The organism is Bellilinea caldifistulae (genome assembly GCF_001306055.1).
Classification (GTDB): domain Bacteria; phylum Chloroflexota; class Anaerolineae; order Anaerolineales; family Anaerolineaceae; genus Bellilinea; species Bellilinea caldifistulae.
The window spans coordinates 1-54,988 of sequence record NZ_LGHJ01000003.1 but is presented as its reverse complement, the minus strand read 5'-3'; the positions used below and the strand labels follow the sequence as shown (position 1 = coordinate 54,988).

The 54,988-nt window shown below is 55.5% G+C and carries 47 protein-coding genes and 1 pseudogene; 22 read left to right on the top strand and 26 right to left on the bottom strand.

Annotation, left to right across the window (positions count from 1 at the left end):
- Nucleotides 1–102 precede the first annotated feature (102 nt).
- Nucleotides 103–417, bottom strand: a complete 315-nt coding sequence (locus AC812_RS00795; protein WP_061913371.1) for a hypothetical protein — start codon at nucleotides 415–417, stop codon at nucleotides 103–105.
- 230 nt (nucleotides 418–647) lie between these two features.
- Nucleotides 648–1,184 (bottom strand): GNAT family N-acetyltransferase, encoded by a 537-nt coding sequence (locus tag AC812_RS00790; RefSeq protein ID WP_061913380.1) that lies wholly within the window; start codon nucleotides 1,182–1,184, stop codon nucleotides 648–650.
- Between AC812_RS00790 and AC812_RS17400 the strand changes: the two genes are divergently transcribed.
- From AC812_RS17400 to AC812_RS00785, 3 genes are all read left to right on the top strand, one after another.
- On the top strand, nucleotides 1,183–1,377 hold the full coding sequence (locus tag AC812_RS17400; RefSeq protein WP_145962481.1) for a hypothetical protein: 195 nt from the start codon (nucleotides 1,183–1,185) through the stop codon (nucleotides 1,375–1,377). The genes AC812_RS00790 and AC812_RS17400 overlap by 2 nt on opposite strands.
- Nucleotides 1,378–1,438: 61 nt before the next feature.
- A complete protein-coding gene (locus AC812_RS18230) occupies nucleotides 1,439–1,561 on the top strand; it encodes a hypothetical protein (RefSeq protein ID WP_272897776.1) in 123 nt (40 codons plus the stop codon).
- Nucleotides 1,562–1,827: 266 nt separating this feature from the next.
- A complete protein-coding gene (locus AC812_RS00785; protein ID WP_062158739.1) occupies nucleotides 1,828–2,100 on the top strand; it encodes a hypothetical protein in 273 nt (90 codons plus the stop codon).
- A gap of 68 nt (nucleotides 2,101–2,168) precedes the next feature.
- Here the strand turns inward: AC812_RS00785 and AC812_RS00780 are convergent, their stop codons facing one another.
- From AC812_RS00780 to AC812_RS00730, 11 genes are all read right to left on the bottom strand, one after another.
- Nucleotides 2,169–2,693, bottom strand: a complete 525-nt coding sequence (locus tag AC812_RS00780; protein WP_061913367.1) for a DUF4760 domain-containing protein — start codon at nucleotides 2,691–2,693, stop codon at nucleotides 2,169–2,171.
- Nucleotides 2,694–2,916: 223 nt separating this feature from the next.
- Entirely contained in the window at nucleotides 2,917–4,011 is a 1,095-nt protein-coding gene (locus AC812_RS00775; protein ID WP_061913365.1) for an amidase domain-containing protein, read from the bottom strand.
- Between the two features lie 55 nt (nucleotides 4,012–4,066).
- The gene (locus AC812_RS00770; protein ID WP_061913363.1) at nucleotides 4,067–4,441 is read right to left on the bottom strand and encodes a hypothetical protein; all 375 of its coding nucleotides are present in this window, start codon (nucleotides 4,439–4,441) and stop codon (nucleotides 4,067–4,069) included.
- Nucleotides 4,442–4,667: 226 nt separating this feature from the next.
- Nucleotides 4,668–5,234, bottom strand: coding sequence for a hypothetical protein (locus tag AC812_RS00765; RefSeq protein WP_061913361.1), 567 nt, complete (start codon nucleotides 5,232–5,234; stop codon nucleotides 4,668–4,670).
- A 160-nt stretch (nucleotides 5,235–5,394) separates the two neighbouring features.
- A complete protein-coding gene (locus tag AC812_RS00760) occupies nucleotides 5,395–6,507 on the bottom strand; it encodes an amidase domain-containing protein (RefSeq protein WP_061913359.1) in 1,113 nt (370 codons plus the stop codon).
- A gap of 583 nt (nucleotides 6,508–7,090) precedes the next feature.
- Complete coding sequence (locus AC812_RS00755) at nucleotides 7,091–7,498, bottom strand: Zn-ribbon domain-containing OB-fold protein (RefSeq protein ID WP_061913357.1); 408 nt, start codon at nucleotides 7,496–7,498, stop codon at nucleotides 7,091–7,093.
- A gap of 110 nt (nucleotides 7,499–7,608) precedes the next feature.
- Nucleotides 7,609–8,769, bottom strand: coding sequence for a thiolase C-terminal domain-containing protein (locus tag AC812_RS00750; RefSeq protein ID WP_061913355.1), 1,161 nt, complete (start codon nucleotides 8,767–8,769; stop codon nucleotides 7,609–7,611).
- An 11-nt stretch (nucleotides 8,770–8,780) separates the two neighbouring features.
- Nucleotides 8,781–9,854: a hydroxymethylglutaryl-CoA synthase gene (locus tag AC812_RS00745; protein WP_061913353.1), complete on the bottom strand. Its 1,074-nt coding sequence runs from the start codon at nucleotides 9,852–9,854 to the stop codon at nucleotides 8,781–8,783.
- A gap of 51 nt (nucleotides 9,855–9,905) precedes the next feature.
- Entirely contained in the window at nucleotides 9,906–11,192 is a 1,287-nt protein-coding gene (locus tag AC812_RS00740; RefSeq protein WP_061913351.1) for a hydroxymethylglutaryl-CoA reductase, degradative, read from the bottom strand.
- A gap of 1,121 nt (nucleotides 11,193–12,313) precedes the next feature.
- Nucleotides 12,314–13,675: a GH1 family beta-glucosidase gene (locus AC812_RS00735; protein WP_061913349.1), complete on the bottom strand. Its 1,362-nt coding sequence runs from the start codon at nucleotides 13,673–13,675 to the stop codon at nucleotides 12,314–12,316.
- Between the two features lie 110 nt (nucleotides 13,676–13,785).
- Nucleotides 13,786–17,862 (bottom strand): S8 family serine peptidase, encoded by a 4,077-nt coding sequence (locus tag AC812_RS00730; protein WP_061913348.1) that lies wholly within the window; start codon nucleotides 17,860–17,862, stop codon nucleotides 13,786–13,788.
- A gap of 379 nt (nucleotides 17,863–18,241) precedes the next feature.
- On the opposite strand from AC812_RS00730, the gene AC812_RS00725 reads away from it, so the two are divergent.
- Nucleotides 18,242–19,987: a DEAD/DEAH box helicase gene (locus AC812_RS00725; protein WP_061913346.1), complete on the top strand. Its 1,746-nt coding sequence runs from the start codon at nucleotides 18,242–18,244 to the stop codon at nucleotides 19,985–19,987.
- 1 nt (nucleotide 19,988) lies between these two features.
- On the top strand, nucleotides 19,989–22,010 hold the full coding sequence (locus AC812_RS00720) for a UvrD-helicase domain-containing protein (RefSeq protein WP_061913344.1): 2,022 nt from the start codon (nucleotides 19,989–19,991) through the stop codon (nucleotides 22,008–22,010).
- 74 nt (nucleotides 22,011–22,084) lie between these two features.
- Here the strand turns inward: AC812_RS00720 and AC812_RS00715 are convergent, their stop codons facing one another.
- From AC812_RS00715 to AC812_RS00695, 5 genes are all read right to left on the bottom strand, one after another.
- Nucleotides 22,085–22,792 (bottom strand): succinate dehydrogenase iron-sulfur subunit, encoded by a 708-nt coding sequence (locus AC812_RS00715; protein ID WP_061913342.1) that lies wholly within the window; start codon nucleotides 22,790–22,792, stop codon nucleotides 22,085–22,087.
- 13 nt (nucleotides 22,793–22,805) lie between these two features.
- On the bottom strand, nucleotides 22,806–24,602 hold the full coding sequence (locus tag AC812_RS00710; RefSeq protein ID WP_082148904.1) for an FAD-dependent oxidoreductase: 1,797 nt from the start codon (nucleotides 24,600–24,602) through the stop codon (nucleotides 22,806–22,808).
- 21 nt (nucleotides 24,603–24,623) lie between these two features.
- The gene (locus tag AC812_RS00705; protein WP_061913340.1) at nucleotides 24,624–25,022 is read right to left on the bottom strand and encodes a succinate dehydrogenase, hydrophobic membrane anchor protein; all 399 of its coding nucleotides are present in this window, start codon (nucleotides 25,020–25,022) and stop codon (nucleotides 24,624–24,626) included.
- Nucleotides 25,023–25,031: 9 nt separating this feature from the next.
- Complete coding sequence (locus AC812_RS00700; protein WP_061913338.1) at nucleotides 25,032–25,457, bottom strand: succinate dehydrogenase/fumarate reductase transmembrane subunit; 426 nt, start codon at nucleotides 25,455–25,457, stop codon at nucleotides 25,032–25,034.
- 120 nt (nucleotides 25,458–25,577) lie between these two features.
- The gene (locus AC812_RS00695) at nucleotides 25,578–26,393 is read right to left on the bottom strand and encodes a leucine-rich repeat domain-containing protein (protein WP_061913337.1); all 816 of its coding nucleotides are present in this window, start codon (nucleotides 26,391–26,393) and stop codon (nucleotides 25,578–25,580) included.
- Between the two features lie 286 nt (nucleotides 26,394–26,679).
- On the opposite strand from AC812_RS00695, the gene AC812_RS00690 reads away from it, so the two are divergent.
- Nucleotides 26,680–29,064, top strand: a complete 2,385-nt coding sequence (locus tag AC812_RS00690; protein ID WP_061913335.1) for a methyl-accepting chemotaxis protein — start codon at nucleotides 26,680–26,682, stop codon at nucleotides 29,062–29,064.
- A 110-nt stretch (nucleotides 29,065–29,174) separates the two neighbouring features.
- On the opposite strand, the gene AC812_RS00685 is transcribed toward AC812_RS00690, so the two are convergent.
- Entirely contained in the window at nucleotides 29,175–29,756 is a 582-nt protein-coding gene (locus tag AC812_RS00685; protein ID WP_061913333.1) for a hypothetical protein, read from the bottom strand.
- Nucleotides 29,757–29,974: 218 nt separating this feature from the next.
- On the opposite strand from AC812_RS00685, the gene AC812_RS00680 reads away from it, so the two are divergent.
- The 3 genes from AC812_RS00680 to AC812_RS00670 are packed head-to-tail and all read left to right on the top strand — an operon-like array spanning nucleotide 29,975 to nucleotide 32,491.
- On the top strand, nucleotides 29,975–30,922 hold the full coding sequence (locus tag AC812_RS00680; protein WP_061913331.1) for an ABC transporter substrate-binding protein: 948 nt from the start codon (nucleotides 29,975–29,977) through the stop codon (nucleotides 30,920–30,922).
- 52 nt (nucleotides 30,923–30,974) lie between these two features.
- Nucleotides 30,975–31,736, top strand: a complete 762-nt coding sequence (locus AC812_RS00675) for an ABC transporter ATP-binding protein (RefSeq protein ID WP_061913329.1) — start codon at nucleotides 30,975–30,977, stop codon at nucleotides 31,734–31,736.
- Nucleotides 31,733–32,491, top strand: coding sequence for an ABC transporter permease (locus AC812_RS00670; protein ID WP_061913327.1), 759 nt, complete (start codon nucleotides 31,733–31,735; stop codon nucleotides 32,489–32,491). The genes AC812_RS00675 and AC812_RS00670 overlap by 4 nt, the downstream gene beginning before the upstream one ends.
- Here AC812_RS00670 and AC812_RS00665 read toward each other — a convergent pair.
- Nucleotides 32,466–33,386 (bottom strand): 1,4-dihydroxy-2-naphthoate polyprenyltransferase, encoded by a 921-nt coding sequence (locus AC812_RS00665; protein ID WP_061913325.1) that lies wholly within the window; start codon nucleotides 33,384–33,386, stop codon nucleotides 32,466–32,468. The two genes, AC812_RS00670 and AC812_RS00665, sit on opposite strands and share 26 nt — an antisense overlap.
- Nucleotides 33,387–33,503: 117 nt before the next feature.
- Between AC812_RS00665 and AC812_RS00660 the strand changes: the two genes are divergently transcribed.
- From AC812_RS00660 to AC812_RS00650, 3 genes are all read left to right on the top strand, one after another.
- Nucleotides 33,504–34,865 (top strand): cytochrome P450, encoded by a 1,362-nt coding sequence (locus tag AC812_RS00660; RefSeq protein WP_061913324.1) that lies wholly within the window; start codon nucleotides 33,504–33,506, stop codon nucleotides 34,863–34,865.
- A gap of 250 nt (nucleotides 34,866–35,115) precedes the next feature.
- Complete coding sequence (locus tag AC812_RS00655; protein WP_061913322.1) at nucleotides 35,116–35,340, top strand: Trm112 family protein; 225 nt, start codon at nucleotides 35,116–35,118, stop codon at nucleotides 35,338–35,340.
- 75 nt (nucleotides 35,341–35,415) lie between these two features.
- The gene (locus AC812_RS00650) at nucleotides 35,416–36,825 is read left to right on the top strand and encodes an LCP family protein (RefSeq protein WP_061913320.1); all 1,410 of its coding nucleotides are present in this window, start codon (nucleotides 35,416–35,418) and stop codon (nucleotides 36,823–36,825) included.
- A 7-nt stretch (nucleotides 36,826–36,832) separates the two neighbouring features.
- Here AC812_RS00650 and AC812_RS00645 read toward each other — a convergent pair whose 3' ends face one another.
- Nucleotides 36,833–37,651 (bottom strand): alpha/beta fold hydrolase, encoded by an 819-nt coding sequence (locus AC812_RS00645; RefSeq protein WP_061913318.1) that lies wholly within the window; start codon nucleotides 37,649–37,651, stop codon nucleotides 36,833–36,835.
- A 167-nt stretch (nucleotides 37,652–37,818) separates the two neighbouring features.
- Between AC812_RS00645 and AC812_RS18225 the strand changes: the two genes are divergently transcribed.
- The 7 genes from AC812_RS18225 (at nucleotide 37,819) to AC812_RS00610 (ending at nucleotide 44,610) form a co-directional block, all read left to right on the top strand.
- Entirely contained in the window at nucleotides 37,819–38,553 is a 735-nt protein-coding gene (locus AC812_RS18225; protein ID WP_061913317.1) for a GntR family transcriptional regulator, read from the top strand.
- 45 nt (nucleotides 38,554–38,598) lie between these two features.
- Entirely contained in the window at nucleotides 38,599–39,897 is a 1,299-nt protein-coding gene (locus AC812_RS00635) for an extracellular solute-binding protein (protein ID WP_061913315.1), read from the top strand.
- A gap of 78 nt (nucleotides 39,898–39,975) precedes the next feature.
- Nucleotides 39,976–40,890 (top strand): carbohydrate ABC transporter permease, encoded by a 915-nt coding sequence (locus AC812_RS00630; protein ID WP_201797687.1) that lies wholly within the window; start codon nucleotides 39,976–39,978, stop codon nucleotides 40,888–40,890.
- Entirely contained in the window at nucleotides 40,890–41,750 is an 861-nt protein-coding gene (locus tag AC812_RS00625; protein ID WP_061913313.1) for a carbohydrate ABC transporter permease, read from the top strand. Before AC812_RS00630 ends, AC812_RS00625 begins: the two co-directional genes overlap by 1 nt.
- Complete coding sequence (locus AC812_RS00620; protein WP_061913311.1) at nucleotides 41,747–42,712, top strand: ROK family protein; 966 nt, start codon at nucleotides 41,747–41,749, stop codon at nucleotides 42,710–42,712. Before AC812_RS00625 ends, AC812_RS00620 begins: the two co-directional genes overlap by 4 nt.
- 5 nt (nucleotides 42,713–42,717) lie before the next feature.
- Complete coding sequence (locus AC812_RS00615) at nucleotides 42,718–43,758, top strand: SIS domain-containing protein (protein ID WP_061913309.1); 1,041 nt, start codon at nucleotides 42,718–42,720, stop codon at nucleotides 43,756–43,758.
- Nucleotides 43,759–43,785: 27 nt separating this feature from the next.
- A complete protein-coding gene (locus AC812_RS00610) occupies nucleotides 43,786–44,610 on the top strand; it encodes a M55 family metallopeptidase (protein ID WP_061913307.1) in 825 nt (274 codons plus the stop codon).
- 167 nt (nucleotides 44,611–44,777) lie between these two features.
- On the opposite strand, the gene AC812_RS00605 is transcribed toward AC812_RS00610, so the two are convergent.
- The 4 genes from AC812_RS00605 to AC812_RS00590 are packed head-to-tail and all read right to left on the bottom strand — an operon-like array spanning nucleotide 44,778 to nucleotide 49,036.
- Entirely contained in the window at nucleotides 44,778–45,470 is a 693-nt protein-coding gene (locus AC812_RS00605; RefSeq protein WP_061913374.1) for an endonuclease III domain-containing protein, read from the bottom strand.
- A gap of 5 nt (nucleotides 45,471–45,475) precedes the next feature.
- Nucleotides 45,476–46,531 (bottom strand): asparaginase, encoded by a 1,056-nt coding sequence (locus AC812_RS00600; protein ID WP_061913305.1) that lies wholly within the window; start codon nucleotides 46,529–46,531, stop codon nucleotides 45,476–45,478.
- A 36-nt stretch (nucleotides 46,532–46,567) separates the two neighbouring features.
- Complete coding sequence (locus tag AC812_RS00595) at nucleotides 46,568–47,425, bottom strand: MBL fold metallo-hydrolase (RefSeq protein WP_061913303.1); 858 nt, start codon at nucleotides 47,423–47,425, stop codon at nucleotides 46,568–46,570.
- 33 nt (nucleotides 47,426–47,458) lie between these two features.
- The gene (locus tag AC812_RS00590) at nucleotides 47,459–49,036 is read right to left on the bottom strand and encodes a sensor histidine kinase (protein WP_061913302.1); all 1,578 of its coding nucleotides are present in this window, start codon (nucleotides 49,034–49,036) and stop codon (nucleotides 47,459–47,461) included.
- A gap of 412 nt (nucleotides 49,037–49,448) precedes the next feature.
- Between AC812_RS00590 and AC812_RS00585 the strand changes: the two genes are divergently transcribed.
- From AC812_RS00585 to AC812_RS00575, 3 genes are all read left to right on the top strand, one after another.
- Nucleotides 49,449–50,084: a sulfite oxidase-like oxidoreductase gene (locus AC812_RS00585; RefSeq protein WP_061913300.1), complete on the top strand. Its 636-nt coding sequence runs from the start codon at nucleotides 49,449–49,451 to the stop codon at nucleotides 50,082–50,084.
- A gap of 79 nt (nucleotides 50,085–50,163) precedes the next feature.
- Entirely contained in the window at nucleotides 50,164–51,438 is a 1,275-nt protein-coding gene (locus AC812_RS00580; RefSeq protein WP_061913298.1) for a glucose-1-phosphate adenylyltransferase, read from the top strand.
- 82 nt (nucleotides 51,439–51,520) lie between these two features.
- Nucleotides 51,521–54,403, top strand: a complete 2,883-nt coding sequence (locus tag AC812_RS00575; protein WP_061913296.1) for a cation-translocating P-type ATPase — start codon at nucleotides 51,521–51,523, stop codon at nucleotides 54,401–54,403.
- A gap of 193 nt (nucleotides 54,404–54,596) precedes the next feature.
- Here the strand turns inward: AC812_RS00575 and AC812_RS18220 are convergent.
- A pseudogene (locus tag AC812_RS18220) lies at nucleotides 54,597–54,988 on the bottom strand (autotransporter domain-containing protein); the annotation flags it as partial.

The following is a 54,988-nucleotide window of genomic DNA, read 5'->3' as shown; positions in this document are numbered from 1 at the left end:
TAGCCCACAATCTACGAAAATTGGCTGCCTGATCAACAGCCAATTTTTTTTGCTGGTCAAAACGGGTTTATTTGACCTGTTTTTCCTTACCAAAAGGGCTGCCTAGATGTTCTTTCCAGACAGCCCCAGGTCATCGGTGATGAGATTAATCGGAAAAGCCAGAAAAGCGATGGTGCTGTAAGCCGGCTCAGCGCAATACCACGGCCACGGCAGGGGCGGGTAGGTGATGTAGAAAGGCAGGCAGCGCCAGACCACAGCCAGTGCAACTGCTAAAGCCAGTAAACCCACGCCAAAACCAACGAGAGCGCCCCTTCTGGCAAAGCCTGCCCAGGCCGGAAAACGACCTGCCGGCAACGGCGGCGGACTGGACGGCTGGTCATCCGTCGAAATCAAACTGGATCGGCGTGGATCTCCCATCGCCCCTCATCTTTCGGATCGCCTGTCATCATTTTGCAAAATCATTTTTGTGCTCTTTCCAACAGCAGCCTGTAAGCCGGTTTTGGAGAATTGTTAATTAACGGTGCGCGCTTGACCTGCGGCGAGCCAAGCACAGCGAAGCGAAGCCATCAGGTAGAGGCACGGGTTGGGCAGGCCCATGAACAAAATATGGAATCTGGTTTCACGATGTTACTCCTACAACGTCCTTATCACCACAATTCACCTTCACGCCACTCCGCAGAAAGTGGTGCATTTAGGTCTAGCGGCGGTGTTTTCGGAAGACGTAGAATCATCACCTGTTCTTGGTCTGGAGATGGCAACAAGTCTGTTTGAGTTCTGATAAACAACGGACCGTGCCAAAGCTCCCAACCAAGTCGCTCATAGAATGCAACGCTGGATGGAGAAAGAGCTGCCAGTTCATAGTCCTGAATCTCATCAGCGACGCGTTTCATAATAGCTGTTGCAAAACCACGACCGCGATAGGCTGGGTCTGTGGCAAGCGCTTCGATGTACGCCGTGCGCAAAAGAGGACTGTTTCCAACTTGCAAATCGCGGGTCACCCATAGCGCATGGCTTGCAAGAAGGCCATTATGGTAACCAAGAACATGAGTTGCACCAACAAAAGTGTTGAACAGTGGTTCCAAGTCTTCCTCACAAGCGCGGTTACAGAGCGCGATGATGGGTTTCCGATCTTCATCTGACAAAAATGCGCTCTGTACTACCTGGATGGTTAGCTGGTTATTCATGCGCTCAATTGCTGTTTCTTTACCAAGATACCCATTCATGATTGCCGGCCTGCCCAACGGCCTGCCGCTCAGCCGCGCCGCCGAAGGCGGCGTCGGCTGCAGCGGCGGGGCTGGCAAGACACCTTCACCTAAAAATCAACTTCGCTGGCTCGCGGCGCATACCCTGAAGCGGCGAAGCCGCTGCCTTCACTGAGCGTAGCGAATGTGTCCGTTGCAAACAGTGTTAGCCCGCGTTTATTTTAGAACAGTTTATCATGTCCCAGGTTCTGTGGTCGGTTGTGGCGGTGGTGGCGGTGGAAGAATTGGCTGCCCTTGTTCAGCAGGCTGACCTTTCTGAACAGTTGGCGCTGAGACAAGACCCGGAAAGTACAGGCTGAACTCATAAAGCACTCGCTCGTCCTGCAGCACGCTCACATACATCGCTGGCGTTCTGGGCGTGATCATATCACTGCCGCTTTGCACTATGGCATAGGGTTGTCTGTCGGTGTAATTCCTATCCGCCTGCCAGACATACACCCTTATCGTCCAGCCCGCTGGCAACTTGCTCAAATCAAGTGCATGAAGGGAGCATAGATAAAACCCGTCGCGTGTCAGGTTGGTGGAACAGCCGATTTGCGATAGAACCGTTTCCACGGGAACCACAGTGGCAGTGGGTGTTTCTGTCGGTGTCAGGGTTGCTGTGGCTGTGCTGGTGGCGGTTGGCGCAGATGTTGGCGTCAGGGTTTGCGTAAGCGTTGCGGACAGTACGGGTGTATTTACCACAGACATTGGAGCAGGATTAGCAGAGACATCGCTCAACGATGGCGAACAAGCCGAAAGCATGAAACTGACGGCTATCGTTGCCGCTGTGACAAAAGCGGATAAATGCTTTAGCCATTTCAGCTCTCGTAACTTTCCTTTCATGACAACCCTGTGATGCAACATCTTACCAAGCGGGCTAATGGAAAAGCTTACCTGCACAGTGCAGCGGAAGCAGCATCAGGTTCAAGCGCGGATTATGCCGCCTCTTACTGTTGCGTGCGTCTCTTCCTTGAGGAAATTCTGTAATACCTCCTCTGAAAACGGCGGATAACCACTCTTAAGTTCCTTTTCAACAAATAGCTGAGCCACTCGCTCAAGTGTTTTGTAACTCAGAGGATCGTATTTCCTGCTTTCCTCCTCGACATAGTTTCTTGCACAAAGCCAATATCGATCGAGCCAATATGAGAAATGAACGAATGCGAGGTCAGCATCGATTGCTTTGCGTTCATATAGGAAAGCTATAGTAGAGAATAGTTCAAGCAAATCCTCTAACTCATAGTTGGGTCTCTCGTTGCTCAGTAGCTTCTGTGCAGCAACTTGGCGAAGCGCTTTAAACTCGGGAGAGTGGAGCTTGTCATCTAACCTAAGCAACAGATCAACTTGCAGGGCAAGCCTATCCCTTCTTATCTCGACAACAAGCGCAATAATGCTTACGAGTACAGCCAATATGCTGAATAGTGAAGTGAAATCGCTGATCGATATCCGCATTTCTCTACCCTGTGAGCCTTAAGACGAACTTGCTGTATCTCCATAATGGAGATGCAAGGCGGGCTAACGCCCCAGGTGAGCGACGGGCGGGACTTTGGCGGCACGCCTTCGAGGTCAGAGTGCCTTCGGGCGCACGCTTACCCTCGGACGGGGGAATCCCCGCCCGTCCGCTCCACCTGGTTGTTAGGTTGCGCTAAACAGGAAAATATAATTGCCATGTTTATTATGGTGGTGGGTAAGGCCCGAGTGGTTGTGGCTCCTTGTATTCCATTGGTGCTGGATAGGGGTTTGGGGAGTTCAACGGATTCCCGGTTGTTCCTCCGCCATTTAGTATCAGTGGCAAAAATATCAGAGCAGGGAATTTGATTTCAACTAATTGGAAGCGTTTGTTAGACCCTAAATCTATTGTGCTAAGGGGTTTGTCAACTTCATCAAAACCTCCTGCGTTAGAGTGATAAGTGACATAGAGATCATTCTCATCCTCGTCGGTAACTATCATTGTATGAAAGCTTATCCATTCCCCGTTATCTTCGTATTGAATCTGTATCACATCTCCTGGAGAAAGAAAATATTTGGCAGTAGATACACTTGTTGTCCATCCATGAGGGATTGCATAATCGTTCTGATATGCAAAATAATCTCGAAATGGCCATGGAACGCTCCAGCTCGTTGACCATTCCCAATTGCGAAAGTCACCAGTACACCACCATGGAGGAGATGGATTTGATTCGACGTACCATTCTGTGCTTGTATTCTCATGTTTACATCCATCACCACTCCCCTTCTCAATAAATCCGCCCGCTTTCATCGCTTGACTCACAAAATTAGTACAGTCATCAGCTCCGAAGTCAGGGTAGGCTGGGTTTCGACTTGTGCCCCCAGATATACTCCACTGATAAGCATAGGCAATTGCATTTGAACGCCCCAATGATGTTGAAAGGTTGATAGCTGTCAACCTCTGCTCTCCAAATTTTTCCGGCGAGGCTGCTTCTTCTGTGTCTGGCTCGTTATAGTCTCCATATAGACCTTTGTACCCCGAATACTTCCAGGCATAATCGAGCACATAGTCTAACTCTTCCTGGTTCTTGACGAAATTCGAGCCATTTCCTGTTAACTCAGGATATTCACCCCATACAATGCCCCGCATGAATATTTTGTATTCCTCTGTACCAGGTTCTATATCCATTCCTTTTGAATCTATGAAAGATTGGATGATTTGTTCCGCCTGTGTTTCCGTTTGCTCATTAATCTCCGGTAATGGGTTGATGGCAATTCCCAAAACAGCTAATAGAAGTAAGATAACTTTGGTTACGTTCATTGTGAAGTTCCTTTGCTTTTCTGGAAGATATGCTTACGTTAGTTGTTGCCTACAGTCATTTGTTAGATTCAGTTGTTGGTGCTGCTTCTTCTGTGTCTAGCTCGTTATAGTCTCCATATAGACCTTTGTACCCCGAATACTTCCAGGCATAATCGAGCACATAGTCTAACTCTTCCTGGTTCTTGACGAAATTCGAGCCATTTCCTGTTAACTCAGGATATTCACCCCATACAATGCCCCGCATGAATATTTTGTATTCCTCTGTACCAGGTTCTATATCCATTCCTTTTGAATCTATGAAAGATTGGATGATTTGTTTAGCTCGAAGTTCTTGCTTGGTTGGCATATTTTTTGCTACCCAAAATACAAGAGCGAATCCTGCAATTGCAAGCAGGAGTAGTAATACCATTTTTATTATTTTGGTTCTCATTTTGCGCTTCTCCTGACTATTTTTTGTGAGCGTGCAAATCGGCACGTGTTAAATCTTAGCAACCTAACAACTAAGCTGAGCGGCGGGGCGGGCGGGAACGGAATTACCTTCGGGACCTGCGATAACCCTTCGAGCGCACGCATACCCTCGGGGGAGAGTCCCGCCCCGTCCGCTCCAGCGCCAGGTTGGGCCGCATTATTTGATAATCCACTTCAAACCGCATGTATCATGGCAAAGGAGTTCCTGCCTCTACAATTATTGGCGGTATTGTCCGGTCTTCTCGTCGTAAAGCAATGTGCTCCATCGCGGCCTTGACATCGAAGTAGGATGCAAGGTTATTTATTCGTTCTTGCACATCAGATGGGAAGAGATTTTGAATATCCAGCCCATAGTCTGTTCCATCTCTGGGGATCACGACTTCCTCAATTCTTCCATCAGGCGACAGCTTAATAACAACAGGAACGCTACTAGCTGTGCCTGAGGCCGTGCTAGCAACTTGGCATAAGGCCCACACATAGACTTCTTGTTCATTATGCCCCAGAATCGACCATTCGCATAAACCTTCACTTTCTGATTCGGATGGATAAGCACCAGCCAGTAAAACCTTTGCTAAGGCTTCTTCGTATTCAACCCATCTATAAGTTGAAGTTTGCACTGGCGTTTGTGATGGCACTGCCGAGTTTACAGGAAGTTCGCTTATCCCCTTTGATTGTGTGCAAGCGGATAAAGCAAAGGCTGTGGCGAATAATACGAATAAAATGAACTCATTTAGTGAAAGAGAGTTTTTTGGCATTTCGAAACCTCACATATTTAAATGTTTAACCCTACCTGACATAGACATGAGAATTGGGTTTGTAAGTGTTCGAGCAAGATAATGGGTGCGTTTTGGTAGTCGCGCAAATCTTTGTTGTCTGATGTCAGGTAGGGTGGTGTGTGATGAGATCTGCTATTTGCTACTTTCGGTATCCCGAAATGGTTATTGAATACCAAGTGTACCCACTATAGTTTGAGAGTGGGTAATGGTAACGGTCGGTATCATGTGCGTCAACAAGGATGTTGGATGGCACATGGCAATCACCTGCGATTGAGACCACCACTACGGTATGTTTCCATGTTCCGCTCTGCTTCATTGTAACCACATCCCCCTTGGAAAGATTGCAGGTATAGGCCCCCGAACTGTATCCATAAGGGCCTTTTCCAGTATTCGAGGTGAGGAAGGTATAGAGGCCCCCTACATTAACCCACGGATATGAGCCACTATGCGTGTAAAAATCATAGTACCACATTGTATTGTAGTTTGTGGGGTCTGACATCGTATGCTCAGTGCCCTCATAAATCGCTTGGGAAGCAAAGTTAGTACAATCATTGCCCGATTCATCATGGTAAGTGGGGTTTATTGAGTTCCACCAAGTGTCAGCATAACTTGCGGCTAATGTCCGTTTGTAAGAGTAAGTGGCTTCTGGTTGCGCCGATTGACCTGTAGTGCGCCCCAAAAACTGGGCATCACGATTAATCTGGATGTTCCTTAGAATATCGTCTTTTGTTGATGTCTCTAATAGTTCGATTGTTTCGTCGCGATATTGATCATTAGAGATTTTCCAACCCCCGTTCATGTTCTCTAGTGTAATTGTATGTTCCAGATTTGCCGTCCTGGAAGGTAATGTAGGATTGGAGGTAAAAAACACTTCATTACTTTCCAGCAACTTGGCTACAGCTTCATTGCCGTTTATTTCAATGCTTTGATAGTCGAGAAAGAACTTGTACTCAAGGTAACTTGTCTTGAAAGTTTCGGCAATAAAGAGTTCAACATCCTGCCTATCCTGTTCTTGACGAAGCCATTTCTCAGTTGATACATTGTCAGTCGTGGTAGCTAAAGACGAGAAATCAGCAGGCTTAAGCGATTTTAAGGCTTCGTAACGTAACTGGAAGTAAGAATTTATGGTCTCTTTGATTTTGCTCTCCTCCTGGCTGTCTTTATCCGAAGCTGAAGCCACTGTAAATGTATTAAAACTGAATAGAAGTACCAAGATTGTGGCCGCGGAGATTGTAAGCTTTTTGATATTCATTTTCTGTCTCCTTAGTTTGTGATTGTGGTGAGTTTCCAGCTCTATGCATTTCGGCTCTTGCTCACATAGTATTGTGCTGTGAGCCACACGCTCCTGTTTCGTAGAAGTACGCCGGCGCTGACCGTGATATAGGTTTTCATGTTGCCATGCCATTGCCCTGGACAGGCTCACGCCCTCTACGCGGGGTTGTGACTCTATGAAAACCATTGTTGGTATATTGTCTTACTATTGTGATTGTTGTGACACTGCGGCCCAACTATTAATTATACAGACTTCTGATACACTGCATTTTTGCCGTATACTCATTCTAAAAAAGCATGTTATGCTGCTATTATGCTTGATTATCTGAAACCCTCCGATTAGAATAAATGCTATATTAATTATAACATCCCCACATGTAAAAAGATTAGCTGATCTTACGCCTGATCCATCCTCTCCAAAACCCAGAAAACTGCTCGACCAGATTCGCGATGCCACTTGCCTGAAACATTATTCTCCCACTTTCGCCACCCCTGAACAGTCAATCAAAAAAGCGCTCTCCAGTCCTGGAGAACGCTTTTAATATTCTTTTATTGAAGCGTGTTTATCGTGCGCCGTCAAGCACCGGCCGAAACTTATACCCGTAAATGATAATGCCGCGTTCATTGCCATCCGAGCGAATCTTGCGGGTGACCATCTCCACCGGCATGCCAATTTCCACCTCATCCGCTTCCACGTCCGTCAACTGCGCGGTCACCACCGGCCCTTCCTCCAACTGCACCAGCGCCACTGTGTAGGGGGCGGTTTCTTCAAAGCCAGCCGGCGCTTCGGTCACGTGCGTGAACGAATACACCTTGCCCCGCCCGCTAAAGGTGAAGGTGGTGCGGGCATCATTCCCGCAGTGCGGACATACATCTCGCGGCGGGAAGATCTTCCCTTCGCAATGCGGGCAAATCTCACCTTGCAGCGAGTAACGCTGTTTCTTCAATCGCCAATGTCGCGGAATTTCCATGATTTTTCTCTCCTTCTACTTTGTAAATCAATCCAGCATACAGTCTATCGGCCTGATCCTGTCAATTCCTATCAAGAATCATCCGGATTCCTATCAAAACCTATCAAACCTCATCGCTTTTCCAACACATGGGCAAAAGCGGATGAAGCCGGCCCGCCCAAATTGAGTGTCAACGCCATGCGAGCACCGGTAACCTGATTGGCGCCCGCCTCGCCGCGCAGTTGCTGAGCCGCCTCCACAATCTGGTACACACCTGCGGCTCCCAGCGGATTGCCGCGGCCCTTGCTGCCGCCCATGGTGAGAATGGGCAGACGCCCATTCAACCGCAAGTCGCCATTTTGGCCCAAACGCCAGCCTTCACCGCGCTCGGCAAATCCGGCCGCTTCCAGCCCCAGCACGGCGTAAATCGAAAAAGCGTCATCCATCTCAAATAAATCCACCTCGCCCGGAAGAACACCGCCCATTTCACAGGCACGCTGCACGGCGTAACGAGCGGCATCGAAGGCTAGTGGGTCGGGCCGGTCATGCAGCGCCAGCGTATCAATCACCCCGGCTGAACCGCGCACGCGTACCAGCGGGTGGCGGATACCGGCTTCTTGTGCCTTCTCAGGGGTGGTCAGCAGCACCGCTGCAGCGCCATCGGCGTAGGAAGCCTGATCGTATAGATTGAGCGGGTCGGCAACCGGCTCGGCTTTCTCATAAGTCTGCTGGTCAATGGCCCGCCGGTACATGGCAAACGGGTTGTTGACCGCATTGGCATGCGCCAGCACCGGAAACGCCCCAAACGCCGAACGGGGCGCCCCGTACTGATGCAGGTAACGCTGCATCAGCAAACCGGCCTGTCCGGCCAGGGTCAACCCGACCATCGCCTCATAATCGGCGTCCATCGAAATTGCCAGGGCGGCCTCTTGCTCGCTGCCAATCGCATCGGTGTACTTTTCTACGCCAACCACCAGTGCCGCATCCACATAACCGGAAGCCACCGCCATGAACCCCATCTGAAAAGCAGCCCCACCGGAGGCCTGGCCAGCCTCGCAGGTGAAGGCTTCAACGCCGGTCAGACCGGCGTTATCGGCCAGCAAGGTGCCGAGATTGGACTGGTGCGAGGTCACAATCGCCAGATAGTTTCCCACATACAGGGCATCGGGCATCAGACCGTTGGCATCCCGGCGGGCGGCCTTTATCGCCTGATAGGCCAGCGAACGCAGGGAAATATCCCACAACTCGCCAACCCGTGTCTGACCGATACCGGCAATCACCACTTCACGCATGGTTAGCCTCCTCAATCCGCCAGCTTGCCGCGCAGCCGGACGTACATGCCGTAATCAATTTCGGTACGGCGGGCAATATAATCCTGCGTTTGGAGAGCCAGCCGCTGGCGTTCGACCAGCGCTTCGGTAGTCCGGAAGAGGAAAGCATCCGAACCGGCGCCTGAGCCAAACGAGACCACCAGGATACGGTCGCCGGGTTTGGCGCAATCCAGCACAGCCGAAAGCCCGATCATCGCCGCGCCGGCGTAGGTGTTGCCGATCACCGGAGAGAGCAGGCCGGGCTGAATCTGCTCCGGTGTAAAGCCTAGCATTTTGGCTACCCGCTGCGGAAACTTGGTGTTGGGTTGGTGAAACACCGCATACTGGATATCCGCGGCAGTCACGCCCAAGTCCTTCATTAACTGCTTGCCGGCTTCGGTAATGTGCTTGAAGTAAGCCGGGTCACCGGTAAAGCGCTGCCCGTGTTGAGGGTAACGTTCATGCGCCCGCCGCCAGAAGTCGGGGGTATCGGTCACATAGGAATAGGTACCCTCCACCACCGCCAGCGATTCTTCCGCCGGACCGAGGATGTAAGCCGCCCCTCCGGCAGCAGCGGTATATTCCAGTGCATCGCCAGGACGTCCCTGAGCCGTATCCATGCCAATCGCCAGCGCGTAACGACCCATCCCAGCGGCGACCATTGCAATCGCTGCCACCATCGCCTCGGTGCCGGCTTTGCAGGCAAATTCCCAATCACCGGCTTGAATGCTGACCGGCGCACCGATGGCTTCCGCAACAACCGTTGAACTGGGTTTGACGGCGTAGGGGTGTGATTCCGAGCCCACCCACACGGCGCGAATCTCGTGAGCGTGAATGCGGGCGCGCGCCAGCGCATTGCGAGCGGCTTCGATGGACATGGTAATCACATCCTCATCCGCCCCGGGCACCGACTTCTCGCGTACCGGGGCTTCGTCCTTGCCGCCTTTCCAGATGCGCGCCACTTCACGCGCCGGAAGGCGGTAGCGCGGCACATAGGCGCCGTAGCCGACAATCCCAACCGGACGGGCGGGTTTGTGTGCCAGAATAGGGGTTTCAGGTTTTTCCATAATACAACGCTCCTTTTTTATGGACTTCTTTCAACCAAAGAGGGAGACCTTTCAACTTTCTCCTCGGATTTCCTTCAAAATCTGCTGGGCGCGGTCAATCCGCACCACTTTTTCGCGCACCATTTGTTCTGCCACGCGGTTGACCAGCTCACCGCTGGCGCCTGCGGCAATCGCCACCTGACGAGCATGCAGACTCATGTGGCCGCGCTGAATGCCCTCGGTCGCCAGCGCACGCAAAGCAGCCAGATTCTGGGCCAGCCCCACCGAAACGATGATTTCGGCCAGCTCACCGGCGGCTTTGACACCCATCAAGCGGATCGCCGCCTGTGCCGCCGGATGTACACGGGTTGCCCCGCCGACAATGCCGACTGCCATGGGCATTTCCAGCGTCCCGACCAGATTGCCCTGCTCGTCCTTGCCCCATGTGCTCAGGCTGGTATAACGCCCGCTGCGAGCGGCGTAGGCGTGGGCGCCGGCCTCGATTGCCCGCCAGTCGTTGGCGGTGGCAATCACCACCGCGTCCACACCGTTCATAATGCCCTTGTTGTGGGTGGCAGCGCGGTACGGGTCGGCGGCCGCAAATGCCCACGCGGCAATGATGCCATCTCGCACCTGTTCGGCGCTGAAATTTTCAAAAGCCAGTTCCTCCAGCCGAATGGTCACGCGGGCACGCGCCAGACGGCGTTCGGCCAGATTGGTCAGAATACGCAAATGCGCCCGTCCGCCGGTGATTTGCTCAACCCGCGGCGCCAGCCGTTCCAGAGCGGTGTTGACGGCATTCGCGCCCATCGCATCCCGCACATCGTAAATCAGGTGCAGCACCAGAAAAGTGCCAATCGGCGAGGCCTCGATGATGCGTACCTCCAGCCCGCGCGGCCCGCCGCCCAGGCTCGCCAGCACCGGGTCAATTTGAGCGGCTTCAGCCAGCAGTTCGTCCCGCGCTTCCAGCAGGCGCAGGCGGGCGGTTGGAGCATCCGCCACTCCTAAAATTTGAATTTGCCCGATCATCTCCGGCGGATCGGCTTTGGCAACAAAGCCGCCGCTGGAACGAGCCAGTTTTGCCATAAAGGAAGCGCTGGCTACCACCGATGGTTCTTCCAATACCATTGGCACCAGCACCTCACGCCCGTTGACGATGAAATAACGGGCAACCCCCAGCGGCAGCCCATAAACACCGATCACATTCTCAATCATGTGATCGGCCTGCTCAACCGTAAGGCCGGCTGAGCCGCTCAAGGCTGCCAGAGCGGCTTCATCCAGTTGACTTTGAGCGGAAATCCATTTCAGCCGTTCGGCTGGCGGTAAGTCGTAAAATTTTGCCCGGTTTTGTTCAGGCATGTTGAAAAAATTCCTCCGGCAAATCAAATTGGGCAGGTTTTCAACCAAAACCTACCGTATGTTACCCCCAAAGGTCACTCAAAATCTATCAAATTTGTGCGGAAAGATTGTACAAAACTGAGACAAAAGCCATACACACCGGACAGAGAGGGTGAAAGGTCACCACGCCGCCTGCGGCGGCTCGAGGTGACGTAAACCAATTAATGTCACCCCAAGCGTCAGCGACACTTGCACCGCACTACACACATTAATGTCACCCCGAACGGAGTGAGGGGTCTCCCAGCCGGCCTCCGTGATGGTTTGGCGGGAGACCGCCACGCTCGCTTCGCTCGCTCGCGGTGACGTAAACCAATTAATGTCACCCCAAGCGTCAGCGACACTTGCACCGCACTACACACATTAATGTCACCCCGAACGGAGTGAGGGGTCTCCCAGCCGGCCTCCGCAACGGCTCTGCCGGAGACCGCCACGCTCGCTCCGCTCGCTCGCGGTGACGTAAACCAATTAATGTCACCCCAAGCGTCAGCGACACTTGCACCGCACTACACACATTAATGTCACCCCGAACGGAGTGAGGGGTCTCCCAGCCGGCCTCCGCAACGGCTCTGCCGGAGACCGCCACGCTCGCTCCGCTCGCTCGCGGTGACGTAAACCAATTAATGTCACCCCAAGCGTCAGCGACACTTGCACCGCACTACACACATTAATGTCACCCCGAACGGAGTGAGGGGTCTCCCAGCCGGCCTCCGCAACGGCTCTGCCGGAGACCGCCACGCTCGCTCCGCTCGCTCGCGGTGACATTAACTCAATGACCGCCGCACTCGCTCGCGGCGACGTATACGCGATTAATGTCACCCCGAGCCTCAGCGAGGGGTCTCCCAGCCGGCCTCCGCAACGGCTCTACCGGAGACCGCCACGCTCGCTCCGCTCGCTCGCGGTGTCATTAACTCAATGACCGCCGCACTCGCTCGCGGCGACGTATACGCGATTAATGTCACCCCGAGCGTCAGCGAGGGGTCTCCCAGCCGGCCTCCGCAACGGCTCTGCCGGAGACCGCCGCGCCGCCTGACGGCGTCTCGCGGTGACGTAAACCGGCGCTCAGTGAACCCTGCCTGAATTCCTCAATCCGGAATGGCGTTGGCTTCAATCACCTGCCGGTACCACAACGCACTGTCTTTGAGCAGCCGGCGTCCGCTGGCGTAATCCACCCACACCAGCCCAAAGCGCTGCGAATAACCCATCGCCCACTCAAAATTATCCATGAACGACCAGACGAAATAGCCCTTCAACGGAACGCCGGCCTCAATGGCGCGGTGGGCAGCCGCAAGGTGACCATGCAGGTAAGCGATGCGCCGTTCATCGCGCACTCGTCCATTTTCATCCGGCGCGTCCGAAAAACTGGCGCCGTTTTCGGTGATGTAGATTTGACGCGGTCGGTAGGTCAGCCAGACTTGCAGCAACAAATAGAAAAGACCCTGCGGGTAAATCTCCCAGCCCGTTTCCGTAAAGCCTTCGGGCGGGTTGGCAGTTGGGGCGATATTGTTGATCAAGTCCTCACTACCGGCGCGCAGCACCCCGCGGCGGTAGTAATTCAACCCCAAATAATCCAGCGGCTGGCTGATCAAATCGTAGTCGCCCGCTTGAAGAAAGTCCAATCCCTTGGGTAAATGCCCGCGGCGAATGTGTTCGCTGACCACATCGGCCGGGTATTCGCGTCCGTAGAGCGGATCGAGGAACCAGCGGTTGTGGTGGCCATCGAACCAGCGGTAAGCGGCATAATCCTGCGGTGCATCGGAAGCCGGCTCGGCGGGGATGGGGTCAATCACAAAACCCACGTCGGCTTTGGGGCAGTTGGCGCGCAGTGCCTGCACTGCCAGCCCATGCGAAAGCAGCAAATGGTGAGCGGCGCGCAGCGCCGTGTACCAGTCGCATATCCCCGGAGCATGAATACCCAACTGGTACCCCAGCAGACTGGCACAGGTCACCTCGTTGTGAGTCGTCCAGTCGCGGATACGGTCACCCAAGCGCCGGCTGATCGCATCGGTAAATTCGGCAAAGGCGTAAGCCGTTTTGCGATTGCTCCAACCGCCTTCATCTTCCAACGCCTGAGGCAGGTCCCAGTGGAAAAGGGTTGGATAGGGAGTGATCCCGGCGGCCAGCAGGCCATCCACCAGCCGTTCGTAAAAATCCAAACCGGCCGGGTTGACCCTGCCGCATCCTTCGGGCAAAATGCGCGTCCAGGCAATGCTGAAGCGGTAAGCCTTCAACCCGATTTGCTGCATCAGCGCAATATCTTCTGGCCAGCGGTGATAATGATCGGCTGCTACATCACCGGTATCCCCGTTGAGCACCTTACCGGGCGTATGCGCAAAGCGGTCCCAAATCGATTCGCCCTTGCCGTCTTGATCCCAGGCACCCTCAATTTGATAGGCAGAGGTGGCTGCCCCCCACACAAACCCATGTGGAAAAATCCGTTTTGACATCTTCTTATTCCTCGCGAGTAGAAGCAGATGCTTTATCTTAACACAAAATCTCCCCCCTGCGGGGTGCAGAGGGGAGATCAAAATCATACCAGGTTGGGATAACGGATGAGTCAGGGCAACCTGGCTTCCTTGCCAATGAGGGGGAAGTAATAACGGAAATAGGCTATCCAAACACGAGCCTCTGCCGTTTCCTCTTCGGTTTGAGGAGCATCGTTATCGTGATACAGTTGATTGATCAACCACCCTTCCCCAGCAGTATTTTGTACCCGTACCTGATAGGTGATTGTATGGGTGGATTGGCTCATGACCGAATCGAAGCAAATGGCCATGCCGTCGGTGATCTGGCTTAGTGCCTGATCGTTATAGGCATATTTGATCCCGCGAAGGCCACTGGCATCTTCCAGCCCAATCGTGCCCGTATCCAGTCCACCGTTCAAATTGTCGTAGGCGAAGATGATTTCGTATTCGCCCGGTGTGTCATCCGCTTGTTTGGCAAGGTAGAATTCCACGTCGTAATCCTGGCTTGGATCACCGTAAACGTGTACATTATCCATCTCCAAAATATGCCCAACCGGATTGCCTCCCGAGTCATTTAAGTTTGCCATTGTAATTCCATAATTGTTCGTCGCATCATACTGAACTTCAAGATCTTGCCAGAAGAACGCCAGCAAGTTGTTCGGCTCGGCGGGAGTGGGGATGTCTTTATTCTCCCACGGAGTGTCACCCGGTGTAGAAGGATCAAAGAATGCAATCCCGTCATCCATAAAGTTGATCGTATTCCCAACGTTTTGACCAAAATATTGGATCGGCCCCCCACCAGTTGCCCAAACCCACCATTTTGTATCACCCGAGAGGACGCTGTTGGTAAATAAACCATATTGTTCAAGATTAACATATCCACGCTTCGTGGCAAACGGCATGGCACAAGCGGGGTCCTCTTCGCTGGTGGTCATTGAGTAGGTGGGGTACGAACCACTCACCACACCACTCCAGATGATTTTATGATTGACGCTATCATAGGTCGCTCCGCCGGTCAGCGAGCCGGGAATGAGATTGACACCCTGCGGGAGTTGATCTTCGATGGTGTAAACCGCATCAAAAGGATTAGGATTGTTGATGCTTATTGTGTAGGTCAGAATATCGCCGACATGGGCTGTTTCGTGATCTACGCTTTTGACCACTTCCTCACCAAGACGACGCACATCCAGGGCAACCACGCCGATATCGCCTTCTGTGCCGGGCTGAGAACCGACACTGAAAGCACCGTATAGCCGGTCGCCGGGTTGGGTTGTTTCATCCCAGATCACTTCCAGTTCAAATGGGGTTGTGCTGGGGTTGGAAGAGGGCCCATTAACCGTCAGGTTGCCTTCGTCGGTGGCAGGAATCACGCCCAGCGCAAGAGTAAAAGAATCATCGGCATTCCCGTCCCAGTTCTGGACCAGTACCCACCACTTTCCCGGTGGCGGGGACATCTCGCTCAGGTATTCCAGAGCGGCAGATGTGGCGCTCACGTCGTAAATTTCATTCTCTTCCGGCAGGCTGTTATCGTTCAGGTCAATACCAAGGTAAAGGTCCAGGTCATTGGCAGTTGTGTTTGTAATTTCTGCTACAAGCCGGACGGCATCATCTGGCACTTCTATGGTGGTGTACCACACCTGAGCGAGGTTATCGAAAGGATCGTCGGGCGTCCCATCCGGGTCAAGAATGTTCTGGAACAGGTTGGCTTTAACCAAACCGTACTTTATGATGCTGAGATCCACAATTTCCAGCGCCTTCAGGTTTTCCAGTGTTCCGCTGGCGCGATTGCGGTAGGTATCAAACTGCACCAGAGAGGGCAGGTTGCCCGCGGTGGAAAATACCGCCACCGGCAGATGCAGGTCGGCGATTTCCGTCCCGTCGCCAAAAGCGCTGTCGGTGTTAAGCCTAACCGTTCCAAATGTCCACTGATCCATCGGCAACGTGCTGACATCCGCCGTGAAGGTGATGGTTTGGGACTCTCCGCTTTCCACCGAAAAGACGGATGGTTCAGTCGTCATCCATGTTGGTGTGGTAATAGCCATACTCACCGCAACACCGCTGACATTGGTAAAGGTGCGCGTCCATGAGCAGGCAGCCACGCAGAAGTTATCCTGCAATGCCGGCAGGTTGAGCGATTTGGGGTCGCCGCCGTTGGCCGGGTCGGTGGCTTCAAAGTTGGCGGTCGTTTCATCCAGTATCAAGGCGGTACGGGCGGCTGCGCTCAGGTCCACCCGGCCGGCGCCGTGGTCGAAGGGGTCGGCGGGGGTGGTGCGGTCTTCTTTGCGCAAACCCTCGGTTTTGGCGGTCATCATCAGCGCCGATTTGATCGCCGCCGGGCTCCAAGTGGGGTGCAGGGCTTTGAGTAAAGCGGCTGCCCCGGCCACATGCGGGCTGGACATGGACGTGCCCTGATAAAAATCATATTCTGCTTCCGAATCGGAGGTGATTTTCCCATCCGCAACCGCCGCCAAAATTTCTAAACCTGGAGCGGTAATATCGGGTTTGAGCACCTCGAAATCATTGTAACTCGGCCCTCGGAAACTGAAATCGGCTTTGATGTCGCCGTAATCCCCCACCAGCCTGTCGAAGGCGGTGATGGCTACATAAACAGGAAGCGAAGATTCATCCATCACCTGAAGGATATAATCCCGCAAGGCTTCGCCGTCCTGCTGATCGAGCATGGCGGAAGGGATGGTGGTGGTCTCCAAACCCGCCATAGGGATGGCAAAGCCATTGTTGTTAAAAACAAGCACACCCACAGCCCCGGCTTCGGTGGCGTTATTGACTTTCGTTGCAAAGGTACAACCTCCTCGCTGTATCAGGGCAATTGAGTCAGCAAAGAAATCTGAATTGAAGGATGCGCAACCAGTGGCATTATTTTCATCGTAGCGAATTTCAATTGGATTTAGATAGGTAGTGAACTTTGGACCGGTACCCGGCACGGCAAACAATCCCATCAATTCACTATTCGCAGGATCAACCACATCCACCAGGTGCCCAAAACGGCGGTTATGGCTGCTGGCGGCAACCGTCATCACCCACGGGCTGACATGGTTGACCTGCCCATCGGTGGTGGGTTCGGTTCGCAGGTTGCCGGCGGATGCCGCCACGAAAATCCCGGCATCGAAAGCTTCCAGAAAAGCCAGTTCCACGGGATCGGTATAAGGCGTTTTACCGCCGGAGATGGAGTAATTGATTACACTCACCCCATCCTCAATAGCTTGCTGCACAGCAGCCACCGAAGCGGTTGTTGCACAGCCCGAATCATCGCATACATCATAAGCAATGATTTGCGCGCGCGGGGAGACGCCGGAGATGGTAACATTGGATACACCGTTGAAGGTGGAGATGGTCAATGGATTTCCCGCCACCGTAGAAGCCGTGTGCGAACCATGACCGTTAGTATCTTCCGGCGTAACCGCTTCGTTCGTGAAGGAATACGCACCGATCAATTTGTTGTTACAGGCATTTTCGTAAGGCCCTCCACTCACCGCGCACACCCCTTTAGGTGGCGTGTCCGGGTAGGTATAAGTTGGATCGGCATCATCAGCAAAGGATGGATGGTCAAAGTTGATGCCGGTATCCAGAATACCGACAACAATCCCCTCGCCTTTTGTGGCAACAGCGCCCGGCGTGCTGCCGCCCCATATCGCATCCGCCCGGATAAACCACGGCCCGGCGTCCGTCAGCGGCTGCTCCAGCCGATCGGGGATGACGGCGCGCACGCCCGGCAGGCTGCGGATGCGGGCAGCCTCGGTCGGGCTGAGTTGGAGAGCAAAACCGTTCAGCACCACATCGTAGCGGAAAATCGGCTGTACACTGCGCTGGATCACCCGGCTGATTTGCTGTAAGCGGGTATCCTGCTCACGCCTGAGCAGATTCAGGTATGCCTGAGCCTCCAGCGAGTCCACCTGAATCTGACCGGAATCGTCGGAGAAACTCTGCACCAGCGAATCACCATCGAAAAGGACAAAATAACGCCCATCGAAGGGTTGCACCTCGCTGCTGGCATCCGTGAGTTGCAGCTTTTGCCCCGGAGATGAGATCGTCTCCGTCTCTGCTGAAGGGGAGGGTATTGCCTTCGGCGAAACACTCCCCGCAGAAACCGGCGCCGCCAGCATGCTGAACAGCAGGATGGCGGCTAAAATTACGTACACTTTTGATTTCATCGTGCCTCCTCTGAGATAGAAATATCCACACACACAGCAGCGGTCGAAGCAACCCGCTCTGTGGAGTTTCAAATGTTTACATTGTGATGATTGAGGAAGACCGATAAGATTTCGGGGAGTATTTCTTAAAACAATAAAAAACCAAGTTGATTATACACTCAAACCTAAAAGTATCATAAAAAAACCATGGGATTTTTGCCGGCTTGAAAGGATTGTGCCAATCATGATCAATCTCAACAACTAGGCTTCCTCAATGCGACGGCAATAAATTGTTCCATAAATTCAGTGTAAAATATTAAAACAATTCATTGGGGGAGAAAGATTCCCTCAAATTCACCGCTTTTCTGAGAATTTTCCCTGTTGCGCCAATGGGTTTACCATGTCAACCCCTGCTGAACTTCTTCAACGACTACGTCACTTCGTGCAACGCGAAGCTCAGGCACAGGCCGAAGCGCTTTCCAAACAATGGAGTTACCCGCTAGCCGAACGAGTTGCGCGCGGTTGGGCCATTGAAGGACTTGAGGTCGAGTCGTTTAAAAATGAAATTTTAAAGATGCGCTGCACGACCAACGATTCGCGCTTTCGCGAAGGTGACTTGATGGTACTCCATCGCGGCAACCCGGCCGACCCGGATGCTTTGCACGTTGAGCTGCAATACGACGGAGAAGATGAATTAGAATTCAACCTCATCCGGGGAAATCCCTATGAACTTTCCCAACACACCAGGGGTTGGATTGCCGATCAGGACTGGTTTGATTCCAGTACTTTTTATAAAAATGCTCTCGACCAGGCAGCCGATACGTTGCGCGGCCGCTCGCTTATCCTTCCCTTACTGATGGGTCGTCTTCAACCACAAATTGATTTCGCCCGTTACGAACGTGCCATTGATTACTTACTCCGCAATACCCGGCTTGATGAAAGCCAGATTCAAGCCGTGGCGTTGGCTTATGCGAGTGATGTACTCTACTTAATTCAAGGACCGCCCGGCACCGGAAAAACCTGGGTACTGGCCCACATTGCCGTGATGCTCGCCGAAGAAGGTCAGAGAGTGTTGATCACCGGGCTTACCCACCGTGCCATCAATAACGCGCTCAACAAAATTGCACAATTAGGAAGTGAGGTGCCTCTTTGTAAAATTGGCCCATCGCGTAACGCAACCGACTTACAAGCCGATAATTTCGAATATTTCTCCGAATCCGGTTTTGGCGACATCAACGGCGGTTACATTATCGGGGCAACACCGTTTGCCTTGCTAACCAAGCGCCTGAGTGGGGTCGAGTTTGACACGGTCATCTTTGACGAAGCCTCCCAGGTTACCCTTCCACTGGCAATCATGGGCATGTTAGCCGGCAATAAATATATCTTGATCGGCGATCAACAGCAATTACCCCCGGTGAGTATTTTTTCACAACCCGAATCAGCTCCGCCTTCGATATTTTCACTGCTTTCTCAGCAAACTTCCAGCACCCTGCTTAGCACCACCTACCGCCTTAATGATGTTTTGACAGAGTGGCCCAGCAAAACTTTTTACGACGGCGAGCTGCAAGCCAGTCCCGAAGCGGCCCCTAGAAGACTGGTCTTATCCTCCGCACATACCCCCTGGGATTTCGTCCTTGACCCTTCCCGTCCAGCCGTGTTCCTTGACTTACAGCACCGAAACACCACCGTTCGCAGCCACCTGGAAGCCGAAAAAGTGGTTGAACTGGTTCTCGCCTTGCTCGAACACCACATTCCACCTCAAGAAATCGGCGTGGTGGTTCCCTATCGTGCCCAGAGCCGCCTCATTCGCAGTCTGTTGCGCCGCAACTTGCCGGTTTCCGATTGGTGGAAAGAAATAGTGGCAGACACGGTGGAACGAATGCAAGGTCAGGAACGGGAGGTTGTCCTGGTTTCCTTAACCACCTCCAGCGTCACTTTTGCAGCTCAGGTAGCCGACTTTCTGCTGCAACCTCAACGGTTGAATGTGGCCGTTACCCGGCCGCGCACAAAGCTCATCCTGCTTGGCAGCCAGTCCCTGATTAAAAGCCCTCCCCAAGACGAAAAACTGGTTGCCTCGTTCGACCTGTTGCGTAGTTTACTGGATCACTGTGATTGGTTTTCACTTCCCAATGGATCTTTGACCTGATATGGCACATATCCTGCCGCAAACCCCTCCTCGGAATTTACCTCCGGAAACTTTAATCGTTTTCCGCGCTCTTAAATCTCTGCCCGATTCGTATTTCATCTGGCACCACCTGGCGCCCTGGCAGCCCGACGCACCGGATTTTTTAGTGATTACTCGTCAAGCCCAGGCCGTTTTGGTCAAAGTCAGCACGGCAAAACGCGATCAGATGAGTGTAGCGGCTCAATTACGCCTGATTGAAGATCACAGCCCGCCCCCCGGAATCATCGAGGAAACCCTCCTGATCAACTTCCGCCGGTCTTTAAGCCTTCCCGAAAATGTGCCATTAGGTCTGCTGGTGATCTTCCCTAACCTCAGCCAGAGTCAACTTAACGCCGGGCGGCCAGCCAGTTCCGCTGCTGAGGTAAAGTGGGCTGGCCGAGAAATTCTTCAGTCAGAGGGTGAAGCCGGCTGGATCCAATTCTTCCCCCAGCAAAGTCTTTCTTTCGGTCAAATCCATACTCTCCGTGAGCGTTTTACGCCGGAAATTGTTGTTCCCACCGATTTGACAGTCCGCCAGCAAGCCCCCCGCCGCCTGGAAGCAAGCCTGACGGCATTTCTTCTCGACTACAATCAGGAAATTGCGCTCAAAAGCGATCTTGAATTACCCGACTCGGATGAAGCATTGACGCGCGATTTTCGGGTGAATATTATCAACGGCGTGGCTGGCAGCGGCAAAACCTTGATCCTGCTCTATCGTTTGCGCCTGCTCTATCACTTTTACCCCGACCGCCGGTTTCTGGTCTTAACCCATAACCGCCCGCTCAATCACGATTTACAAAATCGTTTCTACCGATTGGAAGGCAAACAGCCCGAAAATATTGAGTGGGCTACTTTCAACCGCTGGTGTTACCAGTTATGGAAAACCAGCCACACACCCTGGATTGATCCCCTCCCCTACGGGAAACGAACCGCGCTCCTGGAACAGGTCTGGCAGGAATTATTGGAAAATTCCTCCATACCTCGCCACTTATTCATCAGCGAGGTGGATTGGATCAAAGACCAGTTACCCATGTCGCTGGAAGATTATCTCCATGCGGATCGCCGCGGACGTGGTTTTGCCCTGAATAGCGATCAACGCCGCCTTGTTTGGCAAGCCTTTTTGCGGTTTCAATCGCTGCTGGAAAACCAGCGGGCTGTGGACTGGAGCGAAGTGCCCCGCCGTATCTGGCAGTGGAATCAAGAGGGTCATTTGCATCTTCCCCAATACGATTTTATTTTCGTGGACGAAGCCCAGTTCTTTGCACCTCTCTGGTTCGACCTGATTCGAAAAGCCTTACGCAATCGTACTGCTCATCTCTGTCTGGCTGCCGACCCAACCCAGGGATTTCTGGGTCGCCGCACCAGTTGGAAATCTCTCGGCATCGAAGCTCGAGGCAGAACCCATCATCTGGTCAAGAGTTACCGCACCACCCGCGAAATACTGAACTTCGCCACGCTTTTTTACCGTCTGCGCTGTACCGACAGCCCGGAAGAAGAAATCCTCTACCCCGATTTGACCCAAATGCCCACCGGAGTTGTCCCTCAATTATTGATTTTGGATAGTTCTCAGGATGAAATTAGCCGGGTTGCCAATGAAGTTGCGGCTCTTTTGAAACAGGGCATCCCCCGTCAACATTTGCTGATCCTGCACAGCGATGGAGCAGTGGTGCAACGCCTGATCAGCGCAATCAACCGTAAAGCAGGCAAGGATGCGGCAATGGATCCCAAGTACACCTATCCCGGCAATTATGTGCGGGTGACCACGCTGAACGCCGGTGCCGGTCTCGAAAGTCCCATTGTGTTCCTTTGTGGATTGCGTGAGTTGTTTGAAGAGGAGCAATCCCTGCGGCTTTCGGATGAAGAACGGGAAGAAATTATTCGTTCTAACACTCGAAAGGTATATATGGCTGCCACCCGTGCCGGGCAGCGGCTGGTACTGACCTATGTCGGCGAACTGCCGGATGCCCTCCAACAGGCCATCACGACCCGTCCGCCCGCCAGCTAAGCCGATGAAGTCAGAGCACCCCTTTCCACGGACAAGGAAAGGGGTGCAAAATGCGACTTATGGAATATGCAACCCTACTCCACCCGGCCGGTTTGGATGGCGCGTTTGACCTCGGCAATTGCCTGAGTGATTTTGATCTCGCGCGGGCAGGCTTCGGTGCAATTGAAGGCCGTGCGGCAGCGCCACACCCCAAACTGATCGTTGAGAATTTCCAACCGCTCAACGGCTGCCTGATCGCGGCTGTCGAAAATAAAGCGGTGGGCGTTGACAATCGCCGCCGGCCCTACATACTGCCCGTTCGACCAGAAGGACGGGCACGAGGTGGTACAGGCCGCGCACAAAATGCACTTGGTGGTATCGTCAAAGCGCTCGCGCTGCTCCGGCGATTGCAGGCGTTCCTTTCCGTCAGCCGGCAGTTCATCATTGACCAGATAAGGCATCACCGTCTTGTAATGCTCAAAGAACGGTCCCATGTCCACAATCAGGTCTTTGATGACCGGCAAGCCGAGCAGCGGCTCCACTGTGATTTCGGTGGTGCCCAAATCCCGCAGCAGCACCTTGCAAGCCAGATAATTGCGCCCGTTGATGCGCATGGCATCCGAACCGCAAACTCCATGCGCGCATGAACGCCGGAACGCCAGCGTGCCATCCACATCCCCGCGGATCCATTCCAACACATCCAGCACCCGGTCGGTCGGCTGCGCCTCAACCGTAAAGACATCATAGTGGGGCTTACGGTCTTTCTCCGGGTTGAAGCGGAAAATCCTCATGCGAACTTCCATGCCTGCCTCCTCATCAGTAAACGCGCTCTTTGGGCGCATATTGGGTAATCACAACCGGTTTATAACCCAGCCGGACGCTGCCGTCCTCATTCAGCCAGGCCAGGGTGTGCTTGAGCCAGTTTTCGTCGTCACGGCGCGGGTAGTCCTCGCGGGCATGCGCGCCGCGGCTTTCCTTGCGCTCCAGCGCCGAAACGGCCGTGACCAGCGCGGCATCCAGCAGGCAGCCCAGTTCCCAGGTGTTGAGTAATTCGGTGTTGAAAATCTTGCCGCCATCGCTGACGCGCACCTGTTTGTAGCGCTCGCGCAACTCGCGCACCTTTTCAACTGCCTGCTTCAGGCCTTCTTCGGTGCGGAACACACCCACATCATCCATCATCACCTTGCGCAGTTCCCGCCCAATTTGAGCAGCCCGTTCGCGTCCGCTGCCGTTGAGCAGGTTATCCAGCTGGCGGCGCACCCCCGCATCCGGGTCAGCCGGCAGACGTGGCAGATCTGCCCCTTTGGCGTACTCGGCGGCTTTAATGCCAGCGTATTTTCCAAACACCACCAGGTCCACCAGCGAATTGGTGCCCAGTCGGTTAGCGCCATGCACCGAAACGCAGGCGCATTCCCCGGCAGCATACAGACCGGGCAGCACCGTCCCCTGATCGTCCACCACGACCTCGCCGTATTTATTGGTGGGAATGCCACCCATGGCATAGTGGGCGGTCGGTTGAATCGGCATGGGGTCTTTCACCGGGTCAACCCCAAGGTACGTCCGGCAAAAGTCGGTAATGTCCGGAATCTTGGAGAGAATTTCCTCGGCAGTAACCCGATAGGGCGTGCCGTCCGGGCGGGTACGCCCGTCCAGTTCGGCATATTTGTTAACCGTCTCCGGGCGCACGTCCAGATAAACATAATCCTTTCCGTTGATTCCGCGCCCCTCTTTGATTTCAAGGTAAATCGCCCGGCTGATCACATCCCGCGAGGCAAGGTCTTTGATGGTCGGCGCATAGCGCTCCATAAAGCGTTCGCCCTTACCATTGAAGAGGATGCCCCCTTCGCCGCGCACCGCTTCGGTGATCAGAATACCCAGTTTGTAAATGCCGGTGGGGTGAAACTGGAAGAACTCCATATCCTCAGCCGGGATGCCATTGCGCAGGGTGATGGCCACACCGTCACCGGTGTAGGCATAGGCATTCGAGGTGATTTCCCACATGCGCCCGTGTCCGCCGGTGGCAAACACCACCGCCTTGCTGTGAAAGACATGCAGCTCGCCGGTCGCCAGTTCCACCGCCACCACCCCGGCGGCTTTGCCGTCCGAGAGGATCAAATCCAGCACCTGAAATTCATCATAAAAATTGATGCCGTTCTTGATGCACTGCTGATAAAGCGTTTGCAGAATCATGTGGCCGGTTCGGTCAGCCGCGTAACACGAGCGGCGCACCGGTTTTTTGGTCAGGTTGTTGGTATGGCCGCCAAAAGGCCGCTGGGCAATCCGCCCGTCCGCAGTGCGCGAGAAAGGCAGGCCGAAATGCTCCAAATCATAAACGGCCTGCACCGCTTCGCGGCACATGAACTCAATCGCATCCTGATCGCCAAGATAGTCACTGCCCTTGACGGTATCAAAGGCGTGCCACTCCCAGTGATCCTCTTCCAGGTTACCCAAAGCAGCCCCAATCCCTCCCTGCGCCGCACCGGTGTGCGAGCGGGTTGGATAAAGCTTGCTCAAAACAGCAGTTTTTGCGCTGCGCGAGGCATTCAGCGCCGCCATCAACCCCGCCCCGCCGCCGCCTACAATAACTACATCGAACACATGCGTTTGGGTCATTCTCTCACTCCCGTCCTGCCGCTATTCCAGCGGAAATTGTTGATTGACGCCGCCGATCAGCGCAATCGCACCGATCAGAAAAATTGCCAGCCAGAAAATGAACAAGCTCCAGTTGAGGATTTTGCGTCCCTTTTCGCCGTGGATAAAATCGTTCAACACCTGGCGCAGGCCGTTCACACCGTGCGCAAAGGCAAAACCCAGCAGCAGGGCGTCAAATACCCGCCAGAACAGACTTGCCCAGCGCTCAGCCACATACCCCAGATCCATCGCATGCACCCCCACCACCACATCCTGCAGAATGGCATGAATCCACACCAACGGGATGAGCGCAAAGGCCGAGTAGCGCATCCACTTCCAGGCGATCATTTCATAATTGGGCTTGACCTTGACCCGCCGTACCGTTTCGGTTGTCGCTGCCATGTCAACCTCCTATCCGCCAAACAAGACAATGCCGTAATTATGAAGCAGGATATTGCGCACCATCCAAACCGCTGCCGGCAACCACAGGATGATGGCAATGATCAGCGTGGTGCGGGTGGTTTTGCGCTGCATCTCAATGCTCCACAAGCCCGGTTTGAACATATCGAAGTAGGCAATGCGCAGCCCATTGACGCCGTGAAAGAACACGCAAAAAATCAGCGCAATTTCGCCAATACCAAACAGCGTGGTTTGGTAAAGCGCCAGCGCATCCAGGAACAACGCTGGCTGAAAATAAACAAAAGCAATGTCAACAATGTGAATGGTGAGAAACAGGACTACTCCCAACCCGGTAATCCGGTGCAGAAGAAAGGCCCAATGACCTTCCCGTCCACGATAACCGGCGTATCCGGTCAGGGTCGTCTTCAGAGTGGACATATTCACCTCCGTCTATGTGATGGGACGGTTAAATTGTAGCATATTCAAAAATCGAAGTGTAGTAATCGGGTAGAAAAATTCCACAAGCAAAAGGGTGATTTTTGATTAACCTCCCCCTTCCTACCGCCGTACCATCGGCAAAAACACCTCAAAGATGGGGGTGCAGGTCTGATGGAGATGAAAATCGGGATCTTTCTGGTTGAGAAACTGATGCAAAGCACTGCCTGCCAACGGGTAGCCATCCGGCACACAAAAACGATTGTTGTTTAGGTCCAACCCATCCGAATTGGCGGGGGGGAGCGAACCGGGGTCGAACAGAGCCGTCAGGCTGGTCATACGGTCGGGTGGAAAGCCCAGCAGCAGATTGTCATTCAGCCACAATACCTTCAAAGCAGTCAGATTTCCGACATTCGCCGGCAGCACACCGCTGAATTGATTATGGTCAAGGTACAGATACTCCAAAGAAATCAGGGAAAATAACCCAACCGGTATTCCACCACCCAATTGATTGCTGCTCAAATCGAGAATGGTCAAATGATTTAAATTACCAATCTCCGCTGGTAATGCCCCGCTTAACTGATTATCCCGAAAATTGAGTTCGGTCAGATAGGTAAGCGCACCAATTTGGGACGGCAGGCTGCCCTGCAACTGGTTGGCCGGCAGACTGAGCCGGCTCACATGGCCGTCCTCCACCGTCACACCCAACCAGTTGGAGGGGTTTGTTTCCACCAGCCAGCCAGCGGCATCATTCCACTGGTCGCCATTTGTGGCCGTGTAAAGACTCACCAGCGCTTCACACTCAAACGCAGGTATTTCCACAACCGTTTGGCAAATATCCGTTTGAGGAAAGGTCTGGGCAATTGCAGGACGGCTCAGCAGGCCGGCAGTCAGCCAAGCCAGAAGGAAGAAAATCACCATTCCAGGGACGCCTCGCATCTCGACCTTCCTCAAGCGCTTTGAATATGATTGATTTATTTTACCAAAATTATAAATGTTTCACCAAGCCAATCCATCGGGAGTTGATCCACGCGGCAAGCGCTTTCAAATCGGTTAAACCGTCTTTTTTTGTTCACCCGGGCCGGATTCACGGGAAATTTAGGCCGCTTTTACTCCTTCTTAATAGACACCGCTTTTTCCTTTTGTTAAGTTAAATCCGGATTACTCGGCTTTTCTGGGATTTTCCCAACCTTACCAACCCAATTGCACAATGAATGGAGCAAGCATGTTCAACTTTTTCAATCGTTCAATCCGCAGTCAATTGATGACCCTTCTTGCTGGCGTGGTGGTCGTCCTGCTGATTTCCGGTATCGTCAGCGTCCTGGTCAGTGCCAATGCCGTGCGCGCCGAGGTGGAGCGCGGCCTGATGGACTACACCCTCGCCAAAGCCAATCAGATGGACGGCTTTCTGGCTGCCATTGCCCGCGTGCCGGTTCAGCTGGCTGCCAGTATCGAAGCCGACCCCCAGCCCAATCTTGACCTTCTCAACCAGCGCATGGCCGCCATCCTTAAAAGCAACCCGGATATTTACGGCACCTGGGCGGGCTTTGAACCCTACACCTATCAGGCCGACCAGGAACTGCTGGCAACCTACCACTGGTACGACAACGGCAAACCCGCCTTCGTCGTTACCACCGATCAGGATTATCTGGATGCCGTCTGGTATGCGCCCGGCAAACTCACTTCCAAACCCTTCTGGACCCCGCCCTACTTTGACGAGGGGCTAGGCAATGTGCTGATGACCACCGTCTCTGTCCCATTTCATCGGGATGGCAAGTTCTGGGGAATCGCCACAGCGGACATCTCCACCCAAGCCCTCAATCAGGTCTTGCAGGGGATTGCCGCCAGCGAAGAATACAACCGCCAGGCCCATGCCATTCTTTTCGATGGGGAAGGGAACATTCTGGGCATTGACGATTATCAGCTGGCAGCCGACTCGGTGGAGGGCTTGCTGGAAGTCAACGCCGCCTCGCTTTTCGGCGGTGTATTACAGCCCATATTGGAAGACTCCCAAACCACTTCTTACGGCTATCGGTTGATCAAAGACCCGTTTGGCAACGCCGGTCAGGTGTACGCCGCTTTTGCTCAACTCCCTGCCACTGGCTGGACGTTGATCACCTTCGTGCCTCAGGCACTGGTTCAGCAGCGCGTTTCGGCGCTGATGATCACCCTGGCGGTCGTGGTGGTGCTGGCAGCCCTGCTGCTGGGCGGGGCACTCTTACAATACTCCCGCAGCCTGACCCAGCCGCTCCAGGCTGTTACCCAATCGTTGCAGCACATGGCGCGGGGTGAACTGGAAGGCGACTTACGCCTTGACCAGCGTGTTCTCAAACGCAGTGATGAAATCGGCATTTTGGGACGTGAAACCCAGCAAGCCGCCGACTTCCTGCGCGAAATGATCGAAGTCGCCGGCCAGATCGCCAGCGGCAACCTGCTGGTCGAGGTTCAGCCGCGCAGCGAAAAAGACCGCCTGGGGCAGGCGTTTGTGCAAATGACCACTCATCTGCGCGGACTGGTCACCCAGATCGTCGAAAATGCCGCCAGTCTCCTCTCGGCTTCTAGTCAGTTGACGCTGGCTGCCGATCAAGCCGGCCAGGCTGCCAACCAGATTGCCACGACCATCCAGCAGGTTTCGCGCGGTATCACCCAGCAGGCCGAATCGGTTTCCCTGACGACAAACACTTTTCATCAGATGGAAAACGCCATTCAGGAGGTTTCGCGTGGGTCGCGCGAACAGGCCACCGCGGCAGAACAGGCCGCCGCCATCACCGCCGAAATCAGCGAAGCGCTGCGGCATGTCGCCGAAAATTCGCTGGCGGGCAGTGAGGAAGCCGCCAAAGCCGCCGAATATGCCCAGAGCGGCGCAAAAAAGGTCAATGCCACCTTGAAAGGCATGGAAGTGATTCGTGATCAGGTGGCGCTTTCCGCCGAAAAAGTGGAACAAATGGGCGAGCATTCCGCAAAAATTACCGTGATTGTCGAAACCATTGAAGAAATCGCCGCCCAAACCAATCTGCTGGCACTCAACGCCGCCATCGAAGCCGCCCGCGCCGGCGAACACGGCAAGGGGTTTGCGGTGGTAGCCGATGAGGTGCGTAAACTGGCCGAACGGGCCGCATCATCAACCCGCGAGATCAGCGCCTTGATCCAGAACATTCAAAACACGGTTGGAGAGGCTGTGGCTGCCATGCAGGTCAGCGCCCAGCAGGTCGAAGAGGGAGTGCATCAGGCCGATGAAGCCGGCAGCGCGCTGGAAAGCATTCTCAAATCCGCCCAGGTGGTACTGGATCAGGCTCAGCAGACCTCCAAAGCCGTCCAGCAGATCAACCACTCGGCCAATAAACTGGTCAGCGCGATGGACGCCGTTTCGCGGATTGTCAGCCAGAACACTGCCGCTACCCAGCAAATGGCAGCCGGCTCCAACGAAGTCAGCCTGGCAGTGGAAACCATCGCCTCGGTCAGCGAGGAAAACAGCGCCGCCGTCGAGGAGGTTTCTGCCTCGGTGGAAGAGATGAGCGCTCAGGTGGAAGAAGTGGCAGCGGCAGCCGGTTCGCTTCAGGACATGGCAAACACCTTCAACTCGCTGGTTGCCCGCTTCCGCATCCGCTAAACCGCTTTCCATAGCCGAACATCAACCCATTCCCGAAGAAAAAAGAACAACCTCTCTCGCCGCTGAGAGAGGTTGTTTCAATTAGATGAGGGCTTGTCCGGCAATTTGTTTCACGCTCCAAAGGGATCTAAGCCGCTTCCATCCGGCAAACAGGTGGATACCTCTCCGGCGGTGTACTCAGCCTCCCACGGCAACGCCCCGCTGACCTCCCACACGGTCACTTCGGCATCCACCACGGCCTGCCCCAGTGCATGCGCCACCGAAATGCGGTGATGCCCATCTTCGACGAAATACCGGTCGCCAACCTGAATCAGTTTCACGGCATCCAATGGTTGACCCTGAAAACGCAGCATGGCACTCGCCACCCAGCGGTCACGACTGCGGTCATCCAGCGGATTAAATTGATCGTCAAAATCCTCGCTGCGGCCAAGCGTGCCGTGAATTTGCTCGATCAGTACCGCGCGAATACCGCCATAGTGCCGGTTGCTGACCCGCCTGGAGGGCAGGCAGTTGAGATCCAACAGGCGGCCGACTCGCCGGCGCAGGGCATTTTTCAGGCGGTAGAGAGCCGCCGCAGAACGGGCTTGTTCAAAAAGCTTCAAAGCCTGCTTGAAACAATCCACATGCCGGTGATTGCCCCGTCCGTTAGGGCTTGAGAAAGAATCCTGAAATGGATTTTGAAAATCCAGCATGATTTCACTTCTTCTTTCTGCTTAATGCAATGCGCTTGACTCACCTCACGACCTTGTTGAATATACTCCTGCGGCGGGTTGATCTCATCCTGCTGAAGGAGCAACCAGCCTTAGCCATTTGACCAGTTAAATTTTCAGAGCGGAGTATAATTACCGTCCGCAGCGGAACTTCCTGTCCCGCTGACATCTATACTCTATCGCTCAAAAGGATCAACTGGATGAAACAAAAACTGACTCTACTGGTTCTCCTTTTTACCCTGCTGGTTTCGGCGTGCAGTCCGGCCCAGCCCACCGAGACAATCACGCTCAAGGTGGCCATCCTTCCCATTCTGGATGTTTTGCCCATGGTAGTTGCCCAGCAGGAAGGCCTCTTTACCAAAAACGGCGTCAACGTGGAGTTTATACCGGTTGGCTCGGCCCCCGAGCGCGATCAGTTGATTTCAGCCGGCCAGGCCGATGGCATGGTCAACGAACTGGCTTCGGTCATGTTCCTGAATCAGGATCAGATTCAGGTGCAGGCTGTCCGATTTGCCCGCACAGCCACAGCCGATCAAGCCCTCTTCCGTATTCTGGCCGCCAAAGACAGCGGCATTCAAACGGCTGCCGACCTGAAAGGTGTGCCGGTAGGGGTTTCGCAGGCGACCGTCATCGAGTATCTGACCGAGCGGCTGCTGCAAGCCGAAGGACTGAGCGCCGATGAAATTCAAACGGTGGCCATCCCCAAAATCCCCGACCGGTTGGCGCTGCTCGGTAGCGGCGAATTGAAAGCCGCCATGCTGCCGGAGCCGTTTTCCACCCTCGCCGCCCAGCAAGGCGCAACGGTTGTGCTGGATGATACCCTGCGCCCGGAATACTCTTTCAGTCTGATCACCTTCCGTAAAGCCGTCATTGACCAGCATCCGCAGGCGGTGCGCGCCTTTTTAGCGGCGATTGAAGAAGCCGTTGCCCTCATCAATGCCGACCCGCAAAAGTACAGCGGTTTGATGGTGGACCAGAAGATGGTGCCGGCCCCGCTGGCAGAAAGTTTCAAAGTGCCGACTTACCCGCTCAAGGGAGTACCCACACAGGCCCAATTTGACGACACCCTGGCATGGGTCAAAGAAAAAGGGTACCTCAACAAAGACTTTGCTTACACCGATTGTGTCAACGGGAGTTTGTTGCCGTAGCATTATCATCAGGAAGGGGTGGTCACAAGCCACCCCTTTTTAGCAAACTGCCATGATCGAACTGGACTCAATCACTTTTGGTTACCAGCCCGCCCTGCCAATTTTCGAAAACTTCTCATGGCAGGTGCGGCGCGCTGAAGCCTGGGCTGTGATTGGGCCTTCGGGCTGCGGTAAGAGCACTCTTCTCTCACTGATTGCCGGATTGCTGCGCCCTCAACACGGCAGGATTTTGGTCGAAGGGCAGCCGCTCAACCGCCCCCGACCGCAAACCGGTTTGATCATTCAGGACTACGGCTTGCTGCCCTGGGCAACCGTCCGCGAAAATGCCCGTTTGGGGTTGCGGGTGCGTAATTTTTACGGCCCGGATGGCGTTCACGCTCCTGCCGACTATCAACGCACGCTGGATGTCGAGCCGTGGTTGGATCGGCTGGGTTTGTTGCCCTTTGCCGGGCAGTACCCGACCGAACTTTCGGGTGGACAGCGTCAGCGGACTGCTATTGCCCGCACGCTGGCACTCAACCCGGATATTTTACTGATGGATGAACCCTTCTCCTCGCTGGATGCCCCCACCCGTGAAGGCTTACAGCGCCTGACACTGGAACTCTGGCAGGAAAACCGACTGACCCTGATTCTGGTCACCCACGCCATTGAAGAAGCCGCTCTGCTGGGGCAAAAAATTTTACTGCTCAATCAACCGCCTAACCGCACGGCGCAGATCATCGAAAACCCGCTCAACCTGCAGCCCGGCTACCGCGAGTCAGACGAATACCGCAGCCTGTGCCGCCACTTGCGCGAGCGTTTGGAGGCAGGATGAAACGCCGCGATTTGCTGCTTGCCAGTGCCGGCTTGCTCCTGATCTGGCAGGTGATTGCCATGCTGGTCAACCAGCCGATTTTGCCACCGCCGGGCCGCGTGCTGGTCACCTTGTGGGAGGAAACCCGTCACGGGAATTTGAGCGGTCATTTTCTTGCCAGTCTGTGGCGGGTGGTGGCCAGCACTCTGCTGGCCGTCCTCACCGCCGCGCCGGCCGGTCTGGCGCTGGGGCAGTTCAAACGCCTGAATGCCGTGTTCTCTCCCATCATTTACATTCTTTACCCCATCCCCAAAGTGGTATTTGTGCCGGTGGTGTTGCTTTTCCTCGGCATTGGCGAACTCTCGAAAATCGTTGTGATTTACCTGATTCTCTTTTTCCAGATTCTGGTGCTGGTGCGCGATCAGGCAGCCGGTCTGCACCCCGAACTGATCCGCAGTGTGCGCAGCCTCGGCGCAGGGCGGCTGGCGTTGTTTCGCTTCGTGTTCCTGCCGGCCAGCATTCCCGGCATTCTCACCGCCCTGCGGCAGTCGGTTGGGACGGCGGTTGCCGTGCTGTATATCGCCGAATTATTTGCCACCCAACGGGGACTGGGTTATTACATCTATCTGAACGGCAACACTCTCTTCAATTACCCGGCCATGTATGCCGGTGTAATTGCCATGAGCATTTTGGGGCTGGGGCTTTATTTCACCGTGGACGGGTTGGAACGCCTGCTCTGCCCGTGGCAGGTTAAAAACCGCTCCACCAGCGGCTGATTAACAGTCCCCCCGTAAACAAAACTGCAAACAGCAGTTCTAACTGGCCGGTTTTCCCCAGCAGCACATTCAACCCCCGCCCACGGGTATGCGCCACCTGGCGAATCAAACGCGCCGCCAGCGGCAGGCTGAGCAGACTGAGCAGCGCTGCCACCGGCAGAATACGGCTGATCACGCCCATCAGCGCCACCCCATAGGCCAGCCCAACCCACACGCCGTATTCGATGACCGCGCCTTGCTCCCCCAGGCGCACTGCCAGGGTGTGTTTACCGCTGGCGCGGTCGGTGGCAATGTCGCGCAGGTTATTCACCGTCAGAATGGCCATGGCCAGCAAGCCAACTGGCAGCGAGGAAACCAGTGCAGCAGCGCTGACGCTACCGGCCTGCACAAAATAAGTACCGCCGACCGCTGCAAAGCCAAAAAAGAGCAGCACGAACACTTCCCCCCAGCCGTGATACGCCAGCGGGTACGGCCCACCGGTATAAGCCAGCGCCGAAAGGATCGCAACCACCCCCAAAATCAAGGCGGGCAGTCCCGCCACCCAGATCAGATAGAGGCCGATCAGTGCGGCTGCGCCAAACACCACCAGCATTCCGCCGATCACCTGGCGCGGGGTGAGCAGTCCTGCCTGAGTCACCCGCAGTGGTCCAATTCGTTCGCTGGTATCGGCTCCTTTTTTGAAATCGAAGTAATCATTGGAGATATTCGCCCCAATTTGCAGCAGCAGCCCCACCAGAAAAGCCGCCAGGGCTGGCAGTGGGCGAAAAACACCCTCCCAGACGGCCACTCCGCAGCCCACCAGCACCGGCGCTGCCGCCGCCGGCAGCGTGCGGGGGCGCGCCGCCAGCAGCCAGATCTGCCAGACCGAAAGGTTGGAAGCAGTGCCGGGGTTCATACCAGCGGATTATATCAAAAACCCCGCGAGGATAAGAATGAAGGATTAGACAGAAAATCATCCGTCAGCGTTGTCGGGCGGTATAATGGAGTCAAACATTGATAGAAGAGGTGTAAGATGTCTCAAGTTACTGCTCCCGCGCTTTCTCCCGTACCCGCAGCCGCCGGTATGCCGGTGTTGGGTGTTTTGCCGCGTTTCGCCCGCGATCCGCTCAACTTTCTGCTGAATGCAGCCATTCGCTATGGTCCGGTGGTGCGCCTCGATCTTGCCAGCCGTTCCACCTATCTGGTCAGTCATCCCGAGGGTGTCAAGTACGTGCTGCAGGATAACAACCGTAACTACCACAAAGGTTACGATCAGGCCAAACCGTTGATGGGTGAAGGATTGGTCACCAGCGAAGGTGAATTCTGGCGCAGCCAGCGCCGCCTCATTCAGCCTTCTTTCAGCCGCCAGAACCTGAATCAGTATGCCACGGTGATGATCAATGCCACGCTGGAACGCCTGCCAAAATGGGAAGAATACGCTCGCCAGCGCCAGCCGGTCAATTTCGGCGAGGAAATGATGCGCCTGACCCAAACCATCATCGTGCGCACCATGTTCAGTGATGATGTCGGTGACCAGGCCGATGCGCTCGGCAAAGCCTTTGACCAGACCCTCGAACACCTTAATCAGGTGCTTTTCTCGCCCCACCCGATTCTGGAAAAATTGCCCACCCCGGCCAATCTCCGGCATGAGCGCGCCTTGCGCTTTTTGGACGAATTCATCTACCGGCTGATCGAAAAACGCCGGCAAAGCGACACGGATAACGGCGATTTACTATCGCGCTTGTTGATGGCACGCGACCCGGAGAGCGGCGAAGGAATGCCCGACCGCCAGATCCGCGACGAGTTGATGACCATCTTCCTCGCCGGGCACGAAACCACCGCCAACGCTCTGGCATGGACATTCTACCTGCTGGCTCAACACCCGCTGGTCGAATTCCGTCTGATGGATGAAATCCGCCAGGTCATTGGCGACCGCCCCCCCACCGTGGAGGATTTGCAGTCCATGCCTTACGGGGCAATGGTCTTCAGCGAGGCGCTGCGCCTTTTCCCGCCTGCCTGGATGTTTGCCCGCCACGCCATCGAAGATGATGTCATTCAAGGCTACCCCATTCCCGCCGGAACGATGATCTTCCTCAGCCCGTATGTGACCCATCACCATCCTGATTACTGGGAGAACCCCGAAGCCTTTGACCCCGAGCGTTTCAGCGAGGCGCGTTCGGCTCAGCGCCTCCGTTACGCTTATTACCCGTTCGGCGGAGGGCCGCGGCAGTGCATCGGCAATCATTTTGCCCAAATGGAAGCCCAATTGCTGATGACGATCATCTTGCAGCATTTCCGGGTGGAATTGGTAGAAGGAATTAAGGTGAAACCAACCCCGATTGCCACCTTGCAGCCACGTCCGGGTGTGTTGGTTTACTTTGAAAAACGCCAGTAATCCCGCTCAAGTCACCGCCAGCCGCCGTCAGGCGGCGTGGCGGTCTCCCCCAAAGCCCAAAAGATTTCCTGTCCCCTTACGCATCTTCGTTTCAGGCCCCAAATTCGTTTCCTCGCCTCTTCATGGTAAAATAATCCCCATTCACAAGCTCAACCCGTCATTTCCTGGCTGAATTTGATAAGCCAAATCAAGGAATGAATGAACGGGGCTGCATTATAATTGATGAAGAAATTCTGCTCCATCAGGAGGAATGATGGTTAACCCGGAACTGCTGGAAATTCTGCGCTGCCCGGCCTGTGTTCGTGAAAAAGAAGGGCTGCTGGATTATTACAAAGAAAGCTGGCTGATCTGCCGTGACTGCGGACGCAAATACCCGATTGTGGAAGACATCCCCGTCATGCTGATTGAAGAAGGCGACAAGTGGATCCACACCGCTACGGAGGCTCTACCCGTCCCCCCACCTCCCATGGAATAACTCTCTTCAAGTGGAATGGATCTTGCACCCTCAAGGGGCATGATCCGAACTTCTACGCGTTATCGAAAGATCAAGATGGCTCAACGACAACAACGAATGGCATATAAGCGGACACCGCTGGATCGGGTGACGCTGATCGTCCTGATTGTTTTTATCATCCTGGCGGTCATTACTGCCGTGGTAACCTTCAACGTCGCCCGGGATCTTTTCAAATCCTGGACGGCAACCCCCCTGGAAGGCGTTGCGATTGGCAGTACCTCCAATAATCCGGCTGTCCCCACCCTGCCGCCCAACACCATTTTACAGCCGTCGGGCGGGCCGCAACCTCAACCGTGGGACGGCAAAAACCGCGTCAACGTCCTGTTGATGGGACTGGATTATCGCGATTGGGAAGCCGGCGAAGTGCCGCGCACCGACACCATGATGCTCTTCACCCTCGATCCCATCAGCAACACCGCCGGAATTCTCTCCATCCCGCGGGATATGTGGGTCAACATCCCCGGTTACGATTACCACAAGATCAATCAGGCTTATTACTTCGGCGAACTGGATAAACTGCCCGGCGGCGGTCCGGCTCTGGCGATGGAAACCGTCAAGCAATTCCTCGGTGTGGATATTCAATACTACGCCCAGATTGATTTCAACGCCTTTGTGCGTTTCATTGACGAAATCAAAGGCGTCAAAATCCGCGTTGAAGAACCCATCACCGTGGTGGTGATGGGCAGCAACCGCAAGATCACCCTGGAGCCGGGGGTGGTGACCCTGCCGGGGGATATTGCCCTCGCCTACGCCCGTCAGCGTTACACCGAAGGCGGCGACTTCGACCGCGCCCGCCGTCAGCAGCAGGTTGTGCTGGCCATCCGTGACCGTATTCTCAGCTTCGATATGCTGCCGACGCTGATCACCCGTGCCCCGGTACTCTATAACGAGCTGGCTTCCGGGGTACGCACCAACATGACCCTCGAACAGGTCATTCGGCTGGCGTGGCTGGCCCAGCAGATCCCCGAACAGAACATCAAACGCGCTGTCATCGGCACCGATGCCGTTGAATTTGGGACTTCCCCGGACGGGCTGGACATTCTCATCCCCATTCCCGACCGCATCCGCTTGATTCGCGACGAGATCTTCACCAGCGGTGGGCCGGTAGGGCCGGTGGCTGTTGCTGAGGATGCGGCATCGCTGATGCAGGCAGAGGCAGCGCGGGTATCGGTGCAAAATGGCAGCGGAGCGGACGGCCTGGCCGGGCAAACCGCAGCCTGGCTGCGCCAGCAGGGTTTAAACGTGGTGGATGAATCCACCGCGGATCAGTTCTACAACGTGACTACATTCTTCGTCTACAACGGCAAGCCGTACACCCTGCGTTATCTGGCTGGCCTGATGGGAATTGAGAATCCGCGCGTGTATAACCGCTTCGACCCCAACGCCCCTTATGACATCGCCGTCGTCGTCGGCAGCGATTGGGCGGCCTCCAACCCAATGCCCTGAGCGGTTCTTATTTACCCAGCCGCTTGATAAATGCGGCTACTTCCCGCAAAAAGTTCATATAAGCTTCCCGGTGCACATTGTGACCAGCAGCCGCAATGCGCACCGTTTTGCTTTTGCGCCATGCCTTCTCGATCTGGCGAATCACCGGCGGCGTAAGCACAGCCCCCAAAGACGGTTCGCCGGTGATGATCAATCCCGGACAGGCAATTTGCGGGACAATCTCAGACCATTCGGGCTGGGGCTGGACAATCCAGTTCAGTGCTTCCAGTTTGACCTGCTGTTTGGCTTTTGCCCATTGGAAAAATTCGCTTTCATCCCAAAGCGGATTGAGTCGTTTGCCCTCGGCGATAATCTCTTCCAGAGACTTTTGTTTCAGGCTGGTCAGCCATTCGCGCCAGTCGCCCAGTTTTTTCTCGCGCCGCGCCCCATCGCCGCTGCCAATTTCCTGCCACGGCGGATCTTCCAAAACCACTCCCCGCACCACCTTTGGCAGTTGAGCGGCGGTCAACGCCGCCGTTACCGCCCCCATCGAATGACCGATCAGGATTGGCCTGTGCAATTGGAGCGTTTCGATCAGGGTACAGACATCCTGAGCCTGAACCAGCGGTGAAGCCCCGCGCTCATCCAGCCCGGAAGAGCCATGCCCGCGCGCATCCATCAGAATGACATCAAACTCCACTTCCAAAACCAGCGGCACGCGGTTCCAGCACAGGGCATTGTCGCTCAAACCGTGCAGTAAAATGATCGGTGGTTTTTGCCCACCGGTACGATAATATTGAATGCGTACCCCATCCGAGAGAATGTGTCCGTAAAATAGTTGCGGCATGACTGATTTCCCTCAAATCCAAAACTCAGTATACTCCCGTTTCAAGCCGCGGGTAATGTTTTATAGAAAAATCTATTTCAAAACATCAAAACGGCACCTTGTGAACATCGAAAAACTTGTTATAATAAGTATAATAAGTATAGCTAGAATTCATCCTGTATTGAATTATGGTCACACCCATCCGACAAACGACCAGACCGCTGTACCAGCAGGTTGAGCAGGAACTGCTCCGCCAGATACGCCACAACCTGCTCAAACCGGGCGATAAACTCCCCTCCGAGAGCGAACTTTCCCGCCAGTTCAATGTCAGCCGCATCACCGCCCGGCGGGCAATCAACAATCTCATTCAACAGGGCTATGTCTATTCGCTGCAAGGCAAAGGCACCTTTGTAGCCCAAACCCGCATTCGCGAACTTTCGGGGTTCCGCTCGTTTAGCGAGGATATCCGCGCGCGCGGCATGACCCCCTCATCTCGCCTGCTTCAAATCCGCCGCATCCAGCCAAAAACTAATCTGCGGGCTGAGTTGAACCTGCCGGCCGGTATTGCCGTCTACCGATTGGAACGCATCCGCCTGGTCAACGATGAGCCGGTAGCCTACGAAGATGCCTATCTGCCCGCCAGCCTGTGTCCCGGCTTGGAGCAGTTTGACCTTGAAAAGCGCTCGCTGTTTGAAGTCCTGCGCAGCGAGTACAATCTCCATCCCACCTGGGCAGATGCCGAGCTGGAAGCCGCCGCCGCTGATGAAGCGCTGGCAGCCCATCTCGCCATCCGTCCGGGTGAACCGGTGTTAATTGCCCTGCGCCACACCTACACCGAGACGATGACCGTCATCGAGTACGTGCGCTCTGTGTACAGCGGCAAAAACTTCACCTTTTACACCGGACGGCAATACATTGGGTAAAGCCCCACTTTAATTCCACTTTTCAACATCCATAAGGAGGAAGGTATGCGTGCAGTAAGTCGTCTTGTTTTTGTGGTGGTTTTGCTTGCTCTGGTGGTGATGAGCGCAGCCGGATGCGCGTCTCCACAGCAGGCGAGCGGGCCGAAAGTCGTCAAGGTGCTGGCCATGCAGCAAGCCGGCCCCACCCCGGAGGAGATGAACGCCATCGTCGCCAAGTTCAACCAGTCTTCTCCAAATGTCAAGGTTGAAATCGAGTATGTTTCCTACGACGCCCTTCACGATAAAATCGTCACCGCCATGGCGACCAATCCACCCTCTTACGATGTCGTCCTGGTAGATGACATCTGGTATGCCGAGTTCGTCAAGAACGGTTACCTTTGGGATGTGACCGACAAAATTGACCAGAACACCAAGCAGGAAGTATTCTCCACCGCCTGGGACATTACCTCGGTCAACGGGCGGATTTACGGCATGCCGTGGCTTTTAGACCAGAAGTACTTCTACTACAACACCGAAATTCTGGAAAAAGCCGGCGTTGATGTTCCCCAGACATGGGAAGACCTGATTGAAGCCAGCCGCAAGATCAAAGAAATGGGTCTGGTGGAGTATCCGATTGTCTGGTCGTGGGCGCAGGCCGAAGCAGCCATCTGCGACTTTGTCGCCCTGCTCTACGGCAATGGTGGCACCTTTGTGGACAGCAACGGCAATCCCGCTTTCAACAATGAGAAAGGCGTCCAGGTGGTCGAGTGGATGGTCAAGACGGTTGACGAAGGCCTGTCCAATCCGGCTTCCATTTCGTATGTGGAGGAAGATGTGCGCAACGTCTTTTCCCAGGGCAAGGCCGCCTTCGCGCTCAACTGGCTGTACATGTACGATTTAGCCGCCCTCAATCCTGACGAATCACAGGTGGTGGGCAAAGTCGGACTTGGACTGGTGCCGGCGTTCAAAGGCAGCGGCGTACCCAGCGCCACCATCAACGGCTCGATGGGCTTTTCGGTGATTGATAAATCGCCCAACCGCGAAGAGGCCTGGGAGTACGTCAAGTTCCTGACCAGCGAGCCGATTCAGAAAGAGTACTCTGCCCATCTTCTGCCCGTCTGGAGCGGCAATTACGAAGGACAGGCGCTGGAAGAGTTGAAATCGCTGAACGAATCCAACCCGGTGACGGTGCCGGCTTTCAGCGCCCAAATCGTCTATGCGCATGTGCGCCCCAAAGTGCCGTTCTATCCGGAATTTTCCAAAGCCCTCCAGCTGGCTTTGCAGGAAGCCCTGACCAAACAAAAGAGCCCGGCTCAGGCATTGAATGATGCCGCTGCCAAGTGGAACGAACTGGCTACCAAATAATTAACCGCTTCCGGCAATGGGGCGGGGAAATCAATCCCCTCTTTCCCCGCCCCCCTTTTTTATGGACGAGTTTTATTGATGAGTATTCCAGCGGTCAAACCAAATGCGATGACCCTTACCCAGCAACGGCTGCGGGATGGCTTCTGGCTGATCCTGCCCGGTTTACTGGTGATCTTCGGCATTACCCTGTTCCCGATTATTTACACCTTTGTCCTCAGTTTCACCGAAACACCCATCTCCAATCCGGCGCCGCAGGGTTTCGTCGGCTTTCGTAATTATCTTTATTTTCTTTCCAACCCGGTTTTCTGGGCAGCCATTCGCCGCACGCTCTACTTTACCGTTGTCTCGGTTGGCGCTGAATTAATTCTGGGTATGGGGCTGGCATTACTCATTCATGCCCGCCCGTTTGGCTGGCAATTTCTGCGCACCAGCCTGATCATCCCCTGGGCAATCCCGACCATCGTCAACGGGGCTATGTGGCGCTGGATCTACAACGCCGATTATGGCGCCCTGAACGGTTTACTGTACCAGTTAGGCATCATTGACCGCTACAGAGCCTGGCTTTCCGAGCCGGTGACGGCCATGAATCTGGTCATTGTTGCCGATATCTGGCATTCGGTGCCTTTCATTGCGCTGATCTTGCAGGCAGCCCTGGCAACCATACCCCGCGAACTGGAAGAAGCCGCCGCCGTTGACGGCGCCAACGTCTGGCAGCGGTTCTGGAAAATCCGCTTCCCGCTTTTACAACCCGCCATCCTGGTGGCGCTGGTCATTCGCACGGTAGAGGCTTTTCGCGTGTTCGACATTATTTATGTCATCACCCAGGGAGGACCGGCTTTTGGCACTGTGACCATCTCTTATCTTACCTATCTTGAATCGTTTTCATACGGACGGCTGGGCGGAGGCGCGGCTCTCTCGTTTCTCATTTCAGCCTTTACGCTGATCATGGCTTTACTGTACATCCGACTCCTGTACCGGGAGGATTTGCGCTGATGAACACATCCCGTCAAATCGGCAGTAAAGTCCTCTACTTTTTGTTGACCCTGCTGGCGCTGCTAGTCATCTACGCTCCGATTGCATGGCTCTTTCTGGCCAGCATTTCCACCCGCGCCGACCTGCTGGCCACCCCGCCGCGCTGGATTCCCGAACACCCCACCCTAAAAAATTATCTGGATATTCTCGTGCCGGGCACAGCCGTCTCCGAAGTTGCCCGCACTTTCAAAATCACGCTGGGCAATTCCCTGCTGGTAGCGCTGACCACCACCGTCATCTCGCTGGTAATCGGCTCGCTGGCAGCATACGCGCTGGCGCGTTTGCGGCTGCCATTCCGCAATGCGGTGTTTTTTGGCGTGCTGAGTGTCCGGATGATCCCCGAAATTTCTCTGGTCATCCCTCTGTACATCATCGCCGCCCGCTTGAGTATTCTGAACAAACCGATTGTGCTGATACTCACCTACCTGAGTTTTGCCCTGCCCTTTACCATCTGGATGCTGACCACCTTTTTTGAAACCGTGCCGGAAGAGCTGGAAGACGCCGCCTTGATTGATGGCAGTTCCCGCCTGAATACGCTCTTCCGTGTCGTCATTCCGGTGGCAGCGCCGGGCATCATCTCCACGGCCTTGTTCACCTTCTTACTGGCATGGGACGAATTTTTCTTTGCTCTGATTTTCACCAGTACCGTCGCCGCTAAAACCGTTCCGGTTGCCATTGCCGAGTTTACCGGGCGTTATGCGGTGGATATTACCGCGATGATGACCGGCGGTATTCTGGCGGCCCTGCCGCCGGTACTTCTGGCTTTGATCTTCCAGCGTTTCATCGTCAGTGGACTTTCTGCCGGAGCGGTTAAGGGATGAGCCAGGAAGAATTTGTTGTTGGCATTGATCTGGGCGGTACCAACGTCCGTGCGGCGGTTGTCAGCCGGCGGGGAGAAATCAAAGCCTGGGCTCAGGCGCCGATTGAGGCAGCCCGCGGCGTAGAACAGGGAATTTTGCGGATTCAAAATCTGATCCATCAGGTGATGGAACAGGCCGGGATCAAGCAGATCGCCGGAATTGGCTTTGGCAGCACCGGTCCGCTTGACCGCGAAAACGGCTTCATCCAAAACCCCTACACCCTGCCCGGCTGGGAAAATGTGGATGTCCGCACCCCGCTAAGCCGGGCGTTTGACGCGCCGCTCATCATGGAAAACGATGCAGACGCCGCTGCCCTGGGAGAAGCCTGGCTCGGTTCGGGCAAGGGCACTTCCCGCTTTGCACTGGTGACGGTCGGCACGGGGGTCGGCAGCGCTTTCATTCTTGACGGGCATATTTACCGCGGCATGGACGGCGAGCATCCCGAAGCCGGTCATCAGGTACTCGACCCGAACGGCCCTCCCTGTTATTGCGGTGCAAGAGGCTGCCTGGAGAGCCTCGTTTCTGGCCCGGCAATCGTTGAAAGCGCCCGCCGTGCAATTCCGCAGTACCCCGAAAGTTTGCTGGCGCGGCTCGAACAGAACGGCCACCCCCTTGATGCCGTCCAGGTCGTTGAAGCCGCCCGTCAGGGAGACCGGCTGGCACAACAAATCATCCGCGAGGCAGCCACCTACCTCGGTCTGGGATTGGTCAATGTTCTTTTATTTTACCTGCCCGAATGTATTGCCCTGGGCGGTGGGGTGATGAAGAACTACGATTTGTTTATCCCGCACATTTTACAGGTGCTTTCTCAACATGATGTGGTCGTTCCCACCCGCCGCGTTCGGATTACACCGGCCTCACTGGGCAACAAAGCCGGCGTACTCGGCGCGGCGAGGGCTATCTGGCAGCAAATCAGAGGATAATCAACATGAACAACAACCCGTATGTGCAAGATATTCTTTCCCAACCCGATGCCCTGCGCGCGGCGTTGCAGGGCTATCCGGTGCAATTGTTGAGCTCAATTGTTCAGGCCGTCCGCGCCGGAAAGTTTGACCGTATCTTAATCACCGGCATGGGAGCATCCCTGAATGGTTCGTATCCGGCCGTATTGCGGTTGAGCGCCTTACCCCTCCCAATCCTCTGGGTCGAAACGGGTGAACTGGCTCATTTTTCCGCCTCACAGATCACCCCTAAGACACTCTTGTGGGTGGTCTCGCAATCCGGGCGCAGCGCCGAAATTGTGCGCCTGCTGGAAATTTGCCGCGAAAACCGGCCGGCCGCCATGCTGGCAGTGACCAATGAAACCGACAGTCCGCTTGCCACAGCAGCCGATTTCCTGCTGCCGCTCAACGCCGGGGCAGAATCCACCGTCAGCACCCGCACGTACCTGAACACCCTGGCCGTCATGGGGCTGGCTGCCACCCAGATGCTGGACGAGCCGATCGGGCCTGCACTGGATGCCTTCTACGCAGCCGCCGATGCTGCCGAGAGTTATCTCGGAAGGCTGGACGAGCACCGCCAGATTATCTCCGGGCTTGCCAAAAACCTGCAAAACTTGCTGCTGGTCGGACGGGGCGGTTCGCTGGCGGCGGTTTTCAACGGGGCGCTGGTGTTGAAAGAAGCCGCCAAATTCCCTGCCGAGGGGATGAGTGCGGCGCAGTTCCGCCACGGGCCGTTCGAACTGGTGGACGAACAGTTTTATGCAGGGGTGTTTGGCGGTGATGAGCCCGCCCGCAGCCTGAACCTCAATCTGGCAAGGGACATCCTGCACCACGGCGGCCATGCCGTCTGGATTGATACCCAACCCGAACCCGACTTACCCGCCTGGCTGATTCCACCCTCCCAACCGCTCACCCGCCCCGTGCTGGAGATTTTACCCGTGCAGGTGTTGAGCATTGTACTGGCTGAACTGCGCGGTTATGAGCCGGGACAGTTCCGTCATCTGGGCAAGGTTGTGCTTCAGGAATAAAATAAGAAAAAAAACGGAGTTAACCTGATGAAAATCCTGATTGCAACCGACATGGAAGGGGCTTCTGGCGTGGTGAATTTCGACCAGACCGACCCCAGCCACGCCGAATACGCCCGTTTCCGTCGCCTGCTGACCGGGGATGTCAACGCCGCCATTCAGGGCGCAGCCGCCGCCGGCACAACCGATTTCATTGTCGCCGATGGTCACTGGAACGGCAGTAACATTCTCATTGAGGAACTCGATCCGCGCGCCCAGTTATTTTCCGGCAGCCCCACCCCTTGGGGCATGGTGGACGGTGTGGATCAGGGGGTTGATGCTGCCCTGTTCATCGGCTATCATGCCCGGGCCGGCACGCAAAACGCCATTCTGGATCACACCTGGTCGAGCGTGCGGGTTTTCAATGTCTGGCTGAACGGCCGACTGGTGGGCGAGTTCGGCCTCAATGCAGCCGTGTGCGGGCATTTTGGCGTGCCGGTCTTGATGGTCTCCGGCGATCAGGCGGTCTGCGCCGAAGCCGCCGAATGGGTCAACGGCATCGAAACGGCAGTGGTCAAAACTGCCGGCGGAAGGATGAGCGCGCAGTGCCTTCCGCTGGAAACCGCCCGCCGTGTCATCCGCGAAACGGCCGAGCGGGCCGTCCGCCGGCTGATAGCCGGGGACGCTCCACCCCCCCTGCGCGTGGATACGCCGGTCAACCTCGAAATCGAGTTTCACTACCCGCAGATGACCGATAACGCCGCCCTGCTGCCCGGCAGCCAGCGCCTGGACGGGCGGCGGCTGGCTTACCGCGCCGCGGATATGCTGGAAGCCTACCGCGCTTTCCGCGCCGCGGTCGGACTGGCTGCAAAGTAAACTCAATTCGGGATCCTGTTTACCGTTCAATAATCAGCAGGTCCCGCTACCCGCGGTGGCATTTGCAAAGATAACTGTCACTCCGAGCAAAGCGAGGAGGCTCCAGCGCTGGGTCAGCTCGCTGCGTTGCCACCATGACCGCTCCGGCTTTTGACTGTCTCATTTGTTCAGGAAAGCGCCCCGGTTTTGGTCGGGTACGGGCATAAATCGCGCAGTGGACAACGCGGACAGGCCGGTTTGCGGGCGTGGCAGACTTCCCGCCCCAGCCGAATCAGGTTGAGATGGGCTGCTCCGTAATCTTCCGGCGGAAACAGAGCCGCCAGATGGTCATGCGCCTGTTCCACCGTCATGCCCTCAGGCCTCAACCCCAACCGGCCGCTGACGCGGTAGATGTGGGTATCCACCGGGAAAGCGGGTTTGTCCAGCGCAAATTGCAGCACAATTGCCGCCGTTTTGCGTCCCACCCCGTTGAAACGCATCAGCCAGGCGTGAGCCTCTTCGGGTGGGTAGTCGCGCAAAAAGTCCAGATCCAGCTGTCCGCGTTCGGCGGTAATCTGGCGCAGGACGGCCTGAATGCGCGGCCCTTTCTGATTGGCCAGCCCGGCCGGACGGATGGCTTCAATAACCTCCCCGGCCGGTGCATCCCGCACCGCTTCCCAGCTCGGAAAACGGGCTTTGAGCGCCTCGAAAGCCGCATCCCGGTTGCGGTCGTTGGTGTTTTGGGAAAGGATGGTGGAAACCAGTTCATCCAACGGCCGTAAAGGCTGGCGCCACTCGGGTCGCCCGTAAACTTCCAGCAGACGCCGGTGAATTTCAGCAGCACGCCCGGCAAGTTCGGAAGGGGGGCTGGAAGGCTGCATTCGATTCAACCCCATTGCAGGTTCAGGCGGAACACCGGGCGGATTTCTCCAATTTCCAGGCCGCGCCAGTTGGTCAGCGGACGGGCTGCAACGTTGGCCAGTCGGGTGCGAAGGTCATCCTCGCCGAGCAAACCTAACTGGCGCAAAATCTCCGCCGCAATCACCGGGCGCGCCCGTCCGGAGGGGTCTCCATCCGCCACTTTGAATACAATCCCCAGCGCCGGGCTGTTTTCACTCAACGCGCCGGGCATGACCGCAATAGCCTGATAGCCCTCTGCCCCAGCCTTGCAGATGAATTTACCCTGCCCGGCTTCCATCGCCAGAGTGTCAAACCGATCCGGGCCGGCCACCATAAAGGGCTCGGCTGCCATGGCGCGGGTAACCCGCCGGTAGGCCTGCGCCCGCTTTTCCGGCAGGCCGCGCGGGTCGGCCAGACGCGCCAACCCCCAGGCAGCGTGATAAAGCGGCACCGCAAATACCGGCGCCGAACAGCCATCAATGCCGATGACCACTTTTTCAGCCGGGTAGTTGACCATTTCTGCAAAAGTTTGCAGCACTCTTTGCTGAACCGGGTGGGCCGGGTTGATGTACTCCGCCTTTGAGAAGCCGCTCAGGACGGCCTGCGCCAGAAAACCGGTGTGCTTGCCGGAGCAGTTATGCCGGTTGGGGGTGGGTGATTCCCCCCGCCGCATCAGGGCTTCCTGGGTGGGTTGATGAAAGACCGGATGCGTTCCGCACAGCAGATCGCTTTCCCGCACCCCAACTTTTTCCTGTAACGCCAGAATAGCCGCCAGATGCTCATCCGTGCCGGAGTGCGAAGCACACATCAGAGCAATCTCACGGTCGGTCAGGTGAAAGGCCTCGGCTCCACCGTTTTCCAGCAGCGGCAAGATTTGAAACGGTTTGGAAGATGAGCGCAAAAAGGTGACATAATGCGGGTCACCCAGAGCGGCACGCAGGTTGCCGGCCGCATCTACCACCGCTACGCAGCCACTATGAAAGGACTCGACAATGCTGCCGCGGGTCAATTCGACCAGGGGAACACAGGAAGTTTCATTCATTGATAAGCCGTCCATGCAGAGAGATGATTGGGAGGATTACTCGTCCAGTTCCTGACCCATCGAGCGGTAATGGCGGTTGTAGTACTGTTCCAATCCCCACTTCAAGCGCTGATAGTACTGGGCTTTGCGTTCGGGCGGGAAACTCATCCCGTTCAGCAAATCGTTGATCCAGTTGCTGGTTTCGGCTGGTTCGCCTTTGCGGGCTGCCAGATCGTCCATGCGCGCCTGAATGTTTTTGAGGTACTCGATCTGCTGGTGAACATGTTTGTGGGTGATCAGGCCATTGCGGCCGCTCACCAGCAGGTGATTCTGGTAAGGCGGGGTCAGCAGCGTTTGCAGGGTTTCCAGCCATTGGGGAATATCCGCCCCGGCCAGAAACGGAGGCTGATTGACCACCACCGCATCACCCAGGAAAATCAGACTGCGTTTCTCCAGAATCGCCCAAATTGCCCCTGCTGCCGGGCCGGGGCGGTATTCCAGTAAAAGCGGGTCTTCATCCCAGTGAATTTTCATCCGCTGCGTGAAGGAGATTTCGGGAGGCGCCCAGCGGATACTGCCCAATCCGTTATGATATTCCCAATCGGCGCCCGTGTCGGCACCCTGGGCTTTGAAGGTCATCGGGCGGTTGCGGAAAACCTCCGCCATTTTTTCATGACCAACCACCGTGCATTCCATTGCCCGTGAGCCAATCGTCCGGTCGGCATGCACATCCAGATTGATCAACAACCGCTCGACACCGCCGCCCAAATTGAGCATGGCTGCCCGCCACAGGCGGATGTCATCCGGGCGGAAGGGAGCATCAATCATCACCTGACCGTGGGGGGTGATGATCAACCCCAGCACAACTCCCGGATATGAATCTTCGATATAAACGCGATCCAGTATTTGCTGCATTGAAACCCTTTTCTCCCGATAAGATGGGGATGATTAGCGGATGGGCAGCAGGAAAATGAAATGACTGCCTTCACCCAGCGTACTTTCAACCCAGATTTTACCACCATGCGCACGTACCGCTAACCGGCAAAATGCCAGCCCCAGCCCCAAACCCTTTGGGTAGCGCTCCCCTTGTAAGCGGTTAAACTTCTCGAAAATCAATTCCAGAGCGTCCTGCGGGATGCCGGGGCCGTTATCCCGCACCCAAAAGCGAATCATCTCCCCTTCGCGGCGGCTGCCCACCTCAATGGCGCCCTGCATGGGGGTGTACTTGATTGCATTTTCGATCAGGTTAATCAGCACCCGCCGAATCATATCCACATCCACCGAGATGACCGGCAAATCATCATCCAGCACAACCGATAATTGCTGACGCTTGCTCTCGGCAAGGGTGTGGGTGGCGTCCACCGCCTCGTTAACCAGGACGCGCGGCTGAACCGGGCGTTTGTTGATGATCGGCTGACCGGCTTCCAGCCGGTTGATGTCCAGCAGTGAGCTGATTAACCGCTGCAAACGCTCGGCAGCCCGCACGGCAATATCAAAAACCGGTTGAATGTTTTCAGCCGCATCCGGCGGCAGCAAGGTTTGAAGAATATCCAGACTGGAAATGATGTTGGCCAGCGGTGAACGCAGGTCGTGGTAAATCATCGCCGAGAGATCATCCCGCAGGGTATCCAGTTGTTTGCGTTCGCTGATATCGCGTAAAATCCATTGCAGCATCGGGCTTTCACCCACCATCACCCGCCGGATGTACACCTCCACCGGTAACGGCGAAATCCCCTGGCGTTGCAATTCGGTCTCGTAATGTACCGTCTGGCCCTCTTGCAGGGCGTGAAAGTACTCGCTCAGTGGCGGGGTTTGCGGGCTTTGCAGTTGATCCATGCTCGATTCCAGCAGCATTTCCAAAGAGCAGGCCGTAACCGCCTGGGCCTGCCGGTTGGCTTCCAGAATGCGGCCCTGCCAGTCGGTAATCAGGATCGGGTCAATGCTGTCCTCGAACAGTTCGCGGTAACGGCGCTGGGCTTCCTGCATGGAGCGATACAGGTGTGCATTGCGCACGGCAATCCCCGCCAGATCGGCAATGCCTTGCAACAACGCCAGATGATCGGTGGTGAAAAAGCCGGTTTGGGCGTGCACCAGCGTCAGCACGCCGGTCAATTGGCCGCTGGAAAACAACGGAACACAGATGGCCGACTTGCTGCCGGTTCGCTCGGCTGCATCATCCGGCCGGCGTGTCCAGCGCTCATCCTCGCGCGTGTTGGGGATCAGCGCCGGCTGGCGGTTTTGGGCTACCCAACCGGCCAGCCCGCGTTCCAGAATGGACTGCATCTCCTCCACCGTCGGGTGAAAGACCTGGCCGTGAATGGCGATGGCCGCTTCCACCGGCTGGCCGGTTTCGTTCAAGACGATCAGACTGCCGCGCTCTGCCCCCACATTCACCGTCGAAAGCAATAAGACCCGTGCCAGTACCGTGCGCAGTTCCAGGCTGGCCGCCAGTTCGCGGCTGATATCCAGTAACAATGCCAGAGAAGAACGTGAAATGGCGTCCTGCTGGTGTATTTGATTCTCCATTACGGCTGCTATTCCTCCCTGCCTTGGCGAATTTTGGCATTCTGCTGAGGGCATCAAACCGTTGCCGGCGCTCCCAAAGAAAGGTTACCTGCCTTGGATAATGTATATAATGCGGTCACAGGTAAACGGCGGGTAAAGCGTTCTTGCTTGTAACGATCACCGCTGCGCCACCCGTGGCTCTTCAGATTTCATGTTCAGTATAGCATAATCTCCCCGTCCCTTTGCAGGGACAATTTTCCCGATTTGTCAAATCTTTAGAATGGACAGCCCATTGTCTTAAACCGCTCTCAGGTATAATTGAATTAAACAACATGAAATTGGGCACTGCTGAAAGAATTCATCGCCGGGCGGGTTCGCTCTGGCATTTTCCAGTGTTTCAACCAACGCGCAAAACTCTGCTAGAGGTGTGATGATGTTTAATTTATTTAACCGTAGGGATGAAGAAGAACGCGCTCGCACTGAAAACCGCCTGCCGCCCGGTCAGGCGCTGACTACCAAATTTCCGGTGCTGCATTACGGACCGGTTCCCACCGTCAATCTGGAAACGTGGACTTTGCGCATCTGGGGCGAAGTCGAAAAGGAAGTGACCCTGACGTGGGAAGAATTCAACCGTCTGCCAAAGACCCGCGTGCGCATGGACTTGCACTGTGTTACCCGTTGGAGCAAACTGGACACTGAATGGGAGGGGGTTTCGGTGCGGAGCATGATCGAGCAAGGCGTGTTCAAGCCGCTCCCCACCGCCCGCTATGTGATGCAGCACGCCGAATACGGCTTTACCGTCAATCTGCCGCTGGAAGTCGTGCTGGCGGATAACTTTCTGCTGGCAACCCACTACAACGGTGAACCGCTCACTCCCGATCACGGCTACCCCCTGCGCGGTGTGGTCGGTTACATTCCCAATCGTCCTGACCTGAAAACCCCTTACCTTTGGAAAGGCGCCAAATGGCTGCGCGGTCTGGAATTCATGAAACACGACCGCCCCGGTTTTTGGGAAGAGGCCGGTTACCACAACGAAGCCGATATCTGGAAAGAGCAGCGGTTTGGATAAGCCCCAAAAAACTGCTGATTGACGAGAGATTTTGAATCGGGTATGCTTACATCAACAAGAATAACTGCGGGAGGTGAACATGGCTGGCACAAAAGATGTTTTGGCGGTCATTCTGGGCGGCGGACGGGGCGCGCGGCTTTATCCCCTCACCGCAGTGCGTTCCAAACCGGCGGTACCCATCGCCGGTAAATATCGTCTGATTGACATCCCCATCTCCAACTGCATCAACTCCGGGATTTACCGCATCGCGGTGCTGACCCAGTTCAACTCGGTTTCATTGCACCGCCACATTGCCAATACCTATGTATTCGACACCTTCCACACCGGCTGGGTGCAGATCTGGGCAGCCGAACAGACCATTTCCAGCGCCGACTGGTATCAGGGAACTGCGGATGCCGTGCGCAAACAGCTATTTGAAATCCGTGCTACCCGCGCTCCCTATGTCCTGATTCTGGCAGGCGATCATCTCTACCGCATGGATTACGCCGCCATGTTCGACTTTCACCTCGAACACGGTGCGGATATTACCGTCGCCGTTCAGCCGGTTCGCAAAGAAGACGCCGGCCGCTTTGGCATACTCAAGCGTGACAGCCACTACCGCATCACCCGCTTCGCCGAAAAACCAAAGGACGAGGCTATCCTGCGCGAACTGGTCAGCCGGGATGACCCGGCCCGCCCCTTCCTCGGTTCCATGGGGATTTACCTGTTCAAAACCGACATCCTCGCCGAATTACTGGAAGGCTACCCCGATTACGACGACTTTGGCAGTGATGTGATTCCTCACGCCATTGACAACCTCAAGGTTTTCGGCTACGACTTCGACGGCTATTGGGAAGATATTGGGACAATCCGTTCATTTTACGATACCAACCTGGCTCTCGCAAAACCCAACTCGCCGTTCAATTTCTATGACCCGCAACGGCCCATTTATTCTCACCCGCGCTTTTTGCCCGGTTCACTGATCGAAAACAGTCATCTGGAAAATGTGCTGATTGCCGAGGGCTGTTGTGTCAAAAATGCCCAAATCTCCAACTCGGTCATCGGCTTACGCAGTCAAATTCGCTCTGGGGTGCGGATTTCAAACTCCATCATCATGGGCGCCGATTATTACGACACCACCAGTTGCAGCGAACCGGAAAGCACCTCTGCGGGGTTAATACCTTTGGGCATCGGCCGCAACTGCCAGATCAGCGGCGCCATCATTGACAAAAATGCCCGTATTGGAGAAAATGTGGTCATTCAACCTTTCCCAACCGGTAAAGACCTGGATGGAGAGGGTTGGGTGGTACGGGATGGTATTGTGGTAATTCCCAAAGACACCATCATCCCTCACGGTACCCACATCGTCCCGTAATCTCAACTCCCAAGCCAGCCACTGCCACTGGCTCACATATTCTCCTGTGACATAGCTCAACTTTGTTGGAGTTTATTCCCACATGTCCCATCGAACCGCTGAAATTTCCGCTGCTGGCCTGGCTGAGCGCGACCTCAAAATTGCCTGGCACAGTCTGGATACCGAAACCCTGCTGGAGGAACTGCACACCCACCCGCAAAGCGGGCTGAGCAGTGCAGAAGCCGCCCAACGTCTGGCAGAGTACGGCCCGAACCAGTTAGCCGAAGCGCCACGACGTACTTTCCTTCAACTGGTGATTGGGCAGTTGAATAACTTTGTCGTCATCTTGCTGATTGCCGCAGCGCTGATCTCTGCCGTGGTGTCTTACATCGAAAACGAACCGTTCATCGAATCGGCTGCCATTCTGGCAATTGTGATCCTGAATGCCGTGTTGGGCGTGATTCAAGAGAGCCGTGCCGAGCAGTCACTGGCTGCCCTGAAAAAACTGGCCGCCCCGGATGCTCAAGTCCTGCGGGACGGGCGGCGAATCAGCCTGCCGGCCAGCCAGCTGGTGCCGGGCGACATCGTCTTCCTCGAAGCCGGTAATTTCGTCCCGGCCGACATCCGCCTGCTGGAAACGGTCAACCTGCGCATTGAAGAAGCCGCCCTCACCGGTGAGTCCATGCCGGTGGAGAAAAACGCCACCATGGTGCTGCAACCCGATGCGGCCATTGGCGACCGTAAAAATACGGCTTTCATGGGGACAACCGTTACCTACGGGCGCGGGCGCGGTGTGGTCATCAGCACCGGCATGCGCACTCAACTGGGGATGATTGCCGGCATGCTCCAATCGGTGGATCAGGAAGAAACACCCCTGCAGCGGCGGTTGGATCAATTGGGCAAAACCCTCGGCTGGGCGGCGCTGGTCATTTGCGGACTGGTGTTCCTCGCCGGTATTTTACAGGGCGGCGAGGTTCTTCACATGTTCATGATCGCGGTCAGTCTGGCGATTGCCGCCGTCCCGGAGGGGCTACCGGCTATCGTCACCATCTCGCTGGCCCTGGGGATGCGCGAGATGGTGCGACGTAACGCCCTTATCCGCCGGCTTTCCTCGGTGGAAACGCTCGGCTCCACCACCGTGATCTGCTCCGACAAAACCGGAACGCTCACCCAAAACGCCATGACCGTCACGCGGATTTGGGTGGACGGGAAGATGTACGAAATCAGCGGAGCCGGTTACAGCACCGAGGGTGAATTTCGCCTGAACGGAGAAAAAATCCACCTCGACGACCATCCCGCACTGCTGACCGCGCTGTGGGTGGGCACCCTCAACAATGATGCCGTCCTCGAACGCCTCGAAAGTTCCAACGGTCACTCTTCCTTTCGCATCATCGGCGACCCGACCGAAGGTGCCCTGCTGATTGCCGCCGCCAAAGCCGGCGCGTTGCCGGAGGAATTAAACCGCGCTTACCCGCGCGAACAGGAAATTCCTTTCGATTCCGAGCGCAAGCGCATGCTCACCATTCACCAGGTGCGCGATCCGCACCGCGAGGACATTTCGCCGCTGGATGATCAGGCCGACCGCCGTCAGCACATCATTCAAGTCAAAGGCGCGCCGGATGTGGTGCTGGAATTGTGTCGCTACTACCAAACCGCCAGTGATCAGCCGGCGGTGTTGGATGAAGCAACCCGAAAGCGAATTCTGGCTGCCAACGATGAGATGACCCAACAGGCTTTGCGCGTGCTGGGGGTGGCCTACCGGATTGTTTCGGTGCTGCCGGAGGAAATCAACGCACCCGAACTGGAACAGGATCTGGTCTTCGCCGGTCTGATCGGGATGATTGACCCGGCCCGCGAAGAAGTGCGCCCGGCGCTGGAAAAAGCCAGCCGCGCCGGTGTGCGCACCATCATGATCACTGGCGATTACCCCAATACCGCCCGTGCCATTGCGGAGAGCATCGGCTTGCTGCGCCCTAATCAAAAAGTACTGACCGGCGGTCAGTTGAGCGAAATGGATGACGCCGACCTCCAGCGTGAAGTTCCGCACACGGCTGTATTTGCCCGCGTTTCACCGGAGCATAAAAAACGGATTGTGGACGCCCTCAAAGCCAACGGCGAGGTGGTGGCGATGACCGGTGACGGCGTCAATGACGCGCCGGCCATCAAACGCGCCGATATTGGCATCTCGATGGGCATCACCGGCACGGATGTGGCCAAAGAAACCGCCGACATGGTGCTGACCGATGACAATTACGCCAGTATCGTTTCGGCCATCGAGCAAGGGCGCATCATTTACTCCAATATCCGCAAATTCGTTTACTACCTGATTTCCTGCAATCTGGCAGAAATTTTGATCATCTTTCTACCGACGGCCTTCGGCAAATGGCTGTTTCCGTTTGCCGGTGAACGAGTTCTTTCGCCGCTGACACCAATTCAATTGTTGTGGCTCAACCTGATTACCGACGGCGCCCCGGCGCTGGCGCTCGGCACCGAGAAGGGTGACCCGGATATCATGGATCAACCGCCCCGTCCGCCGCAGGAACCCATCATCAACCGCTCCATGCAAATTGGCGTGCTGATCCAGACGATTGCCATCACGGCCGTTACCCTGACGGCCTTTGGGCTGGGATTAAGGTATGAGCCTGCCGCTGCCGAAACCATGGCATTTTTGACCCTTTCGCTGTCCGAATTATTGCGCGCTTTTACCGCCCGTTCCGAGCGCTACCCGATTTTGAAAATCGGCGTTTTCAGCAATCCGTGGATGAACCGTGCCGTTCTTTTTTCGCTGGCGCTGCTCTTGATGGTGGTGTATGTCCCGTTCTTCCACCCGGTTTTCAACACGGTTGCGCTGGGTTGGGAAGACTGGCGGATCATTCTGCCGCTGCTGCTGATTCCCTCGATTGCGGCGGAACTGGCCAAATACTGGATGAGCCGCCGCCCTCAAAAAGCCGCTGCAGAGGCAGGGCGGAAGAGATCCACTTTGTAAACCTCATTGCGAGCGAGCACAACGAGCGTGGCAATCCCCCGCAAAGCCGCTGGGAAGTCACCGCTATCAACGACTCCCTCGTTTACACAAGGCATCAGAGCTGATAACCCCAAACCCTTCCCTCAAACATTCTCCCCGCTCTCTGAGTGAAAGCGGGGAGATAAGGGGTTTTATTAACTCAGACGAAAGCCGATCAGCGCATCCACTTGCCGGCGCCCTGTACCACCATGCCGACGCCCAACAACAACAATCCAAGGTAGGTGAACAACGTCTTCAGCCAGGCCTGAACCGGCGGCATGAGATTTCCACCCGTCACCGGGATCAGCACGGTGGTCGAGGGCGGGGGTGGCGGTAAAGTCGGCGGGGGCGGCGGCTGATCGGTCGGCGCGGGAGTAGCCGTCTCACCCGGCGGCGGCGTATCTACCGGTGTGCGCACCACGCTGGTTTCGGTGATTTCAATGGTCTCCTGTGGGGTCGGCGTCACCGGTGTGGGGGTGGGTTCGACGGTATCCTGTGGGGTCGGCGTCACCGGTGTGGGGGTGGGTTCGACGGTATCCTGCGGGGTCGGCGTCACCGGTGTGGGGG

What these genes read in the sequence shown, in the direction of transcription:
- AC812_RS00795 (WP_061913371.1), bottom strand. Translation starts at nt 417, where the DNA reads ATGGGAGATCCACGCCGATCCAGTTTGATTTCGACGGATGACCAGCCG.
- AC812_RS17400 (WP_145962481.1), top strand. Translation starts at nt 1,183, where the DNA reads ATGCGCTCAATTGCTGTTTCTTTACCAAGATACCCATTCATGATTGCC.
- AC812_RS00790 (WP_061913380.1), bottom strand. Translation starts at nt 1,184, where the DNA reads ATGAATAACCAGCTAACCATCCAGGTAGTACAGAGCGCATTTTTGTCA.
- AC812_RS18230 (WP_272897776.1), top strand. Translation starts at nt 1,439, where the DNA reads ATGTCCCAGGTTCTGTGGTCGGTTGTGGCGGTGGTGGCGGTGGAAGAA.
- AC812_RS00780 (WP_061913367.1), bottom strand. Translation starts at nt 2,693, where the DNA reads ATGCGGATATCGATCAGCGATTTCACTTCACTATTCAGCATATTGGCT.
- AC812_RS00775 (WP_061913365.1), bottom strand. Translation starts at nt 4,011, where the DNA reads ATGAACGTAACCAAAGTTATCTTACTTCTATTAGCTGTTTTGGGAATT.
- AC812_RS00770 (WP_061913363.1), bottom strand. Translation starts at nt 4,441, where the DNA reads ATGAGAACCAAAATAATAAAAATGGTATTACTACTCCTGCTTGCAATT.
- AC812_RS00765 (WP_061913361.1), bottom strand. Translation starts at nt 5,234, where the DNA reads ATGCCAAAAAACTCTCTTTCACTAAATGAGTTCATTTTATTCGTATTA.
- AC812_RS00760 (WP_061913359.1), bottom strand. Translation starts at nt 6,507, where the DNA reads ATGAATATCAAAAAGCTTACAATCTCCGCGGCCACAATCTTGGTACTT.
- AC812_RS00755 (WP_061913357.1), bottom strand. Translation starts at nt 7,498, where the DNA reads ATGGAAATTCCGCGACATTGGCGATTGAAGAAACAGCGTTACTCGCTG.
- AC812_RS00750 (WP_061913355.1), bottom strand. Translation starts at nt 8,769, where the DNA reads ATGCGTGAAGTGGTGATTGCCGGTATCGGTCAGACACGGGTTGGCGAG.
- AC812_RS00745 (WP_061913353.1), bottom strand. Translation starts at nt 9,854, where the DNA reads ATGGAAAAACCTGAAACCCCTATTCTGGCACACAAACCCGCCCGTCCG.
- AC812_RS00740 (WP_061913351.1), bottom strand. Translation starts at nt 11,192, where the DNA reads ATGCCTGAACAAAACCGGGCAAAATTTTACGACTTACCGCCAGCCGAA.
- AC812_RS00735 (WP_061913349.1), bottom strand. Translation starts at nt 13,675, where the DNA reads ATGTCAAAACGGATTTTTCCACATGGGTTTGTGTGGGGGGCAGCCACC.
- AC812_RS00730 (WP_061913348.1), bottom strand. Translation starts at nt 17,862, where the DNA reads ATGAAATCAAAAGTGTACGTAATTTTAGCCGCCATCCTGCTGTTCAGC.
- AC812_RS00725 (WP_061913346.1), top strand. Translation starts at nt 18,242, where the DNA reads ATGTCAACCCCTGCTGAACTTCTTCAACGACTACGTCACTTCGTGCAA.
- AC812_RS00720 (WP_061913344.1), top strand. Translation starts at nt 19,989, where the DNA reads ATGGCACATATCCTGCCGCAAACCCCTCCTCGGAATTTACCTCCGGAA.
- AC812_RS00715 (WP_061913342.1), bottom strand. Translation starts at nt 22,792, where the DNA reads ATGGAAGTTCGCATGAGGATTTTCCGCTTCAACCCGGAGAAAGACCGT.
- AC812_RS00710 (WP_082148904.1), bottom strand. Translation starts at nt 24,602, where the DNA reads ATGACCCAAACGCATGTGTTCGATGTAGTTATTGTAGGCGGCGGCGGG.
- AC812_RS00705 (WP_061913340.1), bottom strand. Translation starts at nt 25,022, where the DNA reads ATGGCAGCGACAACCGAAACGGTACGGCGGGTCAAGGTCAAGCCCAAT.
- AC812_RS00700 (WP_061913338.1), bottom strand. Translation starts at nt 25,457, where the DNA reads ATGTCCACTCTGAAGACGACCCTGACCGGATACGCCGGTTATCGTGGA.
- AC812_RS00695 (WP_061913337.1), bottom strand. Translation starts at nt 26,393, where the DNA reads ATGCGAGGCGTCCCTGGAATGGTGATTTTCTTCCTTCTGGCTTGGCTG.
- AC812_RS00690 (WP_061913335.1), top strand. Translation starts at nt 26,680, where the DNA reads ATGTTCAACTTTTTCAATCGTTCAATCCGCAGTCAATTGATGACCCTT.
- AC812_RS00685 (WP_061913333.1), bottom strand. Translation starts at nt 29,756, where the DNA reads ATGCTGGATTTTCAAAATCCATTTCAGGATTCTTTCTCAAGCCCTAAC.
- AC812_RS00680 (WP_061913331.1), top strand. Translation starts at nt 29,975, where the DNA reads ATGAAACAAAAACTGACTCTACTGGTTCTCCTTTTTACCCTGCTGGTT.
- AC812_RS00675 (WP_061913329.1), top strand. Translation starts at nt 30,975, where the DNA reads ATGATCGAACTGGACTCAATCACTTTTGGTTACCAGCCCGCCCTGCCA.
- AC812_RS00670 (WP_061913327.1), top strand. Translation starts at nt 31,733, where the DNA reads ATGAAACGCCGCGATTTGCTGCTTGCCAGTGCCGGCTTGCTCCTGATC.
- AC812_RS00665 (WP_061913325.1), bottom strand. Translation starts at nt 33,386, where the DNA reads ATGAACCCCGGCACTGCTTCCAACCTTTCGGTCTGGCAGATCTGGCTG.
- AC812_RS00660 (WP_061913324.1), top strand. Translation starts at nt 33,504, where the DNA reads ATGTCTCAAGTTACTGCTCCCGCGCTTTCTCCCGTACCCGCAGCCGCC.
- AC812_RS00655 (WP_061913322.1), top strand. Translation starts at nt 35,116, where the DNA reads ATGATGGTTAACCCGGAACTGCTGGAAATTCTGCGCTGCCCGGCCTGT.
- AC812_RS00650 (WP_061913320.1), top strand. Translation starts at nt 35,416, where the DNA reads ATGGCTCAACGACAACAACGAATGGCATATAAGCGGACACCGCTGGAT.
- AC812_RS00645 (WP_061913318.1), bottom strand. Translation starts at nt 37,651, where the DNA reads ATGCCGCAACTATTTTACGGACACATTCTCTCGGATGGGGTACGCATT.
- AC812_RS18225 (WP_061913317.1), top strand. Translation starts at nt 37,819, where the DNA reads ATGGTCACACCCATCCGACAAACGACCAGACCGCTGTACCAGCAGGTT.
- AC812_RS00635 (WP_061913315.1), top strand. Translation starts at nt 38,599, where the DNA reads ATGCGTGCAGTAAGTCGTCTTGTTTTTGTGGTGGTTTTGCTTGCTCTG.
- AC812_RS00630 (WP_201797687.1), top strand. Translation starts at nt 39,976, where the DNA reads ATGAGTATTCCAGCGGTCAAACCAAATGCGATGACCCTTACCCAGCAA.
- AC812_RS00625 (WP_061913313.1), top strand. Translation starts at nt 40,890, where the DNA reads ATGAACACATCCCGTCAAATCGGCAGTAAAGTCCTCTACTTTTTGTTG.
- AC812_RS00620 (WP_061913311.1), top strand. Translation starts at nt 41,747, where the DNA reads ATGAGCCAGGAAGAATTTGTTGTTGGCATTGATCTGGGCGGTACCAAC.
- AC812_RS00615 (WP_061913309.1), top strand. Translation starts at nt 42,718, where the DNA reads ATGAACAACAACCCGTATGTGCAAGATATTCTTTCCCAACCCGATGCC.
- AC812_RS00610 (WP_061913307.1), top strand. Translation starts at nt 43,786, where the DNA reads ATGAAAATCCTGATTGCAACCGACATGGAAGGGGCTTCTGGCGTGGTG.
- AC812_RS00605 (WP_061913374.1), bottom strand. Translation starts at nt 45,470, where the DNA reads ATGCAGCCTTCCAGCCCCCCTTCCGAACTTGCCGGGCGTGCTGCTGAA.
- AC812_RS00600 (WP_061913305.1), bottom strand. Translation starts at nt 46,531, where the DNA reads ATGAATGAAACTTCCTGTGTTCCCCTGGTCGAATTGACCCGCGGCAGC.
- AC812_RS00595 (WP_061913303.1), bottom strand. Translation starts at nt 47,425, where the DNA reads ATGCAGCAAATACTGGATCGCGTTTATATCGAAGATTCATATCCGGGA.
- AC812_RS00590 (WP_061913302.1), bottom strand. Translation starts at nt 49,036, where the DNA reads ATGGAGAATCAAATACACCAGCAGGACGCCATTTCACGTTCTTCTCTG.
- AC812_RS00585 (WP_061913300.1), top strand. Translation starts at nt 49,449, where the DNA reads ATGTTTAATTTATTTAACCGTAGGGATGAAGAAGAACGCGCTCGCACT.
- AC812_RS00580 (WP_061913298.1), top strand. Translation starts at nt 50,164, where the DNA reads ATGGCTGGCACAAAAGATGTTTTGGCGGTCATTCTGGGCGGCGGACGG.
- AC812_RS00575 (WP_061913296.1), top strand. Translation starts at nt 51,521, where the DNA reads ATGTCCCATCGAACCGCTGAAATTTCCGCTGCTGGCCTGGCTGAGCGC.